This is a genomic window from Streptomyces sp. NPDC002671, from assembly GCF_053592475.1.
This window is the reverse complement of sequence record NZ_JBSFVU010000035.1, coordinates 1-57340: the sequence shown is the minus strand read 5'-3', so window position 1 is coordinate 57340 and position 57340 is coordinate 1. Positions and strand designations below refer to the sequence as shown.

Sequence of the window (57340 nt, the reverse complement as noted above, 5' to 3'; positions counted from 1 at the left end):
CCGGCCGGGTCGGCGGACGCGGCCAGCCAGTCGCCGCCGAGCTTGTCGTCCAGGGCCTGTACGGCCGCGCCGACCCGGCCGCTGCGCACGCCGACGTGCACGGTCACGTCGCTCTGCCGCTCGTCGGTGAGCGTGGACAGCAGGATCGGCTTGCTCGCGTGCGGCGGGATCGTGAGGCCGTCGCCGAACGCGGACTTGATCGCGCCGTCCTTGCCGTACAGCTCGACGTCGACGACGGCGGCGGAGTCGTCGGGGTTGGTCAGGTGGACGTAGTCGGTGCGGTCGGCCGAGGTGCTGGCGCCCGGGAACCAGAACTCGGTGTCCGGTGCGGTGCAGTTGACGCCCTGGAGTCCGCGGCCGGTGCCGGCGGCGATCTCGGTGGTCTCCTGGACCGTCCAGCCGGGCGCGAACTTCCCGTCGGCGGTGCCGACGAGCGCGGGCGCGTCGGCACCGGAGGTGTCACCGGTGACGGGCGTGCCGGGCTCCTTCGGGGTGAGGACGGGGGCGTCCGCCGTCTTCTTGCCGCCCTTGCCGGTCTTGCTTTCGCTGCCCTTGCCGTTCGCCCCGTTCGAGGCGTCCGTGCCGTCCGCCGACTGCGCGGGGGCCGCCTGGAGTTCGGCCTTGCCGCCGCTCTCGGTGCCCTTGGTGACGGGCGTGAACGACGTGTACGCGGTGTCGGCGATGTCGGAGATGCTCGGCGCCGGGCACAGCAGGCTGGTGCGCTCCACGGGCAGCTGGGCGGCGGCCTTGGCGGTGTCCGCGCCGGACGCGGACGGCGTGTCGAGCACGGCGAAGGCGGTGACGGCGGCAAGCGCGCTCGTGCCGGCGATCAGGGACAGGGTCGTGCGGTTCACTGCTGGCTCCCGTCGGGGCGCTCACTGCCGGTGCCGTGGGGGTGCTGGGCCGGGTCGTACGCCGGGTCGTAGCCCTGCGGGTAGGCCGCGGGGTCGTACGGCTGCTGCCCGGCCGTACCGCCGTAGGCGTAGGGGTCGTACTGGCCCGCCTGGTAGGAGTCGGGCTGGTAGGCCTGGTGGTCGTAGCCGGCCGGCTGGTACTGGTCGGCGCCCTGGTACTGGTCGGCGCCGTAGCCGGCGTATTCGGCGCCCGCGTAGGACGCGTTGTCCCAGTCGCCGTACGGCTGCTGGTGCGGGACGGCGGCCGGGGCCTCCTCCAAAGGAGGAGGCACGCTGCCGGGGTCGGGCTGTTCCGGACCGGGCTGCTCGAGGTCGGCCGACTCCTCGGCCTGGGCACGCAGGCGGCGGGCGCGGCGGCCCTCGCCGGAGGTGGCCTGGGCGGGGAGGGGCTGCTCCTCGGGCAGGTCGTCGTCGATGTCGCGGCGGCGGCCGGGCAGTGCGAGGACGACGAGGACGACGGCGAGGGCGCCCTGGGTCCACAGCCAGGCCGTGTGGGCGACCGGCTCGTCGTAGCCGACGTCCAGCCTGCCGCCGGTGGCGGGCAGTTGGAAGCCCTGGGCCCAGCCGTCGACCGTGGTGCGGGCAAGCGGCTTGCCGTCCAGGGTGGCCGTCCAGCCGTCGGCGGCGGTGTCGGCCAGGCGCAGGACGCGGCCGTTGGTCCCGGAGGGGATCGTGGTGTGGATCCGGACGGGTCCGGCGGCGACGGGCTGGGGGGTGCCGGAGCCGTCGGCGGCCACGATGGTGGCGCGGGAGACCTGCTGGTCGACGCGCCACAGGGCGCTGCCGCCCTGCTGGCTGAGCCGGGACAGGCCCGGCGTGGCGTCGAGGACGCGGGTGACCTCGTGGGGCGCGCCCTTGTGGACGAGGACGTAGCGGACGGCGAAGCCGCCGAGCTGGTTCGCCTGGTCGGCGCCGGAGCCGGCGACGAGGTTGGCGACGACCTTGTCGAGCCTGGCGTTCTCCCCGTCGGCGGCGGCGAGCTCGGCGTCGCCCATGCGGACGCCGGAGCCGCGGACGAGGGTGTAGCGCACGCGCGCGGTGGAGTCGCTGTCGAGGATCAGGGTGCGGGCCTGGTCACGGGTGCCGGCGTCCTCGGCGACGAACGCGGGCACCTGCACCGGGTCGCGGCGCTCCAGCGGGCCGTCGGCGCCGCCGAGCATCCAGCCGGCGGCGACGAGCACAGGGCCCGCGGCGGCGGCGAAGGCGATCAGGGCGGCGACCGGCTGGCGCCAGCCGAAGCTCTGCTCGGCCACGCGCGCGCGTGCCCCGTCGGCGCCGAGCGCGGCGGCGGCCAGCAGGGCGATGCCGTAGACGAGGGTGGCCGGTCCGGCCCAGGCGGAGTGGTTGGACAGGACGGCGAGGACGAGGCCCACCAGGGCGACCGCCCAGGCGGTCCGGATGCCCAGCCGGCGCTCGGAGCGCAGGAGGGCGGCGAGCGCGGCCAGGACGATGCCGATGAGCATCAGGCCGTGCACGGTGCCGGGCCCGCCGGGGCTGGCGCCGAGCAGGTCGAGCGCGGAGGCGGTCGAGGGGTCGTACTTCAGTCCGGCTTCCTTGAAGAAGCCGGCCGGGAGCAGGGTCAGCGACCACGGGGCGAGAAGCAGCAGCGGGGTCCCGAGCTGGGCGAGGAGGCGCAGGCCGTGGGCGACGGGGTCGCTGCGGCGCAGCACCAGCACACCGACGCCGAGGATCAGCGCGATGGGCCAGACGATCGGCGTGAAGGCGGTGGCGAGGGTCAGCAGCAGCGCGTACGCCCAGGTGGCGCGCCAGCTGCCGCGCGCGCCGGAGCGGTGGGCGAGGCCCGAGGCGGCGACGCCCGCTCGCGCGAGGAGCGGCAGCAGCACGGCGAGGACGGCGGTGCCGATCCGGCCGCCGGCCAGCGCGCCGGTGGCGGCGGGCAGGAAGGCGTAGGCGATGGCCGCCCAGGCACGCAGCAGGCGCGAGGTGACGAGCGGGCGGGAAGCGAAGTAGGCGGTCAGTCCGGCCAGCGGCACCGAGCAGACCAGCAGGACGGTGACCGCGAGCCCGGTGGAGCCGAACAGGATCGAGGCGAGGGTGGCGACGACGGCCAGGTACGGCGGGGCGGACGGGGTGCCGCCCGCGCCCACCGGGTGCCAGGAGTCGGCGTAGCGGGACCACAGCTCGCCGGCGTCGGCCGGGGCGGGCAGCAGGGCGCCGCCCGCGAGCGCGCCGCCGCCGAGCAGGGCGCGGCAGGCGACGAGCGAGATCAGGAGCAGCCCGAGGAAGAGCACGGGGCCGGGCTTGCGGGCGATCCGCTTGAGCCGGGCGAACTGCTCGACCTCCAGGAAGTCGGCGTCGTCGCCGCCGGGCCCGGACTCCACGGCGCCGCCGTGCCGGCCGGCCGAGGAGGTGTCGGGGTCGGAGCCGCCGGTGAAGTTGCCGGCGACCTGTTCCACGGTGGCGCGGATGGTCGCGCCGGGCGGCGGGAAGAGCCTGCGCAGTTCTTCCTTGTCGATCTGGGAGGGGCCGCGCCGGCGCCGGCCGGCGATGATCCGCTCGGGTCGCAGCAGGGTGCCCAGCAGGCCGCGGATCTCGTCGACGGCCTGGCCGGGGACCTTGCCGACGAGGTAGGCGAGAGTCCTGAGGAAGGTGCCGAACACGAGCCGCAGCGATACCCAGGGCAGCGCGGCGGCGCGGGTGTTGACGAGGAGGGTGTAGACGGCGCCCGCCTTGTCGACCTTGTGCGGGGAGGCCGCGGTGCGGCCCATGCAGTCGACGGTGCGGCGCTCGCGGGAGGCGGCCTCGGCGTGCCGGACGACGGCGTCGGGGGCGACGAGGACGCGGTGGCCGGCGGTGTGGGCGCGCCAGCACAGGTCGACGTCGTCACGCATGAGGGGCAGCCGGCGGTCGAAGCCGCCGAGCTGTTCGAAGACGTCGCGGCGGACGAGCATGCCGGCGGTGGAGACGGACAGCACGGTACGGACGTGGTCGTGCTGGCCCTGGTCCTGTTCGCGGCGGTCGAGGCCGGTCCAGCGGCGGCCGGAGTTGGCGATGGAGACACCGACCTCCAGCAGCTGGCGGCGGTCGTACCAGCCGCGCAGCTTGGGTCCGACGACGGCCACGTCGTCGCGGCCCAGTTCGATCTCGTTCTCCACGACGCGCAGCAGTTCGGCGAGGGCGTCGGGTTCGGGGGCGCAGTCGTCGTGCAGCAGCCACAGCCACTGGACCGGCTCGCCGTGCGGCAGTTCGGGCAGGTCGTAGGCGTCGTCGCGCCAGCTGCGCGTGACGGGGTCCCAGCCGCTGGGACGCTTGAGGTAGGGCAGGTCGTCCGGGGTGAGGGCGGGCGCGGTGCGGCTCGCCTCCTCGACGGCCTGGCCGAAGCCGGTGCGGCGGGCGAGGTGCAGGACGTTGCCGTCGCCGAGGGCGTCGGTGAGCAGCTGGGCGGAGTCGTCCGCGCTGCCGGTGTCGGCGGCCACCGCGTACTGGACGGGGCGCTCCTGGCCGAGCAGCCCGGCGAGCGCGTCGGGCAGCCAGCGGGCGCCGTCGTGGGAGACGAGGACCGCGGTCACCACATGACGCGGAAACTCAGGTGTGGCAGCTGAGTCTTGGGCTGCCGTATGGCTGTGCACGGACATCGAGGTACGGGCCCCGGTTCGATGGACTGCGGTGGACGCCCGTGCCACCTCGCGCGTCGAGAGGACGTCGAGAGGACAGCAGGGCGTCTCGGACGAGCGACCACACTATCGGCTGCCCATGACGACGGCCCGCCGCCTGTGGATAACCCACATGCGACGGGCCGTTCGCAAGAACTCTGTGTAGGTCTGGTCACACGGCGGCCTTCTTCAGGCGCCGGCGTTCACGCTCGGACAGACCGCCCCAGATGCCGAAGCGCTCGTCGTTGGCGAGGGCGTATTCGAGGCATTCGGAGCGCACCTCGCAGGCGAGGCAGACCTTCTTCGCCTCTCTGGTGGAGCCGCCCTTCTCGGGGAAGAAGGACTCGGGGTCGGTCTGGGCGCACAGCGCGCGCTCCTGCCAGCCGAGTTCCTCGTCCGCGTCGTCGACCAGCAGTTGCTGCACCAGCTCGGTCATGTGCGCCCCTCGTCTGTCTTTCGCGTCCCCGTGTGTAGCCGTTTCCGATTTCGGCTGAACGACACGAGTGAAATTACAAGTGTGCTGCTCCGGGCGAGTCAAGCCGAGATCTGCTATTGGGTCCGTTATTCACTCTGCGGAACCAAGGCCGTGCAGAAAGTGTTCAAATCGCCATAAACCTTGACGCGCAGGTGAGACCCGGAGGGGCGTCGGCCCGTCGGGGTCTCTGTACGAAGCCGTCCAGATCTCTGTACGAAGAAGGACGCCCCTGTGTTCGATCGCGTTCCGCGAGGCTCACGCGCCCGGATGTGCGCCATGTGTCCCAGGGTGCGAATGAACAAACCTTTCGCTTGGAGATGAACCGGATGTGGTGAAACATGTCCCACATTCCGGGCGTCGAGTTGACAGTGCGGGTGTGAACCGGTGTCCTGGGGGGCATGCTCGCGCACTCGGCACTCACCTCGACCCGCACCGCCGGGTCCCTCGGTGCTGCCCAGGGTCGCTGTAGCTGTTGTTGCTGTTCCAGCTGTTGAGCCACACCTGCTCCAGCTGTAGGCCGAGTCCCTTGGCGACTCGGCGTTCGTTTCTCTGATCCTTCTTTCACTGAGGAACCACGCACCCTTATGAACAGCGACAACGATCTCCAGATCGCCGGCGACATCCTCGAAGTCCCGCACCTGCTCCAGCCGCCGCGCGAGCACCCGGCCACCGTCGCCGAGTTCGTCGGCCTCGCCCGCTCGATCGCGGCCGACCGCTCCCAGTGGGCGCACCTCGTCCGCTACGACGCCACCACCCGCTGGTACCACCGGCTGCGCACCGGCCCCGGCTACGAGGTGTGGCTGCTGTCCTGGGTGCCGGGGCAGGGCAGCGGGCTGCACGACCACGGCCGCTCCTCCGGTGTCCTCACCGTGCTGGAGGGCACGCTCACCGAGCGCGCCGAGCGCACCACGCGCGCGTTGGCGGGGGGCGCCCAGCGGGTGTTCGCACCCGGGTACGTGCACGAGGTCGTCAACGACACGCTGGAGCCGGCGATCAGCCTGCACGTCTACTACCCGGGCCTGACCGAGATGCCGATGCTCCCCCAGTCTCGACTTCGTTCGACCGGGGGGACCCTCATGGCCCCCAACTGCGAGGCCCGTACGGAGCCGCGTTCCGTGACTGCCTGACGCATTGTCGGACCCGCCTGCAAGACTTGGGGCCATGCGCATTGTGGTTCTGGCAGGCGGCATCGGCGGTGCCCGGTTCCTGCGTGGTCTGAAACAGGCCGTGCCCGACGCGGACATCACCGTGATCGGCAACACCGGCGACGACATCCACCTCTTCGGGCTGAAGGTCTGCCCGGACCTCGACACGGTGATGTACACGCTCGGCGGCGGCATCAACGAGGAGCAGGGCTGGGGGCGGACCGACGAGAGTTTCCATCTCAAGGAGGAGCTGGCGGCCTACGGCGTCGGCCCGGACTGGTTCGGGCTCGGCGACCGGGACTTCGCCACGCACATCGTGCGGACGCAGATGCTGGGCGCCGGTTATCCGCTCAGCGCGGTGACGGAAGCGCTGTGCGACCGGTGGCAGCCGGGCGTACGGCTGATCCCCATGACCGACGACCGCGTCGAGACGCACGTGGCCGTCGAGGTCGACGGCGAGCGCAAGGCGGTCCACTTCCAGGAGTACTGGGTACGGCTGCGCGCCTCCGTGCCGGCCGAGGCGGTCGTCCCGGTCGGCGCCGAGCAGGCCAAGCCCGCGCCGGGCGTCCTGGAGGCCATCGCCGAGGCGGACGTCGTCCTCTTCCCGCCGTCCAACCCGGTCGTCTCCATCGGCACGATCCTCGCCGTACCCGGCATCCGGGAGGCGATCGCGGAGGCGGGCGTGCCCGTGGTGGGCCTGTCCCCCATCGTCGGCGACGCACCCGTGCGCGGGATGGCCGACAAGGTGCTCGCCGCGGTCGGCGTGGAGTCCACGGCCGCCGCGGTCGCCGAGCACTACGGCTCGGGCCTGCTGGACGGCTGGCTGGTCGACACGGTGGACGCGGACACCGTCGCGAGCGTCGAGGCGGACGGGATCCGCTGCAGGGCCGTACCGCTGATGATGACCGACGTGGACGCGACGGCGCAGATGGCGCGGGAGGCGCTGGCGCTGGCCGAGGAGGTGCGGGGAGCGTGAGCGAGGCAGCCACCGGCGCGGCGGCGGACGAGCGCCCCGGATACCGGGTCTGGGCCCTGTCCGGGCTCCCCGAGGTGCGGCCGGGCGACGATCTGGCCAAGCTGATCGCCGGCGCCGAACCGGGGCTGGCCGACGGGGACGTGCTGATCGTCACCTCCAAGATCGTGTCCAAGGCCGAGGGCCGGATCGTGGAGGCGGCCGACCGGGAGGCGGCCATCGACGCCGAGACGGTCCGGGTCGTGGCCCGGCGCGGCCCGCTCCGCATCGTGGAGAACCGGCAGGGACTGGTCATGGCCGCCGCCGGGGTCGACGCCTCCAACACCCTTGCCGGGACCGTGCTGTTGCTGCCCGAGGACCCGGACGCGTCCGCGCGTGCGATCCGTGACGGCCTGCGCGACACGCTCCGCGTCAACGTCGGTGTCGTCATCACCGACACCTTCGGGCGACCCTGGCGCGCGGGGCTCACGGACGTCGCGATCGGCGCCGCCGGGGTGCGCGTGCTGGACGACCTGCGCGGCGGCACGGACGCGCACGGCAACCCGCTGAGTGCGACCGTCGTGGCAACGGCCGACGAACTGGCCGCCGCCGGTGAGCTGGTCAAGGGCAAGGCGGACGGGCGGCCGGTCGCCGTGGTGCGCGGGCTGCCGCACGTGCTGACCCCGGCGGAGGACGACGGCGCCGACACGGGGGCGCGGGCGCTGGTGCGCGACGCGCGCGACGACATGTTCCGGCTCGGCACCTCGGAGGCGGTCCGGGAGGCGGTGACCCTGCGGCGCACCGTGCGGGCCTTCACCGACGAGCCCGTGGACCCCGGCGCGGTGCGCCGCGCGGTGGCCGCCGCGGTGACCGCGCCCGCGCCGCACCACACCACCCCGTGGCGGTTCGTCCTGCTGGAGTCGCAGGAGTCGCGCACCCGGCTGCTCGACGCGATGCGCGACGCCTGGATCGCCGACCTGCGCGGGGACGGCAGGAGCGAGGAGTCCATCGCCCGGCGCGTCCGCCGCGGCGACGTCCTGCGCAACGCGCCTTCTCTGGCCGTGCCCTGCCTCGTCATGGACGGCTCGCACCACTACGGGGACGCGCGGCGGGACGGAGCGGAGCGGGAGATGTTCGTGGTCGCCGCCGGCGCGGGCGTGCAGAACTTCCTGGTCGCGCTGGCCGGGGAGCGGCTGGGCTCGGCCTGGGTGTCGTCCACGATGTTCTGCCGGGACGTGGTGCGCGAGGTGCTCGATCTGCCCGCGCACTGGGACCCGATGGGCGCGGTGGCGATCGGACACCCGGCGGAGGAGCCGAGACCTCGGCCGGAGCGGGACGCGGGCGGCTTCATCGAGGTGCGGTGAGTTCGCGGTGCCGTGCGTTCCGCGTACGGCACCCGTGCGACCGCCTAGTCTCGTAGGACAGCCCCAGCATTTTTAGGACCTCTCGTGGCAGGACGTTTTCCGCAGCGCCCCACACGTACGACCGTGCGCGGTGGCCATGTCGTCGTGCCCGGCGGCGGGGTGCCGCGGCAGGCGGTCTCTCCTGCGCGGGTGCGCCGGTGGAGGCCGGACGGGCCGCTCGACCTCGGCCTGGTCCTCGGCCCGCTGCGGCGCGGGCCCGCCGACCCGACGTTCCGGGCCCAGCGGGACGGCTCCGTGTGGCGGGCCAGCCGTACGCCCGCCGGGCCGGGGACGCTGCGGGTGTGCGCGTACGGCGGTGAGGTGCGCGCGGAGGCGTGGGGGCCCGGAGCCGACTGGCTGCTGGAGCAGCTCCCGGAGCTGCTCGGCGCGGCCGACGACCCGGACGCGTTCGAGCCCCGGCACCGGGTGGTGGCCCTCGCGCGGCACCGGCGGCCGGGGCTGCGGCTGACGCGGACCGGGCTGGTGATGGAGTCGCTGATTCCGTCGGTCCTGGAGCAGAAGGTCACGACCGACGAGGCGTACCGGGCGTGGCGGCTGCTGGTACGGAAGTTCGGGGAGCCGGCGCCGGGGCCCGCGGGCGCGGGCGAGCGGCCGATGTTCGTGATGCCGGCGCCGCGGACCTGGGCGCTGATTCCCTCCTGGGAGTGGCACCGGGCGGGGGTCGACGACAAGCGGGCCTCGACGATTCTGCGGGCCGTACGGGTCGCTGCGCGGCTGGAGCAGGCGGTGGGGATGCCGGCGCCTGAGGCCCAGGCGCGGTTGGAGGTCGTACCGGGGATCGGGCCGTGGACGTCGGCGGAGGTCGTGCAGCGGAGCCTGGGAGCGGCGGACGCGGTGACCGTCGGGGATCTGCATCTGCCGGGGATCGTGGGGTGGGCGTTGGCGGGGGATCGGGATGCCGACGATACGGAGATGCTGCGCCTGCTCGAGCCGTATGCCGGGCAGCGGCATCGGGCGGCCCGGTTGATCCTGCTGAGCGGGCGCGTGCCGGCGCGGCGGGCGCCGAAGATGCCGAAGGTGGACATCGGGTTGCTCTGACGTGCCGTCGGCTGCAGCTGGGCGGACGGTTCGCTCAGCGGCGCCGGCAAGGTGCCGTGCGCCGCAGCGGGCCGGGCGGGGTTTTCGCTTACCCGCGCTTGCGGGGTGCCGCTGCGGCTTCTCAGGAGCGCGCCGTCACTGGTCCGAAGAGAAGCGGAGCGCGCCCGCGGGGATTCGGGCGTCGCACCAGACCCTGGCTCCCTCGAGCAGCTCGTTGTCGGGACCGACGACCGCACCGTCGCCGATGACCGTGCCGGTGAGGATGGAGCGTTCGCCGATGCGGGCGCGGGTGCCGATGAGGGAGTCGGTGATGACCGCGCCGGGTTCGATGACGGCGCCGGGGAGGATCGTGGAGCCGGAGACGCGCGCGCCTTCGGCGACGAACGCGCCCTCGCCGACCACCGTGCCGCCCGTCAGCTTGGCGTCCGGGGCGACCCGAGCGGTGGGGAGGACCAGCCGGTCGCCGCAGCGGCCCGGGACCGCGGGGGACGGGGCCCGGCCCAGGACCAGGTCCGCCGAGCCGCGGACGAAGGCCGCGGGGGTGCCCAGGTCCAGCCAGTACGTGGAGTCGACCATGCCCTGTAGGTGGGCTCCGGCGGCGAGGAGGTCCGGGAACGTCTCGCGTTCCACCGAGACCGGACGGCCCGCCGGGATCGTGTCGATGACCGAGCGGCGGAAGACGTACGCCCCCGCGTTGATCTGGTCGGTGACGATCTCCTCCGGGGTCTGGGGCTTCTCCAGGAAGGCCAGGACCCTGCCCGTCGGGTCCGTGGGGACCAGGCCGTAGGCGCGCGGGTCCGTCACCTGGGTGAGGTGCAGCGACACGTCCGCGCCCGTCGACTCGTGGGTGCCGACGAGCGCCCTGATGTCCAGACCCGTCAGGATGTCGCCGTTGAAGACCAGTACCGGGTCCTCCGGGCCGGAGTGCAGACGGGAGGCCACGTTGCGGATCGCGCCGCCCGTGCCGAGCGGCTCCTCCTCGGTGACGTACTCGAGGTGCAGGCCGAGCGCGGAGCCGTCGCCGAAGTACGGTTCGAAGACCTCCGCCAGATAGCTCGTGGCGAGCACGATGTGGTCCACGCCCGCGGCCTTCGCCCGCGCCAGCTGGTGCGTGAGGAACGGCACTCCGGCCGCCCGGACCATCGGCTTGGGCGTGTGCACCGTGAGCGGGCGCAGCCGGGTGCCTTTGCCGCCGACCAGGAGGATCGCTTCTGTCACCTGTCGTCTCTGCTTCCTGCCGGGACCGGCCGAACTACACGTTTCGGCCGGCCAGTGTATGCATCTCATCGCCCCTGGTAGTGCGCCGCACTGGAACGGGCCGAGCCGAGCTTGGCGTAGAGCCGCCTGCCCGGGCACTCCGTGGCGAATCCGTCCCTATGGCCAGAGATCACGTTCAGTCGCACCTTCTTACCCTTGGGGAAGAGATTGCCACCGCCCGAGGTCAGATATGTCTTGCCGCGCGGATCGGCCCTGTAGAGACCGAGCTTCCACGCCGTCAGCTTGGCGATGGCCTTCACGGCAGCGGCGGACGGCTTGGTGGAGCCGTAGGTGCCGATCACGGCGATGCCCATGCTGTTGGTGTTGAACCCGCGGGTGTGGGCGCCCATGACCGCCTTCGCCACGCCCCCGGCCCGGCCCTCGTAGGTGGTTCCGCACTTGTCGACGAGGAAGTTGTAGCCGATGTCCCGCCAGCCCATGCTCCGCACGTGGTAGCGGTAGATACCGCGGATGACGGACGGCGCCTGCGAACACCTGTACTTGTTGCCCGAGGCGGTGTGGTGCACGAAGGCCGCCTTGACCTTCTTCGTGTAGACGAACCCACGCCCGCGCAGTGACTCGTCCGCGCCCCAGCCGCGCCGCGTGACGATCCGCGGGCGCGGACCGATGTACGGCTTCGCCCGCGGGTTCGGCTCCACCCCCAAGCCACGCCGGAGCCGGGCGAGTTCCCGCTCGGTGGCGCTCCTGCCCAGCGCCGGGATCTCGGAGGCGCCGAGGCGGGCGAGGTCGGTGTTGACGGCGGAGGCCGCGGTCGCCGCTTCGTTGTCGATGCCGGTGACCGTGCCGGTGCCGAGGCGCGGCACGTCGGCCGATGGGCCCTGCCGCGGCGCCTGGCGCCCCGGGTCGACGAGTTCCAGCCGCAGCCCGGACGGCAGCGACCAGTGCACTCCGCCGGTACCGCTGCCCCGGTCGCCGCCAGCGCTTCGTCCGCCGGCCGCCCGGACCGTCTCCGCGTCCAGGCGCACCCGGATGTCCACGCCGTTCGAGTCGCCCGTCCACAGCGGTGCGGTCGCCCCGCGCACCCTGCCCGAGGAGCGTTCCGCCGAGCCCGGGTCGACGCCGTCGTCCGCGTAGTGCGTCTCGACCTTCTGCCAGCCGGACCACTTCTTCGTCGCGGTGGACCGGGTGCGCACCTGGACGCGGCCGTGCAGCTCGGCGTCCGGGTCGTCCCAGACGACTCCGACCAGCGAGAAGCGGTTGATCGCGGCGCGGTACAGGCCCTGTTCCGCGGCCACTTGCGCAGCCGCGCCGAAGCCGCGTGTCCGGGAGAGGGGGAGGAGGGGCAGCGACTGGGTGCGGCCAGGGACCGCGGCCTCGGCGGTGACGGCGGCCAGGCCCGCAGACGCCGACGCCGCCCGCGCGGGCAGGGTCAACGGGAGGGCGAGGGCCGCCGCGCACGTGAGGCCGACCGAGGAGACACCGATCGAAGAAGTGAGAAATGCTCGCATAGCGCTGATCCTGGACATAGTCATTTAAATCTGTCCAACGATGAACTGACGGACCGTCGGGAACCGTTCCGCCGAACCGGTGGCCCCGCCGCTCGGTGCGCGGAGCGGCCCGCGCGTACCCTGTCCCGGGTGAACGCCACCGATCGCACCCCCGCCGACCTGCTGACTTCCGCGCTCGCCGGGGACCCCGGCCGCCCGTTGGTGACCTTCTACGACGACGCCACGGGCGAGCGCGTCGAACTGTCCGTCGCCACCTTCGCCAATTGGGTGGCCAAGACCGCGAACCTCCTTCAGGGCGACCTCAACGCCGGGCCCGGCGACCGGGTCGCGCTGCTGCTGCCCGCGCACTGGCAGACGACGGTGTGGCTGCTCGCCTGTGCGTCGGTGGGGGCGGTGGCCGATGTCGCCGGGGATCCCGCCGCGGCCGACGTGGTCGTCAGCGGGCCGGACTCGCTGGACGCGGCGCTGGCCTGCCCCGGGGAGCGGGTGGCGCTCGCGCTGCGGCCGTTGGGCGGGCGGTTCCCGCAGCCACCGGCCGGCTTCGTCGACTACGCCGTGGAAGTGCCCGGCCAGGGTGACCGGTTCGTGCCGTTCGCGCCGGTGGACCCGGAGGAGCCGGCGCTGATCGTCGCGGGCGCCGAGTTCAGCGGGGCCGAAGTCGTGGAGCGGGCCCTGGGGGACGCGCCTTCGCTGGATCTGACGGGGCCCGGGTCCCGGCTGCTGTCCGGGCTGTCGTACGACACGTGGGAGGGGCTGAGCGCGGGGCTGTACGCGCCGCTCGCCACCGGCGGTTCCGTGGTGCTGTGCCGTCATCTCGATCGGCTGGACGAGGAAGGTCTCGCCAAGCGGATCGAGAGTGAGAGGGTGACCGCGGTTCGCCGCTGAGGTCGGCTGCCGTCCCCCGATCGGAGTAACAACGGGCGCCCCCGGGACCCCTCCCCCGCCATCGTCGTAAGAGCAGGACACAACGCTCGTACGCCATGAGGGGGTGGCCCGCCCGTGAGCGGCACCGTTGGCAAGGCCAGGCCCCTCGGCCCGGGGCCCGGGGCCTCCGCGACCGGGGCCGGGCTCGTACGGCGGCGTCGGCGGCGGCTGGTGAAAGGTGCGGCCCTCGCCGTGGCCGTACTCGTCGTCGGCGCCGGTGGGGTCGGGTGGGCCCTGTACGCCAAGCTCAACGCCAACATCACCGCCGATGAAGCCGCCGCCCGCGAACTCGCCCGCTACGAGCGTGAGCGGCCCACCGCACTGGTGCGGGACGCGCAGAACATCCTGCTGATCGGGTCCGACACGCGGGCCGGGGACGGCAACGGGAAGTACGGGCGGGACCTGGGCAGTGAGCGGTCGGACACGACGATCCTGCTGCACCTGGCCGCCGACCGGCGCAGCGCCACCGCCGTGTCCCTGCCCCGGGACCTGATGGTGGACATACCGGAGTGCCTGCGGGCCGACGGCAGTCGCAGCGAGCCGGTGTTCGCGATGTTCAACCACGCCTTCCAGGTGGGCGGTTCGGCGTGCACCATCCGTACCGTCGAGAAGCTGACGGACATCCGGGTCGACCATCACGTGGTGGTGGACTTCAGCGGGTTCAAGGACATGGTCGACGCCGTCGACGGGGTGCAGGTGTGCCTGAAGGAGCCCATCGACGACAGGGCGGCCCGGCTGAAGCTGCCCGCGGGCAAGGTGGAGCTCGACGGCGAGCAGGCCCTCGGCTATGTGCGGGCGCGCAAGTCGCTCGGTGACGGCAGTGACACCGAGCGGATGGAGCGGCAGCAACGCTTTCTCGCGGCGCTCGTCAGCAAGGTGCAGAGCAACGACGTCCTGCTGAATCCGGTGAAGCTGTATCCGGTGCTGGACGCGGCGACCTCCTCGCTCACCACCGATCCGGAATTGGCAAGTCTGCGCGGTTTGTACCAGTTGGTCCGCGGGCTGCGCAACATTCCCACCGAACATGTGCAGTTCCTGACCGTGCCGCGGGAGTCGTACGTCTACGACGCCAACCGCGACCAGCTCGTGGAGCCGGAGGCGGAGAAGCTCTTCGCCCGGCTGCGGGCGGACCAGCCGGTGGCGGTGGCGGCGCACGTGCCGCGACAGGATCAGCCACAGCCGGACATTTCACGGCAAGGTCTCGCACAACGGGAGCACGGCAACGGGGCTTCCGCAGACCCCTCCACCGGCCCCTCCGACCGCCCCTCGCCCGCACCCACCTTCAGCGGGAACACCGCCGCCGAGCACACCTGCGAGTAAGAGGTACGCAAGAGCGACGAACTTCTGTCCAGAAAAATGGGCGGGATTGCCCAGTTGTAGGGACGTGGAATTTGTCACCGGCGTCGCTTGACGCTGAACTGGGCGGATAGTGTGAGCGATCCGGTGCACCAGGCCACGAGGTCCGTCCTGGGGTCGTGCACTGATTCACCGAGACCCGAGCGCCTTCTGGGGGGAGAGGCGCCGCGTGGCCCCGACGGAGGATTCGGACAACCGTGGACGCGCAAGGCCGTGGGCGGGCGGAGAACATCGACCCCGCAGACCAGTGGGTGCTCAATCCGAACACCGGAGAATACGAACTGCGACTGAACAGTTCCGCTCCGCAGTCATCGGTCCCGAGGCCCCGGAGATCTTCCTCCCGGGGCCCGGGCGGTGCGCCGCGCCGCCGTGGCGACGAGGCGGCGGGCCGTCGTGACGACGAGGCGGCGGGCCACCCGCGCGAGCCGCGGCAGGCGACGCGCAGCGCGGACGTGCCGGGACCGCGCCGCCGCCGGAGCGCCGAGCCCGAGCCGCCGCAGGGGCGGCGGAGCCGGCGGCCGGTGAAGAAGGGGTCGAAGGTCAAGAAGGTGCTGGCGTGGACCGCCGGCGGCACGGCGTTCGTCCTGGTCGCCGTCGGCACGGCCGGCTACCTCTACCTCAAGCACCTGGAGGGAAACGTCACCGCGACCGATGTCGGTGACGCGGCCAAGGACGGCTTCGACAAGGACGCCGCCTTCAACATCCTGATCATCGGCACCGACAAGCGCACCGGCACGGGCAACGAGGGCTACGGCGACAAGGGCAGCGTCGGGCACGCCGACACCAACATCCTGCTGCACGTCTCCAAGGACCGTACGAACGCGACCGCGCTGAGCATCCCGCGCGACCTGATCGTGAACGTGCCGGACTGCAAGACCAAGCAGCCCGACGACACCGTGAAGGTCATCCCGGGCTCCGCGAACTCCCGCTTCAACACCAGCCTGGGCCAGGAGGGCCGGGACCCCGGCTGCACCATGCGCACGGTGAAGGCGGTCACCGGCGTCGAGCCCGACCACTTCATGATGGTGGACTTCAACGCGGTCAAGACGCTGACGTCGGCGGTCGGCGGCGTCAACGTGTGCCTCGCGCACGCCGTGAACGACAAGGACTCCCACCTGAACCTGCCCGCCGGCGAGCACAAGATCCAAGGCGAGCAGGCGCTGGCGTTCGTGCGCACCCGGCACAGTTTCGGCAACCACGGCGACCTGGACCGGATCAAGGCGCAGCAGCAGTTCATGGGCTCGCTGATGCGCAAGATGTCCTCCAGCGACACCCTCACCAGCCCGACCAAGCTCATAAAGCTCGCGGAGGCGGCCACCAATGCGCTCACCGTCGACAAGGGCATCAAATCCGTGGGCACGCTCAAGAACATCGCCATGGAGCTGAAGAAGGTGCCGCCGAAGAACATCAGCTTCGTGACGGTGCCGGTGATCGACAACCCCGCGGACGGGGTCGTCCACAAGACGGTCATCGTCGACCCCAATCTGGCACCCGAGGTCTTCGACGCCATCAAGAACGACGTCTCCTTCACCGACGTGCAGAAGAAGGAGAAGGCGGAGAAGGACGCCCAGGCCGCGCGGCTCAAGGGACCGAAGTCCGCGCCGTCCGAGGTGCGGGTGCGCATCCTCAACGGCGGCGCCGTGGGCGGCAGCGCGCAGACGACCCTGCAATGGCTGCAGAACGACAAGGGCGTGCTCAAGTCGGAGAACGACGGCAACGCGCCCGCAGCGCTGGCCAAGACGACCCTGGAGTACGCGCCGGACCAAGCCGACCAGGCACGTGAGCTGGCCGCCCTGATGGGGCTGCCGGGGTCCGCGCTCAAGCCCGGCAAGAGCGTGACCAACTCCCAGGGGCTGCCCGCGATTACCCTGACGCTGGGCAAGGACTTCAAGGGCGCCGGGGTCTCCCTGACCGCTCCGCGCAAGCCTCCGAAGGTCATCAAGTCCACGGCCGACAAGGCCGAGTGCGCCTCGTAAGGCCCGGGGCCGGAAAGGTTCAGTGGCCTCATAGGTAACCCAACGGGTCCGTCACGCGTCTAACTCTGGGCGGGACGGACCCGTTGCACGTTGGCGCAGGCTGGGGAGGGCAGGCTTTGTCGCAGAGCGAAGTGCGGGGGGAGGCCGCCGCGGTCGAGGACACGATGCCGCTCACGGCGCGGCCCCGGACCGCACCGGACGGCCCCGGACACCACGGCGGCGGGCGGCGGGGCGGCGGCTCGAAGACCGACCGGCGGCGGCGCAGGCGGCGGGTGCTGCGCTGGTCGGCAACCACCCTGGCGGTGGTGATACTCGGCACGGCCGCGGCCGGCTACCTCTACTACGAGCACCTGAACGGCAACATCCACAAGGGCGAGCGCAGCAGCGGCGACTCCTCGGCGCAGAAGTCCCAGCCGAACGCGGCGGGGCAGACTCCGCTGAACATCCTGCTGATCGGCTCCGACAGCCGTAACTCCGACGAGAACGTGAAGCTCGGCGGCGCCAAGTACGACCGCGGCAGCCCGCCGCTCGGCGACGTGCAGATGCTCATCCACCTCTCCGCGGACCGCAAGAGCGCCGCGATGGTGAGCATCCCCCGCGACACCCGGGTCGACATCCCGCGGTGCACGGACCCCGACACCGGCAAGGTCTATCCGCCGACCCACGACATCATCAACACCACGCTGGCCCGGGGCGGCGCCGGCTGCACGCTGGCCACCTGGCAGAACCTCACCGGGGTCTACATCGACCACTGGATGACGATCGACTTCGCGGGCGTGGTGAACATGGCGGACGCCATCGGCGGCGTCGAGGTCTGCGTGAACCAGAACGTGTGGGACCGCTCGACGGCCGCCCAGCGCGGCGGCTCCGGGCTGAAGCTGACGGCAGGGCGCCACAAGGTCAAGGGCGTCCAGGCCCTGCAGTGGCTGCGCACCCGGCACGCCTGGGGCAGCGACCTGATGCGGGCCCGCGCCCAGCACATGTACCTGAACTCGATGATCCGCACGCTGAAGCACCAGAACGTCTTCACCGACGCGGGCCGGCTGATGGACCTGGCCGAGGCGGCCACCAAGTCCCTGACGGTGTCCCGGGAGATCGGCACGGTCAAGAAGCTGTACGACCTGGGCACGGAGCTGAAGTCGGTGCCGACCGACCGGATCACGTCGGTGACGATGCCCAACGTCCCCGACCCGCAGAACAGCGAGCACGTCGTACCGGACCAGGCGGGCGCCGACCGGCTGTGGCAGATGCTCCGCGACGACGTGCCGCTCGACAAACACGGCAAGGGTTCGGGCGCGAAGCAGGACGCGCCCAAGACCGCGCCGAGCAAGACACCCTCGCTCGCCCCGGACCAGCTCGGCGTCATGGTCCAGAACGCCACCCGGACCGACACGGAGGCACCGGTGAGCGGCCGGGCCCGGGAACTCACCCAGGCGCTCGCGCAGCAGGGCTACGCCAGGGCGACGGCCGACACCGCCGAGACGCTGTCCGAGGACACGACGGTCGTGCGCTATCCCAGCGCGGACCTGGAGGGCGACGCCCAGGCGGTGGCCAAGGCGCTGGGCATCCCGCCGACCGCGGTGAAGCGGTCGACCGACGTGTCCGGGGTCACGGTCGTCGTCGGCGCCGACTGGCGCACGGGCACGGCCTACCCCAGGCAGGCACCGCCGAAGGCGGGCGACATCCCGAGCGGCGCCGACGCCATCAACGGCTCGGACAGCTCCAAGTGCATGGACGTGTACAAGCCGTACCAGTGGTGAAACGCCTTGCGGCGGTGCTCAGTCGGAGCTGAGCACCGCCGGGCGGCGGGAGGCGATGACCTTCTTCGCCAGGGACCGCGGGCTCGTCAGGAAGCCCCAGCCCCAGGACATGTGCATGGTGGCGAGGGCGACAGGGATCTGCAGCCGGGCCTTCAGCGGCAGGCCCTTGCCCGCGGGCAGCGAGCCCAGCGCGATCGCGGCTATGTAGCCGCCGGGGATCACGAAGCCCAGCGGGGTCAGCGCCGCGCCCGCCACGAGGCCCGCCGCTATCGCGCACACCGCCGTCGGCGGGGCGAGATAGCGCAGGTTGATGGAGCCGGAGTGGTAGCGGGCGACGACGTGCCGCCAGCGGCCGTAGTTCTTGTACTGCTTGGCCAGCGCCCGCACCGAGGGACGGGGCCGGTACGACACCTTCAGCTCGGGCGAGAACCAGATGAGCCCGCCCGCTTCCCTGATCCGGAAGTTCAGCTCCCAGTCCTGGGCGCGGATGAACTCCTCGTTGTAGCCGCCCTGCTGCTCCAGGGCCTCGCGCCGGAAGACGCCGAGGTAGACGGTCTCGGCGGGTCCGGCCTCACCGCCCGTGTGGAAGGCCGCGTTGCCGACGCCGATCTTCGAGGTCATCGCGGCGGCGACCGCGTGCTCCCAGTCGTTCTCGCCCTCGGCGTGCATGATGCCGCCGACGTTCTGCGCGCCGGTCTCCTCCAGGAGCCGTACGGCGGTCGCGATGTAGTTCGGCGAGAGCATGCCGTGGCCGTCGACGCGGACCACGATCGGGTGCCGGGAGGCCTTGATCGCGGCGTTCAGCGCTGCGGGGGTCCGGCCGGTGGGGTTCGGGACGGTGACCACGCGCGGATCTTCCATGACCAGCTCGGCGGCGATCTCGTCCGTACGGTCCGTGGACGGACCGAGGGCGATCACGACCTCCATCTCGCCGGCGTACTCCTGCGCGAGGATCGCTTGGACGGCTCCGCGCAGATGCCGCTCCTCGTCGAGGACGGGCATGATCACAGAAACAGCGGGGAACCGCACGTCGGACTTGGCGTTCATAGGGGCCTCACGTTACCGCGAATGGGGGACACCGGTGCGCGCCGCCGGAGCGAGAACGCGGGCTGGAGATCGTATCGGCCTACGGTGCTCACGGATCCCACGTACGGCCTCGTCCGGAGGTGTCGCCCTTGCCCAGCCCGCCTCGGTCCCCCTCCCCCACTGCCAAGAGCGTGGGAGGTACCCCCAGGCCGCCGCAGCGCCGGCCGCAGCCGCCCCGCCGTGTGCCGCGCCCGCCCGAGCGGCCCGTGAAGTCCGTCCGGCCGCACCGGCGGCCCCGCTGGGCGATGCGGGCGGTGACCACTCTGTCCGTGGTGGTGCTGGCCTCCGCCGGGATCGGGCACGCGGTGGTCAGCAGCCTGGACGCGGGCATCACCCGGGTCGACGCCTTCAAGGACATGAAGAACCGGCCGGTCGCGGGCCACGGCATGAACGTCCTGCTGGTCGGCACCGACGGCCGCGACAAGATCACCGAGCAGGAGCGGCAGGCGTACCGGCTGGGCGGGGCGCCCTGTCACTGCACCGACACGGTCATGATCGTGCACATCTCGGAGGACCGGGAGCGGGCCACCGTGGTGAGCCTGCCGCGCGACTCCTACGCCGAGGTGCCGGCGCACGTCGACGAGACCACGGGGCAGCAGCACGGCCCGCACCCGATCAAGCTGAACGCGGCCTATGCCGAGGGCGGCCCCCAGCTGACCGTCCGCACGGTCGAGAGCATGACCCATCTGAAGATCGACCACTACCTGGAGGTCGACTTCACCAGCTTCATGAAGACCGTGGACGTGCTCGGCGGGGTCCAGGTCTGCACGCCGACCCCGCTGAAGGACGCGTACACCGGTCTCGACCTCGCGCCCGGCACGCACATGCTGGGCGGCGGGCAGGCGCTCCAGTACGTGCGGGCCCGGCATGTCGACGGGGCGAGCGACCTGGGCCGGATGAAGCGGCAGCAGCGGTTCCTGGCGGCGCTGATCGAGCGGGCCACCTCCTCCGGGGTGCTGCTGAACCCGATCAGGTTCCGGGACGTGACCCGGGCGGTGCTCGGCTCGGTCCGCGCGGACGAGGGCTTCGGCACCGACGAACTGCTCGACCTCGGCCGGGCCATGCGGAACTTCTCCCCGTCCTCTTCGGAGTTCACCACCGTGCCCATCGGGGAGATGGACTACCAGGTCAAGGGCATCGGCTCGACCCTGAAGTGGGACCAGGCCAAGTCGGACCAGCTGTTCCGGTCGCTGCGCGACGACAAGCCGCTCACCGTGGACCGCCCTGCGCGGCCCGCCCCGGAGCGGCACGGCCCGGCGCCGGCGCCGGTGCCGGTGCCGGTGCCGGTGCCGGTGGACCCGGAGCAGATCCGGGTCCAGGTGGCGAACGGCACCGGCACGGCCGGGCTCGCCAAGCGGATGGACGCGGCGCTCGCGGCGACCGGCTTCGCCACCACCCACCAGCCGGTGACCGCGGCCGAGCACGACGTGCGGCGCACGGTGATCTTCTACGACCCCCGCTGGGACCGCTCCGCCCGCTCCCTGGCCGCGGCCCTGCCCGGCAGCGAGCTGCACGCGATGCCCGGCCAGGGGCCGATGCTGAAGGTGACCGCCGGGGCCGATTTCAAGGACGTACGCAACGTCCGCTTCGAGGACCCGGGGCAGCCGCAGCCAACCCCTGTGCGCGGCAACGAGGTGACCTGCTCGGGAGCCCAGGGGACCTGAGGCGCCGGCCCTGAGGAGTCAGTCCTCGATGCCCTCCGCCGCGCGCCTCTCGCGCAGTTCGCGGATCGCGCGGCGGCGGGCCAGGCGGTGGGTGCGCCGGATCTGGGCCTCCTGGCAGCGGCGCCGGTCGCGCTCGGTCTCGGGGAGGACCGGCGGCACCCGGCGCGGCTTGCCGTCGGAGTCCACGGCGGTGAAGACCAGGTAGGCCGAGCCGACCTGGGTGGGCGGGGCGGACTCGTTCCAGCGCTCGGCGAGGACGCGGACCCCGACCTCCATCGAGGTCCGGCCGGTCCAGTTGACCTGCGCCTTCACATGGACCAGGTCGCCGACGCGGATCGGATCCAGGAAGGCCATCTCGTCCATGGAGGCGGTGACGGCCGGGCCGCCGGAGTGCCGGCCGGCCACCGCGCCTGCCGCGTCGTCGACGAGCTTCATGATCACACCACCGTGCACCGTCCCCAGGAGGTTGGTGTCGTTGTGGGTCATGATGTGACTGAGGGTGGTGCGTGAAGCTGATGTCGGCTTGCCCGGAATCTCCGGATCCACGTCTGCGGCCAGGTCTGTCATGACCTCCACCTTATGCCGAAGAAACTTTCAGCAGACTTTGTGTCGGATTCGCAACAGCCCCGACCTTATTTCCCGACGCCCCTTGTAAGGCACACAGCCCTGCCCTGCACACTGGGGCGCATGAATGACTGGCCCGAGGGATGGTCCGACGACAACCGCGGCCCGCGCTACGGACGCGGCAGTGCCGGCGCGCAGCCGGAGAACGCCCGTGTGATGCGCCAGGTGCGGCGCAACCCGGCGGCTCCGCCGTACGGCGCCGGGGTTCCGCAGCAGCCGTCGTACACCGACGGCCAGGGATACGACGACGGCGGCGGCTACGGCGAGCAGCCCGGCTACGGTGAGCAGCCCGGCTACGACAGCGGCTACAACACGGGCCAGGTCTACGGCGCCGGCGGGCGGGCCGGCGGCGGCTTCGTGCCCAACGACGACGACCACGACCCGCACCTCCAGGAGTACCGGCCGCGCCCGAACTGGCGCCGCCGCATCAAGTGGGCCGTGCTCACGCTGGTGACCGTGCTCATCGTCACATCGGTGGCGACGTACTTCTGGGCCGACTCCAAGCTGCGCCGCGAGGTCGACCTGTCCAAGGTCATAGACCGGCCGGAGTCCGGCAAGGGCACGAACTACCTGATCGTCGGCTCGGACAGCCGCGAGGGCATGTCCAAGGCGGACGAGAAGAAGCTGCACACCGGCTCCGCACAGGGCAAGCGGACCGACTCGATGATGATCCTGCACGTCGGCGACAACGGCGACACCCTCATCTCGCTGCCGCGTGACTCGAACGTCACGATCCCGCAGTTCCGCGGCTCCGAGTCCGGCAAGATCCGCCCCGCGATGGGCCCGAACAAGCTGAACGCGGCCTACGCCTACGACGGCCCCACGCTGCTGGTCCGCACGATCGAGTACAACACCGGCCTGCACATCGACCACTACGTGGAGATCGGCTTCCAGGGCTTCGCGGGCATCGTGGACGCGGTCGGCGGTGTCACCATCGACATCGACCAGGCCTTCAAGGACAAGTACTCCGGCGCGGACTTCAAGGCCGGCAAGCAGACGCTGAACGGCGCGCAGGCCCTGGCCTTCGTCCGCACCCGGCACGCCTTCGCCGCCTCGGACCTCCAGCGCACCAAGAACCAGCAGAAGTTCCTGTCGGCCCTGGCCCACGAGGTGGCCACCCCGGGCACGGTCCTCAACCCGTTCAAGTTCTACCCGACCATGGGCGCGGGCCTGGACTCCCTCATCGTCGACAAGGACATGAGCCTGTGGGACCTGGCGTCCATGTTCTGGGCGATGAAGGGCGTCAGCAGCGGCGACGGCAAGTCGATGAACATGCCGATCTCCGGCTCCACCGGCGGCAACCTCGTCTGGGACAAGGCGAAGGTGAAGACCCTGGTGGACGAGCTGAAGAACGACCAGACGGTGACGGTCTCCAGCAACTGACCACGTGTGACGCAAAGGGCACCCACTCCGGTGGGTGCCCTTTGCGTTTCACCGGTGCCAGGAGTCACATGTCGGCGCCCGCCATCGCAAGGCACATCTCCGCGCAGCGGCGACACGCCTCGGCACAGCGCATCATCTGCGGGTCGTCCGGCAGGGACATACACGCCTCCGCGCACATGTCGCAGGCCTGGGCGCACAGGGTGCACATCTCTGCGGACAGCGGCGAGCGCCGCATCATCATGTCGGCGCACATACGGGTGGTCTCGGAGCAGTCCATGAGCGCGCGCATGATCTGCATCTGGGCCTGGCCGCCCATCTGCAGGCAGGAGCTCATGGTCTCCTCGCAGACGCTGTGGCAGTTCATGCAGGCGTCGACGCAGTCCTGCATCTGCTTGCTCATCGGTGTCATCGTTCCGGGCTGAGTCACGGCTCCTCCTGGAAAGACGGAGGGACGGGGGGACTCCTGCCGAGTCCCCCCGTCCCTCCGTCCTACGCCTGCCCGGTACGGCCCGCATGCCGGACCCGAGCGCCGCGGATGCCGCTGCGGCTACGGCAGGTTGCGGGCCATGACGATCCGCTGGACCTGGTTCGTTCCTTCGTATATTTGGGTGATCTTCGCGTCGCGCATCATGCGCTCCACCGGGTAGTCACGGGTGTAGCCATAGCCGCCGAGGAGCTGAACGGCGTCCGTGGTGACCTCCATCGCCACGTCCGAGGCGAAGCACTTGGCGGCGGCGCCCTGGAAGGTGAGGTCGGCGTCGCCGCGCTCGGAGGCGGCTGCGGCCTGGTAGGTCAGGGCGCGGGCGGCGGCGATCTTCATGGCCATGTCGGCGAGCATGAACTGGATGCCCTGGAAGTCGCCGATCGGCTTGCCGAACTGCTTGCGCTCCTGGACGTAGCCCTTGGCGTAGTCGAGGGCGCCCTGGGCGACACCGAGCGCCTGGGCGGCGATGGTGATGCGGGTGTGGTCCAGGGTCTTCATGGCGGTCGCGAAGCCCGTGCCCTCCGCGCCGATCATGCGGTCGGCGGGGATGCGGACGTTGTCGAAGTAGACCTCACGGGTCGGGGAGCCCTTGATGCCGAGCTTCTTCTCCGGGGCGCCGAAGGAGACGCCCGGGTCCGACTTCTCGACGACGAAGGCGGAGATGCCCTTGCTGCGCTTCTCCGGGTCGGTCACGGCCATGACCGTGTAGTACTCGGAGACGCCCGCGTTGGTGATCCAGCGCTTCACGCCGTTGAGGATCCAGTGGTCGCCGTCGCGGACGGCCTTGGTCTTCATGCCGGCCGCGTCCGAGCCCGCCTCCGGCTCGGAGAGGCAGTACGAGAACATCGCGTCGCCCTTGGCGAGCGGGGTGAGGTACTTCTTCTTGAGGTCCTCGGAGCCGGAGAGGATCACCGGGAGCGAGCCGAGCTTGTTCACGGCGGGGATGAGGGAGGAGGACACGCAGGCGCGGGCCACCTCCTCGATCACGATGACCGTGGCGAGCGCGTCGGCGCCGGCGCCGCCGTACTCCTCGGGAACGTGGACGGCGTGCAGGTCGTTGGCGACCAGCGCGTCGAGGGCCTCCTGCGGGAAGCGGGCCTCCTCGTCCACCGCGGCGGCGAAGGGGGCGATCTTCGCCTCGACCAGCGAGCGAACGGCGTCGCGGAGCATGTCGTGCTCCTCGGACGGGCGGTACAGGTCGAAGTCAGCCGATCCGGCCACTGTCTCTCACGCTCCAGACGCGATGGTACTGACGCTAATTACCGTTAAGTAACACAAATTTTAGGGGGTTGCCCGCGAGTCGCCTACGTGAGCTATCCGACAGCGGGAAAGTTGCCCGGCGCAAGGCCCGACTATGCTCGGGCTCCGCACGCCCGAGTCCCCCTAGCTGGAGCACCCCCATGAGCCTGAAGATCACCGTGATCGGCACCGGCTACCTCGGCGCCACACACGCCGCGGCCATGGCCGAGCTGGGCTTCGAGGTGCTGGGTCTGGACGTCGTACCCGAGAAGATCGCGATGCTGGAGCGCGGCGAGACCCCGATGTACGAGCCGGGGCTCGAAGAGCTGTTGCGCCGGCATGTCGCCGGTATCGAGGGGTCCTCGGGGCGGCTGCGGTTCACCACCGACTGGGCCGAGATCGGGGCCTTCGGTGACGTCCACTTCGTCTGCGTGAACACCCCGCAGAAGCACGGCGAGTACGCCTGCGACATGTCGTACGTCGACTCCGCGATCGCCTCCCTCGCCCCGCATCTGCACGACGCGGCCCTGGTCGTCGGCAAGTCGACCGTGCCCGTCGGCTCCGCCGACCGCCTCGCCGACTACCTCGCCGAGCACGCGCCGGCCGGGACGGACGCGGAGCTGGCCTGGAACCCGGAGTTCCTGCGCGAGGGCTTCGCCGTGCAGGACACCCTGCACCCGGACCGGATCGTGGCCGGTGTGCGCAGCGAGCGGGCCGAGAAGCTGCTGCGCGAGGTGTACGCCACGCCGATCGGCGAGGGCACCCCGTTCGTGGTGACCGACTTCCCGACCGCCGAGCTGGTGAAGACCGCCGCGAACTCCTTCCTCGCGACCAAGATCTCCTTCATCAACGCGATGGCGGAGGTGTGCGAGGCCGGCGGCGGTGACGTGGCGAAGCTGGCGGAGGCCATCGGGTACGACGACCGGATCGGCAGCAAGTTCCTGCGTGCCGGGATCGGCTTCGGCGGCGGCTGTCTGCCCAAGGACATCCGGGCGTTCATGGCCCGCGCCGGTGAGCTGGGCGCGGACCAGGCGCTGACCTTCCTGCGGGAGATCGACTCCGTCAACATGCGCCGGCGCGGCCAGATGGTCGAGATGGCCCTTGAGGCGCTCGGCGGCGGCTCGTTCCTCGGCAAGCGGGTCGCGGTGCTCGGCGCCACCTTCAAGCCCGACTCGGACGACGTCCGTGACTCGCCCGCCCTGAACGTGGCCGGGCAGATCCACCTCCAGGGCGGCCAGGTGACCGTCTACGACCCGAAGGGCATGGACAACGCCCGCCGGGTCTTCCCCACCCTCGGCTACGCGGACTCGGCCCTGGTGGCGGTGCGCGGGGCCGACGTCGTCCTGCACCTCACCGAGTGGCGGGAGTTCCGCGAGCTGGACCCGGCCGCGCTGGGCGAGGCCGCGGCGGCCCGGGTGATCCTGGACGGCCGCAACGCGCTCGACCCGCAGCTGTGGCGGCGGGCCGGGTGGACGTACCGCGCGATGGGCCGCCCGACCGCATAAGACGCATGAGGGCGTGTGGCGACGCCGGTTCGGCCGAGGCTCAGTCGGCCGAACCGGCGTCTTCCCGCATTCTGCACCACGGGAGTCGTCCGCGGCCGGTGAACGGCGTGTGTACGCCGTCTTGGCGGGGCACCTTCCGTCTGTGCGCTTGCCGACCGAGGAGGACTCCGTGGCGTCTGTCGCTCGTTTCCGTAACGTCGTGCTCGACTGCCCCGACCCGCGCGCGCTGGCCGCGTTCTACGCGGCGGTCGCCGGGGGTACCCCGCGGGCCGAGGACGACGACTGGGTCGTCCTGGAGGTCCCGGGCGGGCCTCGGCTCGGCTTCCAGCGGGCCGAGGGGTACACGCCGCCCGAGTGGCCGCGGGCCGACCGGAACTCGCAGCAGTTCCACCTCGACTTCGACGCGGGGCGGACCTGGGCGGAGGTCGACGTGGCCCATGAGCGGGTGCTCGCGCTGGGTGCCCGCCCGCTGGACCTGGCGGACCGGGAGAAGAAGGACTTCATGGTGTACGCCGACCCGGCCGGGCATCCGTTCTGCCTGTGCCGGATCGAGCACGCCTGATGGACCGCCCGTAAGCCTCTGGCTGTCCAGTTCCGCGATCTTCGCCGTCGACGGCTCCCGGCGGTGCTGTGCGGCCTTGGCCGTGAAGTCGGCGCTGCGCAGCACCCGTTGGACGTTCCACCAGGTCAGCAGGGACAGCTCGGGCTCGGACCAGCTGCGGCGAAGCAGTTCGGCGATCAGGTGGGGGTAGCGGGAGGCGTCGGCGAGGTCGCGGGGGTGGGCGGCGCCGGAGTCGTAGGTGCCGGACAGGCCGACGCACTCGGGGCCGGCGACCGAGCGGACGTGGTCGAGGTGGTCGGCGACGTCGCGCAGCCCGGCCGCGTACGGTTCCTGGATCCGGATGACCCGGTCCGGGACCGGTACTTCATGTATGTGGGCGGGGCCGACGGCTACAGCGACTACCCCGCCCTCGGTACGGCAGCGGGTCAGCCGTCGAGCGAGGCGATGGTCGCGACGGACGGCGCCCTGGTCGTCTGAAGGTCCCGGGCCACGTCCTCGGCGGCACCCAGCACCCGTACGGCGTTCTGCCAGGTCAGCTTGGCCAGGTCGGCCTTGGACCAGCCGCGCTGCAGCAGCTCGGCGAGCAGGTTGGGGTAGCCGGAGACGTCGTTGAGGCCGTCCGGGGTGAACGCGGTGCCGTCGTAGTCGCCGCCGATGCCGAGGTGGTCGATGCCCGCGACCTCGCGCATGTGGTCGAGGTGGTCGGCGACCGTCGAGACCGTGGCGATCGGGCGCGGGGTGCGCTCCTCGAAGGCGCGGTGCACCTCCATCGCCTCGGGCGTGGTGTCCAGGTGGTGCAGGCCGTGGGCACGCATGTTCTCGTCGGCCAGCGCCGTCCACTCCACGGCCGCCTGGAGCACGAACTTCGGCACGAACGTCACCATCGCCACTCCGCCGTTGGCGGGCAGCCGCTCCAGGACGTCGTCCGGGATGTTGCGCGGATGGTCGCAGACGGCGCGGGCGGAGGAGTGGGAGAAGATCACCGGCGCGATGGAGGCGTCCAGCGCGTCCCGCATCGTCGTCGCCGCCACGTGGGAGAGGTCGACCAGCATGCCGAGCCGGTTCATCTCCCGCACAACCTCGCGGCCGAAGGCGGACAGGCCGCCGACCCGCGGCTCGTCGGTCGCCGAGTCCGCCCAGTCCACGTTGTCGTTGTGGGTGAGGGTCATGTAGCGCACGCCGAGCGCGTACAGGCCGCGCAGCGTGCCGAGGGAGTTGGCGATCGAGTGGCCGCCCTCGGCGCCCATGAGGGAGGCGATACGGCCCTCCCGGCGGGCGGCGTCCATGTCGGCGGCGGTCAGCGCGGGTGCCAGCTCGGCCGGGTAGCGCGCTATCAGCTGCCGTACGCAGTCGATCTGTTCGAGGGTCGCCGACACCGGCTCCGGCTGGTCGGCGGGGACGTACACCGACCAGTACTGCGCGCCGACACCGCCCGCGCGCAGCCGCGGCAGGTCGGTGTGCAGGTGCCCGTGCTGGTGCGCGGCGATGTCCAGCGCGCCGAGGTCGTAGCCGGCCTGCTCGCGCAGCGCCCACGGCAGGTCGTTGTGGCCGTCGACCACGGGGAACTCGCGCAGCAGCTCTCGGGCTTCGTCCAGCGAGGTCGGCGACGTCACGGGCGTCACTTCCCGAAGCCGAAGCCGCCGGAGCCCTCGACCTTGGAGCGCAGGCGCTTGCCCTTCTCGGTGGCCTGGTCGTTGAGGTCCTGCTGGAAGTCGCGCATCTTGTGCAGCAGGTCCTCGTCGAACGCGGCGAGCATGCGGGCCGCGAGCAGACCGGCGTTGCGGGCGCCGGCGACGGAGACCGTGGCGACGGGCACGCCGGCCGGCATCTGCACGATGGACAGCAGGGAGTCCATGCCGTCGAGGTACTTCAGCGGCACCGGCACGCCGATGACCGGCAGCGGGGTGACCGAGGCGAGCATGCCCGGCAGGTGGGCGGCGCCGCCGGCACCGGCGATGATCACCTTCAGGCCGCGGTCGGCGGCCTGCTCGCCGTACGTGATCATCTCGCGGGGCATGCGGTGCGCGGAGACGACGTCGACCTCGTACGCGATCTCGAACTCGTCCAGGGCTTTGGCGGCGGCCTCCATGACGGGCCAGTCGGAGTCCGACCCCATGACGATGCCAACAACAGGGCTCATTCGGTGATCGTGCCTCTCAGGTATCCGGCTGCGTGACGGGCGCGCTCCAGCACGTCGTCCAGGTCGTCGCCGTAGGTGTTGACGTGTCCGACCTTGCGGCCGGGCTTCACGTCCTTGCCGTACATGTGGATCTTGAGCTTGGGGTCGCGGGCCATGCAGTGCAAGTACGCGGAGTACATGTCCGGGTAGTCGCCGCCGAGGACGTTGACCATCACAGTCCACTTGGCGCGCGGGCGCGGGTCGCCGAGCGGGAGGTCGAGGACCGCGCGGACGTGGTTGGCGAACTGCGAGGTGATCGCGCCGTCCTGGGTCCAGTGGCCGGAGTTGTGCGGGCGCATCGCGAGTTCGTTCACGAGGATGCGGCCGTCGCGGGTCTGGAAGAGCTCGACCGCGAGGTGGCCGACGACGCCGAGTTCCTTGGCGATGCGCAGGGCCATCTCCTCGGCCTGCAGGGCCAGCTCCTCGTCCAGGCCGGGCGCGGGGGCGATCACGGTGTCGCAGACGCCGTCGACCTGCTGCGACTCGACCACCGGGTAGGCGACGGCCTGGCCGTGCGGGGAGCGGACGACGCCCGCGGCCAGCTCGCGGACGTAGTCGACCTTCTCCTCGGCGAGGACCGCGACGCCCGCCCTGAAGGGCTCGGCGGCCTCCTCGACGGAGTCGACGACCCACACGCCCTTGCCGTCGTAGCCGCCGCGGACGGTCTTGAGGACGACGGGGAAGCCGTCACCCTCGGCCGCGAACGCGGCCACATCGGCCGGGTCGATGACGATGCGGTGCCGCGGGCAGGGCACGCCGATCGCGTCGAGCTTCGCCCGCATCACGCCCTTGTCCTGGGCGTTCACCAGCGCCTCGGGGCCGGGGCGCACGGGTATGCCGTCCGCCTCCAGGGCCTGGAGGTGCTCGGTGGGCACGTGCTCGTGATCGAAGGTGATCACATCGCAGCCGCGCGCGAACTCGCGCAGCGTGCCCAGGTCGCGGTAGTCGCCGATGACGACATCGCTCACCACCTGGGCCGCGGAATCCTGAGGAGTGTCACTGAGGAGCTTGAACCTGATGCCCAACGGGATGCCGGCTTCGTGCGTCATACGCGCGAGCTGCCCCCCGCCGACCATGCCTACTACCGGGAACGTCACACCCCTAGGGTATCGGCCACGCCGAGGCGGCCGGATCACGTCCCTCTCACCCTCTCTTACCCGGCACTTTCCGGCCTCTTTCCGACCCGTTTCCGAGCTGTGGCCTGGTCCACGGGCGGCCGACAGTCACGCTGGATAGCATGGCGGGGTCGACGAAACCTACGGACGGGAGCTGCACAGCCATGGAACGGCGTTCCTCGGGGCTGCACCGGCTCGTGGGCGAAGTGGCCAGGTTCGGAGCCGTCGGCGGCGCCGGGGTCCTGGTCAATCTGGGCGTGTTCAACCTGGTCCGGCACGTCTCCGACCTGCCGGTGGTGCGCGCCAGCATCATCGCGACCGTCGTCGCGATCGCCTTCAACTACGTGGGCTTCCGTTACTGGACGTACCGGGACCGCAACAAGGGCGGGCGCACCCGGGAACTCACGCTGTTCCTGCTGTTCAGCGCGGTCGGCCTGGTGATCGAGAACGGCGTCCTGTTCGTGGCGACGTACGGCTTCGGCTGGGACAGCCCGCTGCAGAGCAACGTCTTCAAGTTCCTCGGCATCGGCGTGGCGACCCTGTTCCGGTTCTGGTCGTACCGCACCTGGGTGTTCCGCGCCCTGCCGGCCCGGGAGGCCGTCGAGAGCGCGGAGTCGATCCTGGCGGCGCCCACCAAGCCCCAGCCGTCGCAGCGCGTGCCGTAAGCCGCCGAGGGCGGTCTAGCGGACCGTCGGCGCTTCGTCGTCCAGCTTGCGGGCCGGGGGTGTGCGGGAGAGGAACAGGCCGAAGACCGGCGGCTGGGACTGGAGCAGCTCCAGACGGCCGCCGTCGGCCTCCGCGAGGTCGCGGGCCACGGCCAGCCCGATGCCCGTCGAGTTCCGCCCGCTGATCGTGCGCTCGAAGATCCGCGCGCCCAGGTCCGGCGGGACGCCGGGCCCCTCGTCGGTGACCTCCACGACCGCCTGGTTGCCGGTGACCCGGGTGCGCAGGGCGACGGTCCCGCCGCCGTGCATCAGCGAGTTCTCGATCAGCGCGGCCAGCACCTGCGCGACCGCGCCGGGGGTGCCGACGGCCTGGAGGTGCCGCTTGCCGGAGCTGACGATGGCCCGGCCGACGTTGCGGTAGGCGGGGCGCCACTCGGCGAGCTGCTGCTGGATGACCTCGTCCAGGTCGAAGGTGACGGCGGAGCCGGTGCGCGGGTCGCGGGAGTTCGTCAGCAGCCGCTCCACCACGTCCGTGAGGCGTTCGACCTGCGTGAGCGCGACGTTCGCCTCCTCCTTCACCGTCTCCGGGTCGTCGGTGAGGGTGATCTCCTCCAGCCGCATGGACAGCGCTGTCAGAGGCGTACGCAGCTGGTGGGAGGCGTCGGCGGCCAGGCGCCGCTCGGCGGTCAGCATGCGCCCGATGCGCTCGGCGGACGAGTCGAGCACATCGGCGACCCGGTCCAGCTCGGGGACGCCGTACCGCTTGTGCCGGGGGCGCGGGTCGCCGGAGCCGAGGCGCTCGGCGGTCTCGGCGAGGTCGGTGAGCGGGGAGGCGAGCCGGTTGGCCTGGCGTACGGCGAGCAGTACGGCGGCGACCACCGCGAGCAGCGCGACCAGCCCGATGATCAGCAGGGTGCGGCCGACCTCGCGGGTCACCGTGGAGCGCGGCTCCTGCACGGTGACCGTCTCCCCCTCCTCGCCGTGCTGCGTGGAGTGGATGACGCTGCCCTTCGGCCTGCTGCCGATCTCGATCGGCGCCCGGTTCGGGAACCGGATCACCACGAACTGGTCCTTGCTGACCGGGTTGCGCAGCACGTCCGCGTCGACGTTCTCCGCGGCCAGGATCCGGCTGTCCACGATGCTGGCCAGCCGCACCGCCTCCGACTCCACCCGATCCTGGGCGCTGTTGGTGATCGTCCGGGTCTCCACGATCACGAGGGAGACCCCGAAGACGGCGATCACCACGAGCACGACGGCGAGGGTGGACTGGATGAGACGGCGGCGCATGATCTGTTACCCGGAGTGACCGGCTGAACCCGGGCGGGGTTCAGCTCTTTTCGAAGCGGAAGCCGACGCCCCGCACCGTCGCGATGTAGCGAGGGTTCGCGGCGTCGTCGCCGAGCTTCTTGCGGAGCCAGGAGATGTGCATGTCGAGCGTCTTGGTCGACGACCACCACGTGGTGTCCCAGACCTCGCGCATCAGCTGGTCCCGGGTCACCACGCGGCCGGCGTCCCGCACCAGCACCCGCAGCAGGTCGAACTCCTTCGCGGTGAGCTGGAGTTCCTCGTCGCCCATCCACGCGCGGTGCGACTCGACGTCGATCCGCACGCCGTGCGTGGCCGGCGGCTGCTGCGGCTCGGCGGCGCCGCGCCGGAGCAGCGCCCGGACCCGGGCGAGCAGTTCGGCAAGCCGGAAGGGCTTGGTGACGTAGTCGTCGGCGCCCGCGTCCAGACCGACGACGGTGTCCACCTCGTCGGCCCGCGCGGTCAGGATGAGGATCGGCACGGTGTGGCCGTCGGCCCGCAGCCGGCGGGCGACCTCCAGGCCGTCCATGCCGGGCAGGCCCAGGTCCAGCACGACCAGATCGACGCCGCCCTGCATTCCGGCGTCGAGTGCGGTGGGTCCGTCCTCGCGCACTTCGACCTCGTAGCCCTCGCGGCGCAGGGCGCGGGCCAGCGGCTCCGAGATGGACGCGTCGTCCTCGGCGAGCAGTACACGGGTCATGAGGTGATGGTAGACCGCCCGTGCGCAGTGCCGGGGTGTGATCGCTCCCAGGGATTCTTACCTTCGCAGCCTGCTGGTACGAACCATTGCTCGTGGGATGCGATCGTAGATAACACCTTCGAAACAGGTCCCGCGGTTCCCTGGACGCCTGTGATCCGCGTCTCAAGTCCTTCCATATCCGGCAGTGTCCTGCCGTATGGTGACGGCAACGCCTGTAGTGCACCGGGGACCTTTGGCGAGCAAATGACGCTGAAGGTCTCTTTTGTGTACGGGCTGATGAACATCAGGGATGAACATCAGCCTCGAAAGGAATGACCTCTGGCCGGGCCCAGGACGCGGATGTGACGCGTCGGGGCGTGGATCCCGGTGGTCGCCGTCCGCCGCTTCCGTGATCCGGAGCGGACTCCCCCTGGGCGTGGGGGTGGACGACCGACCCCGCCGGTGCCGGCCGCACCCCCACCGGGCGCGCAACGCTCCAGCTGCCGCGTCCCGACCAGCAAGGAACGACCATGGCGTCCAGCCTGACGAAGGACTCGGTCCGCCCGGGCACCCCCGGCTCCGAGAAGACCTTCTTCGGCCACCCCCGCGGCCTGGCCACTCTCTTCATGACCGAGATGTGGGAGCGGTTCTCCTACTACGGCATGAGGGCCCTGCTCCCGCTGTACCTCGTGGCCCCGGGTGGCCTGCACCTGAACGCGGGCACGGCGACCGCGATCTACTCGGTGTACGTGTCGCTCGTGTACCTGCTCGCCCTGCCCGGCGGCTGGTTCGCGGACCGCGTCCTCGGCCCCCGCAAGACGGTGGCCGTCGCCGGCATCGTCATCATGCTCGGCCACCTGTGCCTGGCCCTGCCGGTCGCGGCCAGCTTCTTCGTGGGTCTCGGCCTCGTCGCCATCGGCTCGGGTCTGCTGAAGGCCAACATCTCCACGATGGTGGGTCACCTCTACAAGGGCCCGGACGACCCGCGCCGTGACGGTGGCTTCACCCTCTTCTACATCGGCATCAACCTGGGTGCCTTCGCCGCTCCGCTGGTCATCGGCACCATCGGTGAGAACGTCAACTGGCACTTCGGCTTCGCGCTGGCCGCGCTCGGCATGGCGCTGGGTCTCGCCCAGTACCTGCTCGGCGCCCGTCACCTGAGCGAGAAGAGCAGCGTCGTCCCGACGCCGCTGACCGCCGAGGAGAAGTCCGCCACGCTGCGCAAGGGCCTGATCTGGCTGGCGATCGCCGCCGTCTTCTACGGCCTCGTCGGTGGCACCGGCCACTTCACCCTGAACTGGGCGCTGATCCCGCTCACGATCATCGGCCTGATCGTTCCGGTCGTGGTCATCGCGCGGATCCTGAAGGACAAGGACCTCGACTCCAGCGAGCGTTCGCGGGTGTCGGCGTACATCTGGTTCTTCGTGGCCGCCGCCGTCTTCTGGATGATCTACGACCAGGGTGGCTCGACCCTGTCGATCTTCGCCGACGGCAAGGCCGAGAACACCATCTTCGGCTGGGAGTTCCCGGTCTCCTGGTACCAGTCGGTCAACCCGGTCATGATCATGGCCCTGGCGCCCGTCTTCGCCTGGCTGTGGCTGTGGCTGAACCGGCGCGGCCAGGAGCCGAGCACGATCGTGAAGTTCGCCTCCGGCCTGGTGCTGATCGGCGCGTCCTTCTTCCTCTTCCTCGCCCCGCTGTCGATCGCCGACGGTGGTCACAAGGCCGCGGCGATGTGGCTGGTCGCGATCTACTTCGTCCAGACGATCGGTGAGCTGACGCTGTCGCCGGTGGGTCTGTCCGTGACGACGAAGATGGCGCCGAAGAAGTACGCCTCCCAGATGATGGGCGTCTGGTTCCTCGCGGTCACCGCGGGCGACTCGATCACCGCGCTGCTGTCCAACCCGGCCGTCGGCGGGGTCAACCTCGACAAGACGGGCTTCGTCACCCTGGAGTCCGTGCTCGCCGTGGTCGCCGGTGTCGCGGTGTGGATGTACCGCAAGAAGGTCAACAAGCTGATGGGCGACGTCCACTAGGCGCTGCCGCTCGGCCTTGGCCGACGGAGGGCCATCGCATCCCTGTGGGTGTGATGGCCCTCCGTGTTTTCGACGTTTTCGACGGGCGCTTCGGAGGCGCCGCCGGCAGTCGGTTCAGCGCGTGCGGCGCCCAGGCAGGAACGTGAACACCGCCATGCCCAGCAGAATCGCCGTGCCCGACACCAGGCCCAGCGCCTTCAGGGCGCCGTGATCGCCGGCACCGGTCTCGGCGAGGCCGCCGGAGCCGCTGCCGCTGCTGCCGCCGGTGGTCGACGCCGAACCTCCGGAGGAGGACGTGCCTCCCGCCGCGCCGCCCGGCTGCTGGGAGGTGTCCAGGGTGAGGGAGACCTCCGTCTTCGTCGGCGTGCAGGTCGTCGTCGTACCCAGGGCCTTGACCGTCAGGACGCCCGGGGACAGCGTCGAACTGCCGCTCGCGCCCGGTTTGTAGGTGCCGGTGAGGTCCGGGATCTCGATCGGCTCGCCGGACTTGATCTCCTTCGCGTTCGTGGGCCCCTCCACATGCACGGTGCCCTTGTCCGCGCCGCCCAGCACGACCTCCATCGACGGCTTCACGGAGTCCTTCGGGATGTCGACGGGGCTGTCCATCACCGACTTCTTGAACTGCACCGTGAGGTCGTAGCTCCCGGCGTTCTTCTTGGCGTTGATCTGCACCGGCGAGGTCGCGTTCTTGTCGCCGATGGGCGTCTTGCAGGTGTAGGGGATCTGCACCTCCTTGCCCTTGAAGTCGGTCTGGCCGGAGCCGCCGCTCGGCGAGGCGGAGGCGGTCGGCTTCGCCGTCGTGGAGTTCGTCGGTTGCGTCGAGTGGGTCGGGGGCGCGCTGGAGGACGTGCCGCCGCCGGCGCCCGTCACCTGGATCGTCGCCGCCTTCTGCACGGTCTCCTTCGGCGTGCACTTGGTGTCCGTGGACATGGCGTTGACCGTGTACGCGTCCGGCGTCAGCGTCACCTCGCCCGCGGTGGTCAGCTTCAGGGTGCCCTTCATGTCGGACAGCACCATGTCGCCGCCCTTGGGGATCGCCGGGTTCTCCCGCGGCCCCTGCATGGCGATGTCGGCGGCCTGCGCGCCGGCCGCCTTCAGGACGCCGGACGGCTGCACCGAGTTGGCGGGCAGGTCGATGATGTCCGGGTTCTTGGAGGCGGCCTGGACGAACTTCCACACGATGTCCACCGTGTCGCCGACCTTCGCCGTGGCCGGCGCGGTGATCTCGACCTTCGTGGTGCCGTCGACCGGGCTGATGCCCGCGGGCGGCACGCAGTGGGTGGCGAACGACACCTGGGCCGCCTGCGCGGGCGTCGCGGCCAGTCCCAGCAGGACGCCCGCCGAGCAGAGCACCAGTGCGGCGCCCGCGGCGCCCGTCCTCCTGGCCCGTGCGGCCGGTGCGGCCGGTATGGCCGGTGCGGCCGGTATGGCCGGTGTGCCTCTCCTTCGCATGCTCACGTGCTGGATCCCTTCCTGGTGTGAGTCGTCGGACTCGTCGGGCTGTCGTCGTGCGGTGCGGAGAGCCGGCCGGCCGGGCCGCCCGGAACGGAGTCCGGGGCGAACCACGGCAGGGTCGGGGCCTGGGCGGGCTGCGGCTCGGGGGCGCGGGAGCGGGGCAGCCGCAGGGTGAGCAGGGCGGGCCGGGTGAGCCGCCGGTGGCGTACGGCGCCCGCCCGGCGCGGCCGTACCCGGTCCACCACGGCCATCCCGACGCGGAACACCGCGGCCGGGACGACCACGCAGAGCAGGATCCAGAACAGGGTCACGCCCCAGGGACGGCCCACGCCCCACGGCTGCTCGGCGAGGAGCTTGCCGTCGTACTTCAGGGACACGGTGTAGTCGCCGTGCGCCCCGGCGGACAGCTCGACCGGCAGCTTGATCTGCGCCCGCTTACCGGGCGCGAGGGTGCCGCGCCACTGCTGCTCGTCCCACTGGGGCGCGAAGACGCCGTGCGCGGTGCCGACCCGGAACACCGGGTCCTTGATCGGGGTGGAGCCGAGGTTGCCCGCGGTGAAGACCAGGGTGCGGCTCGGCGGCGCCCCGAACCAGGTGAGCAGGCCGCTGGAGCCGGTCAGCCGGGTGTCGGAGAGGATCGACAGCCGCCCGCCGGAGGGCTCGGCCGGCAGCGGCGCGACCGGATGGCCGGCCACCTGGAGGACGGCGTCCGCCTCGGCCCTGGCCCCGGTGACCGTGGCCACGTGCACCACGCAGGGGCAGGGCACCGGCGGCTCGGCGACCGGCAGCTTCTTACTGAAGGCGCCGTCGGCGTCGGTGGTGACGGCCCGTCCGTCGCCGTTGGCGCAGGAGTTGGTGCCGCCGATCACTCCCCGCTCCGGGGTGGCCCGCCCGCAGATCAGCAGCATCAGCAGCGTGTGCGCGCGCCAGCCGTCGCCGCTGACGGTCACCGAACCGCCGGTGCCCGCCTGGGAGTCGGAGAGCTGGACGGCCGGCCCGGCCGCCGCCGCGGCGGGGACCGCGAAGGACAGCAGGAGCAGCGCGAGCACCGCTGCCAGCGCCGGGATCCGCTTCGTGCCGGTCCTCACGTCACCGCTCCCGTCAACTCGGCTTCCGTACCGGGTCGTCCGCCGCCATCCGGTGGTCCGTCGTCCTCGGCGGCGTCCCTACGACGCCTGCGCCGCCGTACGGCGAGGACGGCCACCGCCCCTGCCGCCGTGCCGGCCCCGGTCACCGCGCCCCAGGGCACGAACCGGGCCGACGCGTGCGCGGTGGCGTGCGCCCCGCCCGCCGCGGTCACCGTCAGCCGTACGTCGACGGAGTCCAGGGCAGGCCGGCCGGGCCACGGCTCGCTGAGCGCACGGCGGGTGCCCGGGGCCAGCCGGACGGGCAGGGTGCGCGGGGCGCGGTCCAGGACGCGGCGGCCGAAGACGCCGTCGGCGCGCACCGCCAGCCTCGGCACGAGAACGGTCGTACCGCGGTTGACCAGCTCGTACGTGATGCGGTCCCCGCGCACGGTGACGTGCTCGACGGTCAGCGCGGACACCGCCGGGCCGACCGTGCGCAGCCGCAGCCGCACGGTCGCCGTCCGGCCGTCCGCGTCCCGGGCGACGATCGCGCCGGAGCGGTCGCCGGGCGCGGCACCCGCCGGCACGGTCACCGTGAACGGCACCTCGGCGCGGGTCCGGGCGGGCACGGTCAGGGCGGTGCGGGCGAGGACGGCCGGCACACCGGTACCGCGCAGCCGTACGCTGACGGGCTTCCGGCTCCGGTTCGTCACGGACACCGTGTCCTGGAGTACGGCGCCGGGCGCGCCCTCGGCGTAGAAGGACGGGCGCCCGCCGCCGGAGGGCGCGAGAGACCAGTCCGACCGGTCTGCGGTGGCGGCCTCGGCCCGGGGGACGGACACCAGCAGCAGAAGGAGGGCGGCGCCGAGGACGCGGGCGGCGAACGGCATGGGCGACTCCAGCGGTTGTGGCCTGAGCGTCGGCGGGCGTGACCTGTGCGGCAGCAGTCGTGGCCTGCGCGTCAGCGGCGTACGGCCGGATTCCGGCGGGTCAGCCAGAGTGCGCCCGCCGCGCCGGCGAGCAGGACCGTGCCGCCGAGCGTGCCGAGGGCGACGACCGAGTCCTCGGGGCCGGTCTTGGGCAGCTGGCCGCCGGAGTCGGCACCGGTGTTCGAGGAGTTCGAAGAGTTCGAAGAGGACGAGTTCGAGGAGTTCGAGGAGTTCGAGGAGGACGAGCCGCCGACCGCGGTGACGTCCAGGGTCAGCGCCGGCTTGGGACTGTTGGTCGGGTTGCAGGTCGTCGTCGTACCGAGCGCCTTGATGACGAGCGTGCCCGGCGTGAAGGTGACCTTGCCGGTCTTCTTCGGCGTGTAGGTGCCGCTCAAGTCGCTGATCTTGATCGGGGTGTTGGCGGGGATCGCGGCCGAATTGGCCGGTCCGCTCACCGGGAGCGTCCCGCTGTCGGCACCGCCCAGCTTGATGGTCGCGCTCGGGGTCATCGCGCCCTTGCCCAGCTCGACCGGGCTGGAGGAGACGCCCTTCTGCCAGGACATGGTGATCTTGTAGCGGCTGCCGCTCTTCACGCCCTTGATGTCGATGGGCGACACGGCACTCTTGATGCCGATCGGCGTCTGGCAGCGGTAGTTGACGTCCACGACGTCGGCGTGGGCGGCCGGTGCGGCCAGCAGCACCGCCGAGCCGGCCAGGGCCGCGGCGGACGCGAGCGCGGCGGTTCGTTTCGGGTACGACACGGTCGGTCCACCCCATTCATTCCTGACGGCATATCAGATTTGGCCGTCAAGGTACGCCCGGGGCCGTGAGGAGGGAAGACACGGCACACGCCGGAGTTGTGTCGATCCGGCGTGTGCGAAGGGGGGCGTGGGCGGTCGACATCGGCAAGCCCTGATGGGGTGACCGGGCGGGGCCGGGTTCAGGCGGCTCCGGCCCGCCAGTGTTGTGCGGGGCCGGGGGCGAGTGGTTCCAGGGATACGCCGTAGTGGCCGTTTGGGGTCACCGCCGTGTCCGGGGCGATGGCCGGGCGGATCGTGCCGTCGGCGGTGACGGTGAAGCGGAGGTTGCGGCCGTTGCGGCCGTAGACCGAGCCGCAGTCCCAGATGCCCACGCCGCGGTCGACCGAACCGCGGCTGTCCAGGCAGAAGTCGGGGTCGGCGGACGAGCGCAGGACGCCCAGGTCGGCGTCGACGCGCCAGCGTTGCGTGGGGGAGCCGGAGCAGGGGGCCGTGACGACGTCGTTGCCCTCGTCCAGGTAGCCGTCGCGGATGTCTAGGCAGAGGCCCGTGGCGAGGTTCACCACCTGGGCGAAGGCGCTGCCCGGAGGAGCGGGTGCGGGGGACGGCTTCGGGTGTTTTCGGGTGGGCGGAGAGCTGGGCGGAGGGCTGGCCGAAGGGCGGTGTGAAGTCCGGGTCGGTTTCGGGGACTTGGAGGTGGCGGAGGGGGTCGGTGCGGGCGGCGGGGGGATCGAGACCGTTGCCGTCACCGTCACCGGGGGAGGCGTGGGGGTCGCCGCCATCGGTTGTTCGTTGGAGCCGTTGGCCGGGGTCAGCAGGAACACCAGGAGCGGGGTCAGGGCCACCCCCAGGGCCGCCGAGGCCAGCAGGAGGCGGCGGCGTGGGGGCCAGTCGCCTTTGGGGGCCGGGGGGTTGGGTGCAGACGGGGGCTCGGGGGCGCGCGTGTATGCCGTGCCGTTCCAGGGCAGCAGGCCCTCCGCCAGGGTCTGTCGTGGTGCGTCCCGCAGCGCGGTCAGCTCCTCGTAGGCCGCCGTGCAGTGCGGGCAGTGGGCGCGGTGTGCGTCCAGGTCGGCGCTGGGGCGCGGGCTCTCCGGTCGTACCGCCTCCTCGATGAGCCGGCGGAAGTCGGCGCAGCGCGGGTCGTCCGAGGCGGCCAGGCGGTGGTGCAGGCAGGCCTGGGCCAGGGCCTTGAGGGCCTGCGGGGTGCCGTAGGCCACGTCCGTGCGGCTCAGGCCGAGGAAGGCGGCGGTCACGTCCTGCGGCTCCTCCTCCAGGACGCCGTACCAGAGCAGGCCCTGGGTGCGGGACGGGAGCGAGCGGAACGCGGGGAGCAGGGGCGGGGTCGGGCCGTCGGGCGGCGCGCCGGTCGTGTTCAGTACCAGCAGCAGGCCGGGGTCCACGCCCACCGAGCGTTCGTCGCGCCCCCAGGCCGCGGCCAGCCGGGCGGTGAGCAGCAGGAGCCGGTGCCGCAGCGGGACGGCCGGGTCGACACCGCGGGCGGTCTCCCGGGCCGCGGTGGTGAACGCCTCCGCCGCCAGCCGCCGTGCCGCGGCCTCGCTCGCGGCGCACAGCCGGGCGTAGGCGAGGATCGCCGGGAGGTGCCGTCGGCGCAGCTCCAGCAGCGCGGGGTACGCCGTCGGCGTGGGGGTGCGCAGGAGTTCGGTCAGCCGGGCGTCCGGCGCGTCCGCGCAGTCCTCGTCGGCCTCACCCCGGTCCCCACGAGCCATGCCGCAGCCTCCGTCCCCCGAAATGCCTTACCCACCAGTAGGTTTGGGGGCCCATGGTGGGGGAGAGTGCCGGTTCGGGAAAGTCGTTACCTCAGGTAACCGGGGTAACGGTTGAGACCTGCAAGCGCTTAACCGTCCCAAGAACGGCGAAGCGGCCCGGCCTTGTCGGCCGGGCCGCCTCACGTGAGCGGACGAAGGGTCACTCCTCCGAGTGGACGGAAGGTCACTCCTCCAGCGTCAGCCCCTTGCGCAGACGCACCAGCGTGCGCGACAGCAGCCGGGACACGTGCATCTGGGAGATGCCGAGTTCGTCGCCGATCTCCGACTGGGTCATGCCCGCCACGAAGCGCAGGGACAGGATCTTCCGGTCCCGGGGCGGGAGTCCGGCGATCAGCGGCTTGAGCGACTCGACGTACTCGATGCCTTCGAGTCCGTGGTCCTCGTACCCGATACGGTCCGCGAGCGCGCCCTCGGACTCGTCCTCCTCCGGCTGGGCGTCCAGCGAGGAGGCGGTGTACGCGTTCGAGGCGGCCATGCCCTCCACGACCTCGTCGTTGGAGATGCCGAGGCGCTCGGCCAGTTCGCCGACCGTGGGCGCGCGGTCCAGCTGCTGGGCCAGCTCGTCCCCGGCCTTGGCCAGGTCCAGGCGCAGCTCCTGCAGCCGGCGCGGGACGCGCACGGACCACGAGGTGTCGCGGAAGAAGCGCTTGATCTCGCCGATGATGGTCGGCATCGCGAAGGTGGGGAACTCGACTCCGCGCGAGAGTTCGAAGCGGTCGATCGCCTTGATCAGGCCAATCGTGCCGACCTGGATGATGTCCTCCATCGGCTCGCTGCGCGAGCGGAAGCGGGAGGCGGCGAACTTCACGAGCGCGAGGTTCAGCTCGACCAGCGTGTTGCGGACGTACGAATACTCGTGCGTCCCTTCTTCCAGCGACTCCAGCCGCTTGAAGAGGGTCTTGGACAGGGCCCTGGCATCGACCGGGCCGACCTCGTCGTACGGGGGGATCTCCGGGAGTCCCTCGAAGGGGTCGAGGGGTTCGATGGGTTGATCCAGTTGTTCCGGTGGGGGTGTCGACGTCGCGGTCGGGGTATGCGATGCGTCGAGCCGGGGTGACATGGTGCCCTCCATCGTTCTCGGCATATGGCTGCCGGAGCCTGCGTGCACTGCGGTGTGCGGCGCCTCCAAAGCCGGCGTGTAGGTACAGGTGTCTCTACTAGCCCTACCTGCTTCACCATGACGATCGCAAGTGCGTTCTATGGCGGTATGCCCGAACATGTACGGTTGTTCGGGTGTCGGAGGTCGTAGGGAAGGCGTAGTGTTCGAGGGCATCAGCAGCCACGACCTCGGGAGAGAGACGGCATGGACCACGGGACGGTCGGCAGCGCACAGTCGGGCCGACTTCTGGTGGAGGTGCGGGAAGAGGGTTCCAGTGCCGTCGTGAAGCCGGCGGGTGAGCTGGATCACCACACGGCCGATCTTCTGCGTGTCCCCCTCGACGACCTCCTGGGCAAGGGCTTCTCGCGGCTCGTCGTGGACTGCTCGGAGCTGGAGTTCTGCGACTCCACGGGCCTGAACGTCCTGCTCGGCACCCGGCTGAAGGCCGAAGCCGCGGGGGGCGGGGTCCATCTCGCGGGCATGCTCCCCGTCGTCGCGCGTGTGTTTGAGATCACGGGGGCCGGGGCAGTCTTCACCGTCCACGACTCCGTCGAGGCGGCTCTGGCCGACAGCCCGGACAGCCCCGGGAGCGAGGGTGGCTCCGACAGCGCCGACGGCGCCGGCTGAGCCCCTCTTTCCGCCCTCCCTGCCCCGCCTCCGCGCGAGCGGCGCCCCGGCTGTTGCATCGGTCACGTCCAACAGGGGGGTGTTCCTCCGGAGTGGCCGGGCAGGAGACGGGTGGGCACGGATGCCGGACGGGCACGGGGCGGTTCCGCCACCGTGAACGGCCGGCAGGCGCCGGCGGGCGGCCGGCGTACGTACCGGCCGGCACCGACCGGTGCCGGAACTCTTCAATCGTGAACTGGTGAATCGGTGAGGTGAAGCGCTGATGAGCACCACCCGGCCATGCTCGCCGGGCGACCGCGCCCCGGAGCCCGGCGGTGCTTCCGGGGAGTCCGGCGGAGCCTCTGAAGGGCCTGGCGGCGCTTCGGGGGCGTCCGAGGGCACCCAGGCGGCTCCGGGACGGCAGGTCCGCAGGCTGCGCCTGGACGGGGAGAGCGGGGTCGTCCCGCTCGCCCGCGACTTCGCCCGTCAGGCGCTGTACGCGTGGGGCTGGCTGCCCGCCGCCACCGCGGACCAGCGGGCCGCCGCCGAGGACGTGCTGCTCGTCGTCTCCGAACTGGTCACCAACGCCTGCCTGCATGCCGGCGGTCCCGAGGAGCTGTACCTCGCCCTGGACAACAAGGTGATCCGGCTGGAGGTCTCCGACCGCGGCACCGGCCAGCCGGCCCCGCGCACCCCGCACCGCGCGGGCCGTCCCGGCGGGCACGGCATGTTCATCGTGCAGCGGCTCTGCCTGGACTGGGGGGTCGTACGCACCCCCGGCCGCTCGGGCAAGACGGTGTGGGCGGAGCTGGGCGCGCCGTCCTGATCCGGACTCCGCCGACTCGCTGCTCGAACCACCGCATCCACTCCAACCGTTCCTAAAGACTGAGCGGGAGTGAGTCCTGTTGCCAGGACTCGTGCTCAGCCGCGTGCCCCGAACGGTGTTGGGCACGCTGGTCGCCCGCTTTCGCTCCGCGTCCGGGCGGCGCGCATCTGGTGCGTGGTCCGGGAATGCGGGGGCGGGGTTCCTCACGCCCCGGGGTACCTGGTCCGGCCTGGGCGGTCCGATGCCCGTGCCCATCGCTCTGGTGGGTACGGGGCGGTGTCGTCCGTCGCCGGATCGGGTGCCCAAGGGCGCGTCGTCCGATCGCCACGGCCGCTGCGTCGTGGCGCGTGGTTGTACGAGTCTTGGTGGTCAGGGGGTTTTGCCAGTGCTGGGCGCCCCAGCGGCTGGTGTAGGCGGGGTCGACCGCGACGACGGCGATGTCCTGCTCGGCGGCCATCGCCACCAGCCGGGCCTTCAACCTGGCTGTGGGGAAACGGGAGATCAGCCGGCGGAAGCGCTTGTTACGGCCGTGCTTCTCACGGGATGTGCCGTCGGTGAAGTCGAGATCCTCGATCGCGATCGCCGCGGCCCCGCAGCGCTGGGTGTGGTGCAGCAGCCGGGTCAGCGTGTGCCGGATCTGCGCGTCGCGGTGCGATGCGGTGCCGGACAGGTCGTAGAAGAAGCGCCGGGGTTCGCCGACCGGGTTGCCGTGCACGTCCAGGTGCCAGGCGGCGAGGTGGTCGTCGTTCACGTCCACCGCCACCACACCCCGGGCCACGGCCGCCTCCAGCGGCAGCACGGGAACGGGGGCGCGCTGCCATGAGGCGGTGACGTACCAGCGGCCTCGTACGGTGTCGCGGTGGATGCGGTAGGCCACCGCCCGGTCGGCGTTGATCCGGTCCAGCCACTCCTCGGCCCGGTGCTTGAACTCCACGACCGCGTCCAGCACATACCGGCCGTGCGGCGCGTTGGCGAGGTGGGCCAGGGCGGCGGGGAGCCTGATCGAGACGTGCCCGGTGGCGGTGATGCGGATGGTCTCGTTGCCCAGGCGCTTGCCGGACTCCCCGTCGGCGGCCAGGAACATCCGTGCCGCCTGCCACCGCTGCCGCCACGCCCGCTCGTCCAGCCCGGCCTCGTCGAGGTGGTGGCGCAGGCGGGCGAGTGGTTTGCCGCCGCGCACCACGTGCACCCGGCCTGCCGCGCAGTCCGCCTCCAGCGTGGCCAGCCGGTCCTTGAGCGCGTGCAGACGACGGGACTTGGCATGCCACTCCCACCGCGAGCCGTAGCCGCGCGGCAGCCCCGCATGTTTGTCGGCCTTGGCGCCCAAGGGCCGTGCGAGGCGGGCCTCGATCGACGTGATCTGCCCGCGCAGCCAGGCCATCTCCGCCGCCTGGCCACGCCGGGCGAGCGCCCACTGGTCGTGGGTGGCCTTGGTGATGCTGCCCGCCCAACGGGCCGACGAGACCTCCGTCAGCCCCCGCTTCCGCGCCGCCCAACCAGTCGCATCATGGACCAGGCCCTGCCTGCACCGCACTGCGAGATCCGCGGCGGCCAGGGAGCCGAGGAACGCTCCGACCTCGCGAAGCACCGCAGCATCCGTCGCCGAGAGGTGCAGCCGGGTCCGGACGGCCATCCCCGCCGGGCCGGGCACCACGAACGGCGCGGCCAGCTCCCGCAGCCCGCCCACCCGTCACCCCCGTACCGGCGCCGAAGATCCGTTCATCGCATCCAACGACCGCCGCCCGGAAAGGTCACACATTCGACGCAAGAACCTCTGTCCCCTTCCGGAGATTCACGCGCCGCAACACGGGACCACCGACACTCACTCACGCATGCCAGAACTCACTCGGACTCAGCCAAACTCCAGCAACTCCCAACCCCACTCACCTTGATTCGTCGGGAAATCGACGAGCGCGGTCTGCTCCGGGACTTCGCCAAGATCGCCGGAAGCAGGCCGGCTTTTCGGCCCAAGCGGCGGAAGGCCCGTGCCCTGGCCCGGAACGCGCTGGTGGCCTGGCACAGGAGTCGGGGCTGACCTCGCTCAGACGATCCGCACGCCCCGGCGCCACACCCCGCTCACCAGCGGGACCCCCGGGCGGTAGGCCAGGTGGACGTGGCTGGGGGCGTCCAGGAGGGTCAGGTCTGCCTGGGCGCCGGGGGTGAGGTGGCCGATGTCGGTGCGGCGGAGAGCTGCGGCGCCGCCCGCCGTGGCGGACCAGACCGCCTCGTCGGGGGTCATCCGCATGTCACGGACCGCGAGGGCGATGCAGAAGGGGACCGAGGAGGTGAAGGACGAGCCCGGGTTGCAGTCCGTGGACAGGGCGACCGTGACGCCCGCGTCCAGGAGGCGGCGGGCGTCGGGCCACTGCGCGCGCGTGGAGAACTCCGCGCCGGGGAGGAGGGTGGCGACCGTCCGGCTGTTCGCCAGGGCGTCGACGTCCTCGTCCGTCAGGTGGGTGCAGTGGTCGGCGCTCGCCGCGTCCAGTTCCACGGCCAGCTGGACGCCGGGGCCGTACGAGAGCTGGTTGGCGTGGACGCGCGGGTGCAGGCCCTTCGCCTTGCCCGCGGTGAGGATCGCGCGGGCCTGGTCGCCGTCGAAGGCGCCCTTCTCGCAGAAGACGTCGACCCAACGGGCGTGCGGCGCGCACGCGTCCAGCATCTCGCCGGTGACCAGGGCCACGTACGCGGCCGGGTCGTCGGCGTAGTCGGGGGACACGATGTGGGCGCCGAGGTACGTCACCTCCTCGGTGTGCTTCGCCGCGATGCGCAGGGCACGGGACTCGTCCTCCACCGTCAAGCCGTAGCCCGACTTCGTCTCGAACGTCGTCGTGCCCTGGCGGAGCGCCTCGTACAGGTAACGGGTGAGGTTCGCCTCCAGTTCCTCGTCCGTCGCGGCGCGGGTGGCCGCGACAGTGGTGCGGATGCCGCCCGCCGTGTAGGAGCGGCCGGACATGCGGGCGTTGAACTCCTGCGTGCGGTCACCGGCGAAGACCAGGTGGGAGTGGGAGTCCACGAAGCCCGGCAGCACCGCCCGGCCGCCCGCGTCGACCCGGTTGTCAGTGGCGGGTGCTTTGCTGGATTCACCGGTCCACGCGATGCGGTCGCCGTCGATGACGACGGCCGCGTCCTGGATCAGACCGAGGGGGGATCCTCCCCCACTCTCGAATTTGCTCGAGCGGGGGGACCCCCATCCGAGGGAGGGGTCGTTGGTGACCAGCGTGGCGATGTTGGTGATGACGGTGCTGCTGCTCATGGTGTCCTCAGGGGTGACGAAGGGGTTCGGCCGGTTCAGCACATTCGGCAGGTTCAGCCGCGGAGGGCTTCGACTGCTGCGGACAGCGCCTGAGGGACGTCCGGTACGAGCGTGTGCGCCCCGTCGCGTACGACCTGCCGGCCGCCCACGACCGTGTGCCGTACGTCCGCCGCGGAGGCGGCGAATACAGCCGTCTCGGCGCCGAGCCGCGGTACCGGCCCTGCCGTCCTGACCGAGTCGAGGGCGATCGTCGTGAAGTCGGCGAGCGCTCCTGCCTCCAGCGTGCCCGCGTTCTCCCAGCCCAGGGCCGCGTGACCGTCCACCGACGCCGCGCGCAGCAGCGCCGCCGCCGTCCAGTGGCCCCGGGTGCGGGTGCGCAGCCGCTCGTTCAGCTCCATCGCGCGCGCCTCTTCGAGCAGGTCGATGACGGCGTGGCTGTCGGAGCCGAGGGAGAGCGGGGAGCCCGCCCGCTGGAGGGCGACGGCCGGGCCGATGCCGTCCGCCAGGTCGCGTTCGGTGGTCGGGCACATGCAGGTGCCGGTGCCGGAGCCGCCGAGCAGCGCGATGTCCTCGTCGGTGAGGTGGGTGTTGTGCACACCGGTGGTGCGCGGCCCGAGGACGCCGTGGTCGGCGAGCAGCCGGGTGGGGGTGCGGCCGTGGGCCGCCAGACAGGCGTCGTTCTCCGCCGTCTGCTCTGACAGGTGCACATGCAGCGGGGCCCGCCGCTCCTCGGCCCAGCGGGCCACGGTCGCCAACTGGTCCGCCGGCACGGCCCGTACGGAGTGAATCGCCGCCCCGATCCGCGCGTGATCCCGCTCCTTGAGAACTGCACAGCGTTCGGCCCAGGCCTCCGCGTTGCCGTCGGAGAAGCGCAGCTGGTGGGCGTTGGGCGCCTCCCCGAAGCCGGAGGAGAGGTAGGCGGTGTCCAGGAGGGTGATGCGGATACCGGCGTCGGCGGCAGCCGCGATCAGCGCCTCGCCCATCGCGTTGGGGTCGGCGTAGGGGGTGCCGCCGGGGGCGTGGTGCACGTAGTGGAACTCGCCGACGCAGGTGATGCCGGCCAGCGCCATCTCGGCGTACACGGCGCGGGCGAGCGCGTGGTACGTGTCCGGGGTCAGCCGGTCGGCGACGGAGTACATGACCTCGCGCCACGTCCAGAAGGTCCCGGAGCCGACCTGGACGGTGCCGCGCAGCGCCCGGTGGAAGGCGTGGCTGTGCGCGTTCGCCAGGCCGGGCAGGGTGAGCCCGCGCAGCACCTCGGCACCGGGCGGCGGGGTGGGCACGTCGGTACGGACGGCGGTGATGCGGCCGTCCGCCACCTCCATCAGGACACCCGGCTCCACGTTCGTGCCGAGCCAGGCGTGCTCCAGCCAGTAGGTTCCCTCGGTCACGTGCAGGCCAGCCCTTCCAGTACGTCGGCGAGCGCGCGCACCCCGGCCACGCAGTCGTCCTCGGCCGCGAACTCGGCCGGGGAGTGCGAGACACCGGTGGGGTTGCGCACGAACAGCATGGCGGTCGGAATGCTGCCGGAGAGGATTCCGGCGTCGTGTCCGGCACCGGTCCCGAGGACGGGCACCGTCAGGTCGCTGTCCCGGCCCAGGATGCGGCCGAGTTCGTCCCGCAGGGCGTGGTCGAACTCCACGACCGGCGTGAAGGACTCGCGGACCACGTCGAGGTCGATGCCGTGGGCGTCCGCGTACTCCCGGGCCGCCTTCTCGATGCCCCCGACGACGCTGTCGAGGGTCTCCTGGTCGGCGGCGCGGGAGTCGAGCCAGCCGCGCACCAGGGAGGGGATGGCGTTGACGCCGTTCGGCTCGACGGAGATCTTGCCGAAGGTGGCGACGGCACCGGCGAGTGCGGCCTCGCGACGGGCGGCGAGCACGGTCTCGGCGTACGACAGCATCGGGTCGCGGCGGTCGACCAGCCGGGTGGTGCCGGCGTGGTTGGCCTCGCCGCGGAAGTCGAACCGCCAGCGGCCGTGCGGCCAGATGGCGCTGGCGACGCCCACCCGGTCGCCGGACAGGTCCAGCGCGCGGCCCTGTTCGACGTGCAGCTCCACGAAGGCGCCGATGCGGGCGAGCCGCTCCGGGTCGGGTCCGATGGCGTCGGCGTCGTACCCGGCGGCCTCCATGGCCTTCGGCAGGCTGACCCCGTCCCCGTCGGTGAGCCGGTGGGCCTGCTCGACGGTCAGCTGCCCGGCGGTGAGCCGGGAGCCGACACAGGCGAGCCCGAACCGGGCGCCTTCCTCGTCACCGAAGTTGACGATGGCCAGGGGCTTGCCGAACTGCGCTCCCCTCCCGCGCAGTTCGTCGAGCGCGGCGAAGGAGGAGACGACCCCGAGGGGCCCGTCGAAGGCCCCTCCATCCGGCACCGAGTCCAGATGCGAGCCGGTGACGACGGCGTCCCCGGCGGCCGGGTCTCCGAGCCAGGCCCACTGGTTCCCGTTCCGGTCGACCTCGTACGCCAGCCCGCGCGCCTCGGCCTGCTCCTTGAACCAGGTCCGGCACTCGGCGTCGGCACCGGTCCAGGCGTAGCGCCGGTAGCCGCCGGAGGCGGAGCTGCGGCCGATCGGCAGCAGCTCCGCCCACATGCTGTGGAAGGTCACGCCTGGTCACCCTCGCGCATAGGCACCCGCACCCCGCGCTCCTGGGCGACGGACTCCGCGATGTCGTAGCCCGCGTCCACGTGCCGGATGACACCCATGCCCGGGTCGTTGGTGAGGACACGCCGGATCTTCTCGCCGGCCAGCTTCGTGCCGTCGGCCACCGACACCTGGCCCGCGTGGATGGAGCGGCCCATGCCGACGCCGCCGCCGTGGTGGATGGAGACCCAGGACGCGCCGGAGGCCACGTTGACCATGGCGTTCAGCAGCGGCCAGTCGGCGATGGCGTCGGAGCCGTCGAGCATGGCCTCGGTCTCGCGGTAGGGGGAGGCGACGGAGCCGCAGTCGAGGTGGTCGCGGCCGATGGCCAGCGGGGCCGCCAGCTCACCGGAGGCCACCATGTCGTTGAAGCGCTCGCCGGCCTTGTCGCGCTCGCCGTAGCCGAGCCAGCAGATGCGTGCGGGCAGGCCCTGGAAGTGGACGCGCTCGCCGGCCATCTTGATCCAGCGGTGCAGGGACTCGTTCTCCGGGAAGAGCTCCAGGATCGCCTTGTCGGTCTTGGCGATGTCCGAGGCCTCGCCGGACAGGGCGGCCCAGCGGAAGGGGCCCTTGCCCTCGCAGAAGAGGGGGCGGATGTAGGCGGGGACGAAGCCGGGGAAGGCGAAGGCGCGGTCGTAACCGGCCAGCTGGGCCTCGCCGCGGATGGAGTTGCCGTAGTCGAAGACCTCGGCGCCGGCGTCCATGAAGCCGACCATGGCCTCGACGTGCTTCGCCATCGACTCGCGGGCACGCGTGGTGAAGCCCGCCGGATCCTTGGCGGCGGCGTCGGCCATGTCCTCGAAGGCGACGCCGACCGGCAGGTACGACAGCGGGTCGTGCGCGGAGGTCTGGTCGGTGACGATGTCGATGGGCGCGTTCATCGCGAGGAGCTGCGGGACCAGCTCGGCCGCGTTGCCGAGGACGCCGATGGAGAGCGGCTTGCGCTGGTCGCGGGCCTCGGTGGCCAGCTGGAGCGCGTGGTCGAGGTTGTCGGCCTTGACGTCCAGGTACCGGTGCTCGATGCGGCGCTCGATGGCGCGCGGGTCGCAGTCGATGCAGATGGCGACGCCGTCGTTCATCGTCACGGCGAGCGGCTGGGCGCCGCCCATGCCGCCGAGGCCGGCGGTGAGGGTGATGGTCCCGGCGAGGGTGCCGTTGAACTTCTTCGCGGCGACGGCGGCGAAGGTCTCGTAGGTGCCCTGGAGGATGCCCTGGGTGCCGATGTAGATCCAGGAGCCGGCGGTCATCTGGCCGTACATGGTCAGGCCGAGGGCCTCCAGACGGCGGAACTCCTCCCAGTTGGCCCAGTCGCCGACCAGGTTGGAGTTGGCGATGAGGACACGCGGGGCCCACTCGTGGGTCTGCATCACGCCGACCGGGCGGCCGGACTGGACCAGCATGGTCTCGTCCTGCTTGAGCGTCCTCAGCGTGCGGACCATGGCGTCGAAGGAACGCCAGTCACGGGCGGCCTTGCCGGTACCGCCGTAGACGACGAGCTTGTCGGGGTGCTCGGCGACCTCGGGGTCCAGGTTGTTCTGGAGCATCCGCAGTGCGGCTTCCTGCTGCCATCCCAGGGCGCTCAGTTCCGTGCCGCGCGGTGCTCGTACGGGGCGGGGTCCCGACATCGTCTGCCTCCTCCTGTTGCTACGTCTATTCATATCCTGGCTGCCTGAATAGAACTAGTCAATACATCGGGCCGGGCACGTTCGCGCGTCGCAGGTGTTTGGCTGGAAGCACCAAGGAGCCGGCGGCACAGGGAACCCGACAGAACGGGGGACGACCGTGGAGCACGACACCGTGGAGTACGACAGCGACAGCGCGGCCCGGGAGCGCGCGGCCCGGCGGGACGAGGCGGTGCGCGCGGCGGTGCAGCAGGGGCTGCTGGGGCCGGACGCGCCCGTGGTGGGGCTGCTGGACGTCACCGGCATCCGGCGGTCGGCGGCGGCCCTGCGGGCGGCGTTCGACGCGGTCGTGGCGCCGGGCACACCGGTGCTGCACGCCTTCGCGGTGAAGGCGACCCCACTGGTGCCGGTGCTGCGGCTGCTGCACGCGGAGGGCATCGGCGCGGAGGTGGCCAGCCCCGGCGAGCTGGCGCTGGCCCGCGCGGCCGGGGTGGAGCCGGCCCGGACGGTGCTCGACTCGCCCGCGAAGACCCCGGCGGAGCTGCGCGAGGCGCTGGCGCTGGGCATCGCCGTCAACGCCGACAACCCGCAGGAACTGGACCGGCTGGACGCCCTGGTGCGGCACGCGGCGCCGCCCCGCTCGCCCCTCGGCATCCGGGTCAACCCGCAGGTCGGCGGCGGGACCATCGGGGCGACCTCGACCGCGACGGAGACCTCCAAGTTCGGGGTGGCGCTGCGCGACGAGGGGGCCCGGGAGTGGGTCGTACGGGCATGCCTGGAGCGGCCGTGGCTGTCCCGGCTGCACACGCACACCGGCTCCCAGGGCATCCCGCTGTCGCTGATGGCGCGGGGCGTGGCGGAGACGTACGCCCTCGCGGAGGAGATCAACGCGCGCGCCGGGCGGCGGCAGATCGACACGCTCGACATCGGCGGCGGGCTGCCGGTCAACTTCGCCTCGGAGGCGACGACCCCGACGTACGCCGAGTACGCGCGCGTGCTGGCCGGGGAGGTGCCGGGGCTGTTCGACGGGCGGTACGGGCTGGTGACCGAGTTCGGCCGCTCGCTGCTGGCCGAGCACGGCACGGTGGTGGCGCGGGTGGAGTACGCCAAGAGCGCCGGCGGGCGGCGGATCGCGGTGACGCACGCGGGGGTGCAGGTGGCGACACGGACGGTGTACGCGCCGGGGAGCTGGCCGCTCAGGATCGCCGGGTACGACGGGAAGGGGCGGCCGAAGGAGGGGCCGCTCGTCGTGCAGGACGTGGCCGGTCCCGCGTGCTTCTCGGGTGACCTGCTGGCTCAGGCGCGGGCGCTGCCGCTGCTGGAGCAGGGGGATCACGTGGCGGCGCTGGACACCGGGGCGTACTACTTCGCGCACCACTACGGCTACAACTCCCTCGCCCGGCCGGGGATTTACGGCTTCGCGCCGGACGGAGCGGGAGGCGTGACCTTCGCGACCGTGCGGGAGCCGCAGAGCGTGGCCGAGGTGGTGGCGGAGTCCGGAGGGGCGCACGCGTCCGCGCTGACCACCTTGCGGGCACCCGGGAGCCGTTGACGCACCCCGGCTTCACCTCGAACAAATGAAGCAACTACCGCAAGACAGCCGTCAGTTGACCCACACTAGTACGCCGGACGCATGTTCCACTGGAAAATGCCAAAGCCCCCACCGCCCACGCACACGTTGCGTAGTGTCGGCGTCACTCAACCGGAGTCACAGGCGGGAGGGATGCCAGGGTGCCCGGAATCGACGAGTGCCTACTGGAAGCGATGCGGCTGCCCGGCGCCCGGGGAGCCGCGCTGGTGGACTGGACGAGCGGACTGGCTCTGGGCACCGTGGGGGACGCCCCCGGCGGTGACCACGAGGCCACCGCCGCCGAGGCCGCCGAGCTGGCCCGGCTGGCCGCCGAACACGGCGCCTTCGCGCCCGGGGAGGGCGAGGACGGGCGCCCGCCCGTCGAGGACGTCATCGTCAGCAACCACGACAGCTATCACCTGCTGCGGTTCCTGGACACGTCCTTCGACAGCAGCGTCTTCCTGCACCTGTGGCTCAGCCGCGAGGAGGGCAATCTCGCCCTCGCCCGGATCCGGCTCGGCGAGATGGCCGCCCGGCTGGTGCTCGGATGACGACGGTCGGAACGGCTCCGCCGCTGGCGATACGGGACAAGGCCGGGGCACGGGACCGAACGGCGGGCGCGCTGTCGCCGATGCTCCGGCGGCTCGCCGAGGAGCAGGCCACCGGCGTCCTCGTCCGCGAGCACGGCACCCTGTACCTCGCCGAGGGCCGGGTGGTGCACGCCGAGAGCCCCCATGCCCCCGGTCTCGGCGTGCTCCTCACGGCCCACGGCACCCTCGCCACGGCCGCCTGGCAACGGGCGGCCGGGCAGGCCGGTGGACCGGCCGACACGGCCCGGCTGCTGCTGGCCGCCGGGTTGCTGTCCGAGGGCGCCCTGGAGCTGTGCCACCTGGACGCGCTGTACGACGCCGGGTACTTCGCCCTGTCGCCGAGCAGCACCCCGGGCCGCTTCAGCTACGACAGCACGCCCCGCCTCGGCCCGCTGCCCTCGATCCCGGTCATCTCACTGGAACGCGAGACGCTGCGCCGCCGTCTGCTGCTGCACCGCCTCTGGCCGGACCCGGCGACCGACGGCACCCCGCTGATCCGCGCCGACCCGGTCGCCGCGGGGCCGGTCACCCTCCGCCGACGGGCGGTCCTGGACCGGGTGGACGGCGTCCGCACGGCCCCGGAGATCGCCCGCGACCTGGGCAGGCAGGCGTTTCACACGCTGGTGGACGTGCGACGGCTCGCGGCGGCCGGACTCGTCCGGCCGGTGCCGACGGCCCCCGCCCCGCCGCCGCCCCACCCCGCTTCCCCGCTCATGGTCACCGACCACCCCGACATCGCGCTGCTGAAGAGGCTCAGGGATGCGCTGGAGGCGCTTTGAACGACACCGCCCCGCCGAGAGGAGAGAGCTGATGGTGTCCGAACAGGACCTCGGCGTCGTCCAGGACGAGCTGCGCCGGCTGCGGACCGGCGTGCCGCAGCTCACCGGCGCCCTGGCGGCCGGCGTCGACGGTCTCGTCGTCGCCCACGACACCCCCGGCGTCGACCCGGAGGGCTTGGCGGCGCTCACCGCAGCCGCGCTCGGCGTGGCCGTACGGATGGCGGACGACACCGGGAACGGCGGCTTCCGGGAGCTGCTGGTGCGCGGCGAGCACGGCTATGTCGCCACCTACGCGGCCGGCCGCACCGCCGTACTGACGCTGCTCGCCCAGGACCGGGCCAACGTCGGCCGACTGCACCTGGAGGGCCGCCGGGCCGGCGCCCGCATCGGTGAGGTGCTCGACACCGCCGAGGCCGCCGCCCAGGCCGCACGCCCGGCCACCACGACCACACCCGCACGTACTCGCAGCACACGCGCGTCACGCAGCACGGCCGCCGAAGCGCGCACCGCAACCGACAGTTGAGAGGATCACCATGGCCAACACCGAGACCTCGCTCAAAGAGGCGCTGACCTCCATCGAGGGCGCCACCGGCGTCGCGCTCGTCGACTACACCAGCGGCATGGCGCTGGGCACGATGGGCGGCAGCAAGAGCTTCGACCTGAACGTGGCCGCCGCCGGCAACACGGATGTGATCCGCGCCAAGATGCGGACGATGGAACACCTGGGCCTCAAGGGCGAGATCGAGGACATCCTGATCACGCTGTCGGATCAGTACCACCTGATCCGCCTGCTCAAGGGCCGCGGCGGCAACGGCCTGTTCCTCTATCTGGTCCTGGACGTGAGCCGGGCCAACCTGGCGATGGCCCGGCACCAGCTGCGGAAGATCGAAGCGGATCTGGAGGTCTAGTAACACGAGCACAGCGGTACGGCGGCGGGCCCCGCCCGGGGCGGCGTCGCCGGCCGCGATGCCCGTACCGCGCAGTCCCCTCAGGGCAGTCGGCAGGCCGTCAGTCCACGAAGAGGCCGCGTGCCGCCGCGTTCGCGTCGAACTCCTCCAGGCGGGCCTGCGCGTCCGGCAGGTCGTCGCAGATCGCCTCCAGCAGTACCCGGCCGAGCAGCATCGGCGCGCACGCGGTGTCGAAGGCGAGGCCGGTGCCCACGGCGGCGGGCAGCAGCAGGTCGGAGTACTTGGCGACCGGTGCGAACGCGGAGTCGGCGACGGTGACGACGGTCAGCCCGGATTCCCTGGCGTAGGCGAGGGCGTCCACGACCTCGCGCGGATGCCGGGGCAGGGCGAAGCACAGCAGCGCGGAGGCGCCCGCGCGGACGGCCGCGTCGATGCGGTCCTGGATCATCGTGCCGCCCTCGTCGAGCAGCCGGACGTCCGGATGGACCTTCGCGGCGAAGTACGCGAAGCCGTACGCCTGCGAGGCGGCGGCGCGCAGCCCGAGGACGGCCAGCGGGCGGGAGGCGGCCAGCACGCGGCCGGCCTCCTGCACCGGGCGCGGGTCGGCGAGCAGCTCGGCGAGGTGCTTCAGGTTCTCGATCTCGGCCTCGACGGCCTGCTGGTACTCGTTGTGCGCGCCCGGCTCGGCGGCCGGTTCGGCAGGCACGACCTCGCGCAGGTGCTTGCGCAGCGCGGGATAGCCGTCGAAGCCGAGGGCGACCGCGAACCGGGTCACCGAGGGCTGGCTGACCCCGGCCAGCTCGGCCAGCTCCACGCTGGACAGGAACGGCACGTCGGCGGCCCGGCGCACCATGCTGTGCGCGATGCGCCGCTGGGTCGGCGTGAGCCGGTGCCCCTCGAAGAGCGCCTGCAACCGGTTCGCAGGGCTGTCGTTCGCGCTCATGACGCGCTCCCCCTCGCCTATTCAGTAGCTGAGGATTCTGCATGAGCATATGCAGACCGGCAAGCGGTCGCAGCACCTGATCATTACTTGATCGTGCCGGATCGTTCCGGCCTCAAGGTGCGGTATCGCGGCGGCGATGATCCGACGACGAATCAGCCAAGTGTCGTTAAACGGGCACTGAGAGTGACATGACGTGTGCCTACGGTGAGGGTGCTCTTCCCGGCACGACTCCTGAGGAAGCGTCATGGCCTCCAACCGCAGGGCCTTTCTGACGGCCACCGCGGTCGGCGCTCTGAGCGCCGCCCCGGCGGTGGCCGCGCCCGCCCCCCGTCCCCGCCCGGCGCACACCGCGCGCGCCGCCCTGGACGAACTCCTCGCCGGAAACCGGCGCTACGCCTCCGGCCGGCCCCGGCACCCGCACGACAGCCCCGCGCGGCGGCATCTGCTGGCCGAGGGCCAGCACCCGTTCGCGGTGATCCTCGGCTGTATCGACTCCCGGGTGCCGCCGGAGCTGGTCTTCGACCAGGGGCTCGGCGACCTGCTGTGCATAAGGACGGCCGGCCAGGTGCTGGACGAGGCCGTGCTCGGCTCCGTCCAGTACGGCGTGGCAGAGCTGGGCGTCCCGCTCGTCCTGGTCCTCGGGCACGAGCGCTGCGGGGCCGTGGCCGCCACGCTGGAGCATCTGCGCACGGGGGCGCCGGTGCCGGGCCATCTGGAGCTGCTGGTGGACGAGATCGCCCCGGCCGCCCGCCGCACGCGTGCCCTGCGGGGTGACTGGGCCGAGCACACGATGCGGGCGCATGCGGGGTGGGTGCGGGACGTGATTCGGGCCGACCCCGCGTTCGGCTCCGCCAGGGTTGAAGCCGCTCGGTTCGATCTCGATACCGGGCAGGTCGGCGTGTTGCCCTGAGCCCCGTTCGAACCGCACCCGGCGCTGTCGGCTGTGCCCACCCTCCCCCCTCCTCGAAACGCAGCCATGAAACACACCCTCACCCGCACCCTCTCCGTCCTCCCCTCCCCCTCCGATCTCCGCTCCATGGCCCGTGCCCCGCGTCGTGATCTGCTCTGTGGGCTGACCGTTGCCGTGGTTGCCCTTCCCCTTGCTCTCGGGTTCGGGGTCACCTCCGGGCTCGGTGCCGCCGCCGGACTGACCACGGCGGTCGTCGCGGGAGCGCTGGCCGCCCTGTGCGGTGGCAGTGCCCGGCAGGTCAGTGGGCCGACCGGGGCCATGACCGTCGTCCTCGTCCCGATCGTGCACCGGTACGGCGCCACAGGTGTGCTCACCGTCGGCCTGATGGCGGGCGTCCTGCTGGTCGGGCTCGCGTTCGCGCGGGCGGGGGCGGCGATGGCGTACGTCCCCGCGCCCGTGATCGCCGGGTTCACGATCGGCATCGCCTCCGTGATCGCCCTCCAGCAGGTGCCCGGCGCGCTCGGTGTGCCGACCCCGCACGGTGACCAGGTCGCCGTGGTGGCCGTACGCGCGGCCGAGGAGTTCGGGCGCGGGCCGCACTGGCCGGCCCCGCTGCTCGCGGCCGGTGCCGCGGTGATCGTGCTCGGCGGGGCCCGCTGGCGGCCGGCCGTGCCGTTCTCCCTCGCGGCAGTCGTCGCCGCGACCGCGGTCGCGGCCCGCGCGGCGCCGCCGTGGGCCGGGTGGGCCACGCCCCCTCGGGCATGCCC

General features: G+C 71.9%; 49 protein-coding genes and 1 pseudogene (1 of these 50 cut by a window edge). 23 read left to right on the top strand and 27 right to left on the bottom strand.

All coding sequences use genetic code 11. The features are described from left to right. The 3 genes from ACWD35_RS36820 to ACWD35_RS36810 form a co-directional block, all read right to left on the bottom strand. On the bottom strand, positions 1-854 hold the 5' portion of the coding sequence (locus tag ACWD35_RS36820; protein WP_451355719.1) for a DUF5719 family protein. Its footprint begins 685 nt before the window's first position; 854 of the gene's 1539 nt are visible here — the first part of the coding sequence; it begins with the start codon at positions 852-854; the stop codon falls past the left edge of the window. Further along, positions 851-4510, bottom strand: a complete 3660-nt coding sequence (locus ACWD35_RS36815) for a glycosyltransferase (protein ID WP_451355718.1) — start codon at positions 4508-4510, stop codon at positions 851-853. The genes ACWD35_RS36820 and ACWD35_RS36815 overlap by 4 nt, the downstream gene beginning before the upstream one ends. Before the next feature lie 190 nt (positions 4511-4700). Further along, positions 4701-4964 (bottom strand): WhiB family transcriptional regulator, encoded by a 264-nt coding sequence (locus ACWD35_RS36810; RefSeq protein WP_003975777.1) that lies wholly within the window; start codon positions 4962-4964, stop codon positions 4701-4703. Positions 4965-5587: 623 nt separating this feature from the next. Between ACWD35_RS36810 and ACWD35_RS36805 the strand changes: the two genes are divergently transcribed. From ACWD35_RS36805 to ACWD35_RS36790, 4 genes are all read left to right on the top strand, one after another. Further along, positions 5588-6130, top strand: coding sequence for a cysteine dioxygenase (locus tag ACWD35_RS36805; RefSeq protein WP_451355717.1), 543 nt, complete (start codon positions 5588-5590; stop codon positions 6128-6130). A gap of 34 nt (positions 6131-6164) precedes the next feature. Beyond that, on the top strand, positions 6165-7124 hold the full coding sequence (gene cofD / locus ACWD35_RS36800; RefSeq protein ID WP_451355716.1) for a 2-phospho-L-lactate transferase: 960 nt from the start codon (positions 6165-6167) through the stop codon (positions 7122-7124). Beyond that, positions 7121-8464: a coenzyme F420-0:L-glutamate ligase gene (locus ACWD35_RS36795; RefSeq protein WP_451355715.1), complete on the top strand. Its 1344-nt coding sequence runs from the start codon at positions 7121-7123 to the stop codon at positions 8462-8464. Before cofD ends, ACWD35_RS36795 begins: the two co-directional genes overlap by 4 nt. An 84-nt stretch (positions 8465-8548) precedes the next feature. After that, entirely contained in the window at positions 8549-9562 is a 1014-nt protein-coding gene (locus ACWD35_RS36790; RefSeq protein ID WP_451355714.1) for a DNA-3-methyladenine glycosylase family protein, read from the top strand. A 135-nt stretch (positions 9563-9697) separates the two neighbouring features. On the opposite strand, the gene ACWD35_RS36785 is transcribed toward ACWD35_RS36790, so the two are convergent. Together ACWD35_RS36785 and ACWD35_RS36780 are read right to left on the bottom strand one after the other, a co-directional pair. After that, complete coding sequence (locus ACWD35_RS36785; protein ID WP_451355713.1) at positions 9698-10780, bottom strand: sugar phosphate nucleotidyltransferase; 1083 nt, start codon at positions 10778-10780, stop codon at positions 9698-9700. Between the two features lie 65 nt (positions 10781-10845). Next, positions 10846-12288, bottom strand: coding sequence for a peptidoglycan recognition protein family protein (locus ACWD35_RS36780; protein ID WP_451355712.1), 1443 nt, complete (start codon positions 12286-12288; stop codon positions 10846-10848). A 129-nt stretch (positions 12289-12417) separates the two neighbouring features. Here ACWD35_RS36780 and ACWD35_RS36775 point away from each other — a divergent pair, with 129 nt between their 5' ends. From ACWD35_RS36775 to ACWD35_RS36760, 4 genes are all read left to right on the top strand, one after another. Continuing rightward, entirely contained in the window at positions 12418-13173 is a 756-nt protein-coding gene (locus tag ACWD35_RS36775; protein WP_451355711.1) for a TIGR03089 family protein, read from the top strand. A 114-nt stretch (positions 13174-13287) separates the two neighbouring features. After that, the gene (locus ACWD35_RS36770; RefSeq protein ID WP_451355710.1) at positions 13288-14532 is read left to right on the top strand and encodes an LCP family protein; all 1245 of its coding nucleotides are present in this window, start codon (positions 13288-13290) and stop codon (positions 14530-14532) included. A gap of 233 nt (positions 14533-14765) precedes the next feature. Next, positions 14766-16544 (top strand): LCP family glycopolymer transferase, encoded by a 1779-nt coding sequence (locus ACWD35_RS36765; RefSeq protein WP_451355709.1) that lies wholly within the window; start codon positions 14766-14768, stop codon positions 16542-16544. A gap of 116 nt (positions 16545-16660) precedes the next feature. Then, complete coding sequence (locus tag ACWD35_RS36760) at positions 16661-18304, top strand: LCP family protein (RefSeq protein ID WP_451355708.1); 1644 nt, start codon at positions 16661-16663, stop codon at positions 18302-18304. A gap of 18 nt (positions 18305-18322) precedes the next feature. Here the strand turns inward: ACWD35_RS36760 and ACWD35_RS36755 are convergent, their stop codons facing one another. Continuing rightward, positions 18323-19351 (bottom strand): glycosyltransferase family 2 protein, encoded by a 1029-nt coding sequence (locus ACWD35_RS36755; RefSeq protein WP_451355707.1) that lies wholly within the window; start codon positions 19349-19351, stop codon positions 18323-18325. A 128-nt stretch (positions 19352-19479) separates the two neighbouring features. Here ACWD35_RS36755 and ACWD35_RS36750 point away from each other — a divergent pair, with 128 nt between their 5' ends. Beyond that, a complete protein-coding gene (locus tag ACWD35_RS36750; protein ID WP_451355706.1) occupies positions 19480-21054 on the top strand; it encodes an LCP family protein in 1575 nt (524 codons plus the stop codon). An 18-nt stretch (positions 21055-21072) separates the two neighbouring features. On the opposite strand, the gene ACWD35_RS36745 is transcribed toward ACWD35_RS36750, so the two are convergent. Next, a complete protein-coding gene (locus ACWD35_RS36745; RefSeq protein WP_451355705.1) occupies positions 21073-21621 on the bottom strand; it encodes an acyl-CoA thioesterase in 549 nt (182 codons plus the stop codon). Positions 21622-21741: 120 nt separating this feature from the next. On the opposite strand from ACWD35_RS36745, the gene ACWD35_RS36740 reads away from it, so the two are divergent. Next, entirely contained in the window at positions 21742-23061 is a 1320-nt protein-coding gene (locus tag ACWD35_RS36740) for an LCP family protein (RefSeq protein WP_451355704.1), read from the top strand. 64 nt (positions 23062-23125) lie between these two features. Here the strand turns inward: ACWD35_RS36740 and ACWD35_RS36735 are convergent, their stop codons facing one another. Both ACWD35_RS36735 and ACWD35_RS36730 read right to left on the bottom strand, forming a co-directional pair. Then, the gene (locus ACWD35_RS36735) at positions 23126-23470 is read right to left on the bottom strand and encodes a four-helix bundle copper-binding protein (RefSeq protein WP_451355730.1); all 345 of its coding nucleotides are present in this window, start codon (positions 23468-23470) and stop codon (positions 23126-23128) included. Between the two features lie 138 nt (positions 23471-23608). Continuing rightward, entirely contained in the window at positions 23609-24766 is a 1158-nt protein-coding gene (locus ACWD35_RS36730) for an acyl-CoA dehydrogenase (RefSeq protein ID WP_451355703.1), read from the bottom strand. 179 nt (positions 24767-24945) lie between these two features. Between ACWD35_RS36730 and ACWD35_RS36725 the strand changes: the two genes are divergently transcribed. Beyond that, positions 24946-26289 carry a UDP-glucose dehydrogenase family protein gene (locus ACWD35_RS36725; RefSeq protein ID WP_451355702.1) on the top strand — a complete coding sequence of 448 codons (1344 nt, stop codon included), beginning with the start codon at positions 24946-24948 and terminating at the stop codon, positions 26287-26289. Positions 26290-26458: 169 nt separating this feature from the next. Then, complete coding sequence (locus ACWD35_RS36720; protein ID WP_451355701.1) at positions 26459-26851, top strand: VOC family protein; 393 nt, start codon at positions 26459-26461, stop codon at positions 26849-26851. Between the two features lie 24 nt (positions 26852-26875). Here ACWD35_RS36720 and ACWD35_RS36715 read toward each other — a convergent pair. The 4 genes and pseudogenes from ACWD35_RS36715 to ACWD35_RS36700 form a co-directional block, all read right to left on the bottom strand. Beyond that, positions 26876-27280: pseudogene (locus tag ACWD35_RS36715) on the bottom strand (membrane dipeptidase); the annotation flags it as partial. After that, complete coding sequence (locus tag ACWD35_RS36710; protein WP_451355700.1) at positions 27277-28464, bottom strand: dipeptidase; 1188 nt, start codon at positions 28462-28464, stop codon at positions 27277-27279. The pseudogene ACWD35_RS36715 and the gene ACWD35_RS36710, both read right to left, overlap by 4 nt. Before the next feature lie 5 nt (positions 28465-28469). After that, positions 28470-28991: a 5-(carboxyamino)imidazole ribonucleotide mutase gene (purE, locus tag ACWD35_RS36705; RefSeq protein WP_451355699.1), complete on the bottom strand. Its 522-nt coding sequence runs from the start codon at positions 28989-28991 to the stop codon at positions 28470-28472. Continuing rightward, positions 28988-30127, bottom strand: a complete 1140-nt coding sequence (locus ACWD35_RS36700) for a 5-(carboxyamino)imidazole ribonucleotide synthase (RefSeq protein ID WP_451355698.1) — start codon at positions 30125-30127, stop codon at positions 28988-28990. The genes purE and ACWD35_RS36700 overlap by 4 nt, the downstream gene beginning before the upstream one ends. A gap of 182 nt (positions 30128-30309) precedes the next feature. On the opposite strand from ACWD35_RS36700, the gene ACWD35_RS36695 reads away from it, so the two are divergent. Next, a complete protein-coding gene (locus tag ACWD35_RS36695; RefSeq protein ID WP_451355697.1) occupies positions 30310-30810 on the top strand; it encodes a GtrA family protein in 501 nt (166 codons plus the stop codon). A 15-nt stretch (positions 30811-30825) separates the two neighbouring features. On the opposite strand, the gene ACWD35_RS36690 is transcribed toward ACWD35_RS36695, so the two are convergent. Beyond that, positions 30826-32097 carry an ATP-binding protein gene (locus ACWD35_RS36690; protein ID WP_451355696.1) on the bottom strand — a complete coding sequence of 424 codons (1272 nt, stop codon included), beginning with the start codon at positions 32095-32097 and terminating at the stop codon, positions 30826-30828. Positions 32098-32137: 40 nt separating this feature from the next. Further along, entirely contained in the window at positions 32138-32815 is a 678-nt protein-coding gene (locus ACWD35_RS36685) for a response regulator transcription factor (protein WP_020940464.1), read from the bottom strand. 509 nt (positions 32816-33324) lie between these two features. On the opposite strand from ACWD35_RS36685, the gene ACWD35_RS36680 reads away from it, so the two are divergent. Further along, entirely contained in the window at positions 33325-34830 is a 1506-nt protein-coding gene (locus tag ACWD35_RS36680; protein WP_451355695.1) for an oligopeptide:H+ symporter, read from the top strand. Positions 34831-34944: 114 nt separating this feature from the next. On the opposite strand, the gene ACWD35_RS36675 is transcribed toward ACWD35_RS36680, so the two are convergent. From ACWD35_RS36675 to ACWD35_RS36650, 6 genes are all read right to left on the bottom strand, one after another. Further along, a complete protein-coding gene (locus ACWD35_RS36675) occupies positions 34945-36183 on the bottom strand; it encodes a hypothetical protein (RefSeq protein WP_451355729.1) in 1239 nt (412 codons plus the stop codon). Between the two features lie 101 nt (positions 36184-36284). Beyond that, positions 36285-37373: a hypothetical protein gene (locus ACWD35_RS36670; protein ID WP_451355694.1), complete on the bottom strand. Its 1089-nt coding sequence runs from the start codon at positions 37371-37373 to the stop codon at positions 36285-36287. Continuing rightward, complete coding sequence (locus tag ACWD35_RS36665) at positions 37370-38242, bottom strand: hypothetical protein (protein ID WP_451355693.1); 873 nt, start codon at positions 38240-38242, stop codon at positions 37370-37372. The genes ACWD35_RS36670 and ACWD35_RS36665 overlap by 4 nt, the downstream gene beginning before the upstream one ends. A gap of 71 nt (positions 38243-38313) precedes the next feature. Next, positions 38314-39042, bottom strand: a complete 729-nt coding sequence (locus tag ACWD35_RS36660; protein ID WP_451355692.1) for an LPXTG cell wall anchor domain-containing protein — start codon at positions 39040-39042, stop codon at positions 38314-38316. Between the two features lie 179 nt (positions 39043-39221). Then, entirely contained in the window at positions 39222-40766 is a 1545-nt protein-coding gene (locus tag ACWD35_RS36655; RefSeq protein ID WP_451355691.1) for a ricin-type beta-trefoil lectin domain protein, read from the bottom strand. Between the two features lie 223 nt (positions 40767-40989). Beyond that, complete coding sequence (locus ACWD35_RS36650; protein WP_451355690.1) at positions 40990-41886, bottom strand: RNA polymerase sigma factor SigF; 897 nt, start codon at positions 41884-41886, stop codon at positions 40990-40992. Positions 41887-42129: 243 nt separating this feature from the next. Between ACWD35_RS36650 and ACWD35_RS36645 the strand changes: the two genes are divergently transcribed. Continuing rightward, a complete protein-coding gene (locus tag ACWD35_RS36645; protein ID WP_451355689.1) occupies positions 42130-42552 on the top strand; it encodes an STAS domain-containing protein in 423 nt (140 codons plus the stop codon). 262 nt (positions 42553-42814) lie between these two features. Further along, entirely contained in the window at positions 42815-43357 is a 543-nt protein-coding gene (locus tag ACWD35_RS36640) for an ATP-binding protein (protein ID WP_451355688.1), read from the top strand. Between the two features lie 52 nt (positions 43358-43409). Here the strand turns inward: ACWD35_RS36640 and ACWD35_RS36635 are convergent, their stop codons facing one another. The 5 genes from ACWD35_RS36635 to hutU form a co-directional block, all read right to left on the bottom strand. Then, entirely contained in the window at positions 43410-44990 is a 1581-nt protein-coding gene (locus tag ACWD35_RS36635) for an IS200/IS605 family accessory protein TnpB-related protein (protein WP_451355728.1), read from the bottom strand. A gap of 408 nt (positions 44991-45398) precedes the next feature. Beyond that, entirely contained in the window at positions 45399-46610 is a 1212-nt protein-coding gene (gene hutI / locus ACWD35_RS36630) for an imidazolonepropionase (RefSeq protein WP_451355687.1), read from the bottom strand. A 53-nt stretch (positions 46611-46663) separates the two neighbouring features. Further along, complete coding sequence (locus ACWD35_RS36625; RefSeq protein WP_451355686.1) at positions 46664-48001, bottom strand: formimidoylglutamate deiminase; 1338 nt, start codon at positions 47999-48001, stop codon at positions 46664-46666. Further along, positions 47998-49215 carry an allantoate amidohydrolase gene (locus ACWD35_RS36620; protein ID WP_451355685.1) on the bottom strand — a complete coding sequence of 406 codons (1218 nt, stop codon included), beginning with the start codon at positions 49213-49215 and terminating at the stop codon, positions 47998-48000. The genes ACWD35_RS36625 and ACWD35_RS36620 overlap by 4 nt, the downstream gene beginning before the upstream one ends. Further along, positions 49212-50876: a urocanate hydratase gene (hutU, locus tag ACWD35_RS36615; protein ID WP_451355684.1), complete on the bottom strand. Its 1665-nt coding sequence runs from the start codon at positions 50874-50876 to the stop codon at positions 49212-49214. Before hutU ends, ACWD35_RS36620 begins: the two co-directional genes overlap by 4 nt. 157 nt (positions 50877-51033) lie before the next feature. Between hutU and ACWD35_RS36610 the strand changes: the two genes are divergently transcribed. The 5 genes from ACWD35_RS36610 to ACWD35_RS36590 all read left to right on the top strand — a co-directional run bounded on the left by ACWD35_RS36610 (position 51034) and on the right by ACWD35_RS36590 (position 54720). After that, positions 51034-52425, top strand: coding sequence for a diaminopimelate decarboxylase (locus ACWD35_RS36610; RefSeq protein WP_451355683.1), 1392 nt, complete (start codon positions 51034-51036; stop codon positions 52423-52425). A gap of 179 nt (positions 52426-52604) precedes the next feature. Continuing rightward, positions 52605-52994 (top strand): hypothetical protein, encoded by a 390-nt coding sequence (locus tag ACWD35_RS36605; protein ID WP_451355682.1) that lies wholly within the window; start codon positions 52605-52607, stop codon positions 52992-52994. After that, positions 52991-53812, top strand: coding sequence for a transcriptional regulator (locus ACWD35_RS36600; RefSeq protein ID WP_451355681.1), 822 nt, complete (start codon positions 52991-52993; stop codon positions 53810-53812). The genes ACWD35_RS36605 and ACWD35_RS36600 overlap by 4 nt, the downstream gene beginning before the upstream one ends. 31 nt (positions 53813-53843) lie before the next feature. Continuing rightward, positions 53844-54335, top strand: coding sequence for a roadblock/LC7 domain-containing protein (locus ACWD35_RS36595; protein WP_451355680.1), 492 nt, complete (start codon positions 53844-53846; stop codon positions 54333-54335). A 10-nt stretch (positions 54336-54345) separates the two neighbouring features. Further along, positions 54346-54720: a hypothetical protein gene (locus ACWD35_RS36590; protein ID WP_451355679.1), complete on the top strand. Its 375-nt coding sequence runs from the start codon at positions 54346-54348 to the stop codon at positions 54718-54720. A gap of 100 nt (positions 54721-54820) precedes the next feature. Here the strand turns inward: ACWD35_RS36590 and ACWD35_RS36585 are convergent, their stop codons facing one another. Next, the gene (locus ACWD35_RS36585) at positions 54821-55663 is read right to left on the bottom strand and encodes a MurR/RpiR family transcriptional regulator (RefSeq protein WP_451355678.1); all 843 of its coding nucleotides are present in this window, start codon (positions 55661-55663) and stop codon (positions 54821-54823) included. Positions 55664-55907: 244 nt separating this feature from the next. Between ACWD35_RS36585 and ACWD35_RS36580 the strand changes: the two genes are divergently transcribed. Further along, the gene (locus tag ACWD35_RS36580) at positions 55908-56573 is read left to right on the top strand and encodes a carbonic anhydrase (RefSeq protein ID WP_451355677.1); all 666 of its coding nucleotides are present in this window, start codon (positions 55908-55910) and stop codon (positions 56571-56573) included. A 66-nt stretch (positions 56574-56639) separates the two neighbouring features. After that, the coding region (locus ACWD35_RS36575; protein WP_451355676.1) for a SulP family inorganic anion transporter at positions 56640-57340 on the top strand (701 nt) is incomplete at its 3' end.

What these genes read in the sequence shown, in the direction of transcription:
- ACWD35_RS36585 (WP_451355678.1), bottom strand. Translation starts at nt 55,663, where the DNA reads ATGAGCGCGAACGACAGCCCTGCGAACCGGTTGCAGGCGCTCTTCGAG.
- ACWD35_RS36805 (WP_451355717.1), top strand. Translation starts at nt 5,588, where the DNA reads ATGAACAGCGACAACGATCTCCAGATCGCCGGCGACATCCTCGAAGTC.
- ACWD35_RS36665 (WP_451355693.1), bottom strand. Translation starts at nt 38,242, where the DNA reads ATGCCGTTCGCCGCCCGCGTCCTCGGCGCCGCCCTCCTTCTGCTGCTG.
- ACWD35_RS36695 (WP_451355697.1), top strand. Translation starts at nt 30,310, where the DNA reads ATGGAACGGCGTTCCTCGGGGCTGCACCGGCTCGTGGGCGAAGTGGCC.
- ACWD35_RS36640 (WP_451355688.1), top strand. Translation starts at nt 42,815, where the DNA reads ATGAGCACCACCCGGCCATGCTCGCCGGGCGACCGCGCCCCGGAGCCC.
- ACWD35_RS36780 (WP_451355712.1), bottom strand. Translation starts at nt 12,288, where the DNA reads ATGCGAGCATTTCTCACTTCTTCGATCGGTGTCTCCTCGGTCGGCCTC.
- ACWD35_RS36650 (WP_451355690.1), bottom strand. Translation starts at nt 41,886, where the DNA reads ATGTCACCCCGGCTCGACGCATCGCATACCCCGACCGCGACGTCGACA.
- ACWD35_RS36725 (WP_451355702.1), top strand. Translation starts at nt 24,946, where the DNA reads ATGAGCCTGAAGATCACCGTGATCGGCACCGGCTACCTCGGCGCCACA.
- ACWD35_RS36740 (WP_451355704.1), top strand. Translation starts at nt 21,742, where the DNA reads ATGAATGACTGGCCCGAGGGATGGTCCGACGACAACCGCGGCCCGCGC.
- purE (WP_451355699.1), bottom strand. Translation starts at nt 28,991, where the DNA reads ATGAGCCCTGTTGTTGGCATCGTCATGGGGTCGGACTCCGACTGGCCC.
- ACWD35_RS36580 (WP_451355677.1), top strand. Translation starts at nt 55,908, where the DNA reads ATGGCCTCCAACCGCAGGGCCTTTCTGACGGCCACCGCGGTCGGCGCT.
- hutU (WP_451355684.1), bottom strand. Translation starts at nt 50,876, where the DNA reads ATGTCGGGACCCCGCCCCGTACGAGCACCGCGCGGCACGGAACTGAGC.
- ACWD35_RS36645 (WP_451355689.1), top strand. Translation starts at nt 42,130, where the DNA reads ATGGACCACGGGACGGTCGGCAGCGCACAGTCGGGCCGACTTCTGGTG.
- ACWD35_RS36590 (WP_451355679.1), top strand. Translation starts at nt 54,346, where the DNA reads ATGGCCAACACCGAGACCTCGCTCAAAGAGGCGCTGACCTCCATCGAG.
- ACWD35_RS36810 (WP_003975777.1), bottom strand. Translation starts at nt 4,964, where the DNA reads ATGACCGAGCTGGTGCAGCAACTGCTGGTCGACGACGCGGACGAGGAA.
- ACWD35_RS36680 (WP_451355695.1), top strand. Translation starts at nt 33,325, where the DNA reads ATGGCGTCCAGCCTGACGAAGGACTCGGTCCGCCCGGGCACCCCCGGC.
- cofD (WP_451355716.1), top strand. Translation starts at nt 6,165, where the DNA reads ATGCGCATTGTGGTTCTGGCAGGCGGCATCGGCGGTGCCCGGTTCCTG.
- ACWD35_RS36735 (WP_451355730.1), bottom strand. Translation starts at nt 23,470, where the DNA reads ATGACACCGATGAGCAAGCAGATGCAGGACTGCGTCGACGCCTGCATG.
- ACWD35_RS36655 (WP_451355691.1), bottom strand. Translation starts at nt 40,766, where the DNA reads ATGGCTCGTGGGGACCGGGGTGAGGCCGACGAGGACTGCGCGGACGCG.
- ACWD35_RS36755 (WP_451355707.1), bottom strand. Translation starts at nt 19,351, where the DNA reads ATGAACGCCAAGTCCGACGTGCGGTTCCCCGCTGTTTCTGTGATCATG.
- ACWD35_RS36600 (WP_451355681.1), top strand. Translation starts at nt 52,991, where the DNA reads ATGACGACGGTCGGAACGGCTCCGCCGCTGGCGATACGGGACAAGGCC.
- ACWD35_RS36745 (WP_451355705.1), bottom strand. Translation starts at nt 21,621, where the DNA reads ATGACAGACCTGGCCGCAGACGTGGATCCGGAGATTCCGGGCAAGCCG.
- hutI (WP_451355687.1), bottom strand. Translation starts at nt 46,610, where the DNA reads ATGAGCAGCAGCACCGTCATCACCAACATCGCCACGCTGGTCACCAAC.
- ACWD35_RS36690 (WP_451355696.1), bottom strand. Translation starts at nt 32,097, where the DNA reads ATGCGCCGCCGTCTCATCCAGTCCACCCTCGCCGTCGTGCTCGTGGTG.
- ACWD35_RS36595 (WP_451355680.1), top strand. Translation starts at nt 53,844, where the DNA reads ATGGTGTCCGAACAGGACCTCGGCGTCGTCCAGGACGAGCTGCGCCGG.
- ACWD35_RS36635 (WP_451355728.1), bottom strand. Translation starts at nt 44,990, where the DNA reads ATGGCCGTCCGGACCCGGCTGCACCTCTCGGCGACGGATGCTGCGGTG.
- ACWD35_RS36685 (WP_020940464.1), bottom strand. Translation starts at nt 32,815, where the DNA reads ATGACCCGTGTACTGCTCGCCGAGGACGACGCGTCCATCTCGGAGCCG.
- ACWD35_RS36815 (WP_451355718.1), bottom strand. Translation starts at nt 4,510, where the DNA reads ATGTCCGTGCACAGCCATACGGCAGCCCAAGACTCAGCTGCCACACCT.